44 protein-coding genes (1 of these 44 running past the window's edge) are annotated in these 57671 nt (G+C 59.6%); 26 read left to right on the top strand and 18 right to left on the bottom strand.

Annotated elements, in window-relative coordinates:
* The 5 genes from mca to ACIOTN_RS15405 all read left to right on the top strand — a co-directional run.
* Window positions 1-759 carry the 3' portion of a mycothiol conjugate amidase Mca gene (gene mca / locus ACIOTN_RS15425; RefSeq protein WP_105657493.1) on the top strand. Its footprint begins 108 nt before the window's first position, so only the last 759 of its 867 coding nucleotides appear in the window; its start codon lies beyond the left edge, outside the window; the stop codon is at window positions 757-759.
* A 43-nt stretch (window positions 760-802) separates the two neighbouring features.
* On the top strand, window positions 803-1084 hold the full coding sequence (locus ACIOTN_RS15420) for a hypothetical protein (protein ID WP_105657449.1): 282 nt from the start codon (window positions 803-805) through the stop codon (window positions 1082-1084).
* A gap of 32 nt (window positions 1085-1116) precedes the next feature.
* On the top strand, window positions 1117-3231 hold the full coding sequence (locus ACIOTN_RS15415) for a thioredoxin domain-containing protein (RefSeq protein ID WP_402735634.1): 2115 nt from the start codon (window positions 1117-1119) through the stop codon (window positions 3229-3231).
* 119 nt (window positions 3232-3350) lie between these two features.
* Complete coding sequence (locus tag ACIOTN_RS15410; RefSeq protein ID WP_402735633.1) at window positions 3351-4112, top strand: isoprenyl transferase; 762 nt, start codon at window positions 3351-3353, stop codon at window positions 4110-4112.
* A gap of 256 nt (window positions 4113-4368) precedes the next feature.
* Window positions 4369-5685 carry a PhoH family protein gene (locus ACIOTN_RS15405; RefSeq protein ID WP_105657452.1) on the top strand — a complete coding sequence of 439 codons (1317 nt, stop codon included), beginning with the start codon at window positions 4369-4371 and terminating at the stop codon, window positions 5683-5685.
* On the opposite strand, the gene ACIOTN_RS15400 is transcribed toward ACIOTN_RS15405, so the two are convergent.
* Window positions 5682-6500 carry a hypothetical protein gene (locus ACIOTN_RS15400; protein ID WP_105657453.1) on the bottom strand — a complete coding sequence of 273 codons (819 nt, stop codon included), beginning with the start codon at window positions 6498-6500 and terminating at the stop codon, window positions 5682-5684. The genes ACIOTN_RS15405 and ACIOTN_RS15400 overlap by 4 nt on opposite strands.
* Window positions 6501-6583: 83 nt before the next feature.
* Between ACIOTN_RS15400 and ACIOTN_RS15395 the strand changes: the two genes are divergently transcribed.
* From ACIOTN_RS15395 to ACIOTN_RS15385, 3 genes are all read left to right on the top strand, one after another.
* A complete protein-coding gene (locus ACIOTN_RS15395; protein ID WP_105661711.1) occupies window positions 6584-7087 on the top strand; it encodes an A24 family peptidase in 504 nt (167 codons plus the stop codon).
* 4 nt (window positions 7088-7091) lie between these two features.
* Window positions 7092-7559 carry an NUDIX domain-containing protein gene (locus tag ACIOTN_RS15390; RefSeq protein WP_105657455.1) on the top strand — a complete coding sequence of 156 codons (468 nt, stop codon included), beginning with the start codon at window positions 7092-7094 and terminating at the stop codon, window positions 7557-7559.
* Between the two features lie 117 nt (window positions 7560-7676).
* Window positions 7677-8195, top strand: a complete 519-nt coding sequence (locus tag ACIOTN_RS15385; protein ID WP_402735632.1) for a GNAT family N-acetyltransferase — start codon at window positions 7677-7679, stop codon at window positions 8193-8195.
* On the opposite strand, the gene ACIOTN_RS15380 is transcribed toward ACIOTN_RS15385, so the two are convergent.
* The 4 genes from ACIOTN_RS15380 to ACIOTN_RS15365 all read right to left on the bottom strand — a co-directional run bounded on the left by ACIOTN_RS15380 (window position 8192) and on the right by ACIOTN_RS15365 (window position 12416).
* Window positions 8192-9382, bottom strand: coding sequence for a dipeptidase (locus ACIOTN_RS15380; protein WP_402735631.1), 1191 nt, complete (start codon window positions 9380-9382; stop codon window positions 8192-8194). The two genes, ACIOTN_RS15385 and ACIOTN_RS15380, sit on opposite strands and share 4 nt — an antisense overlap.
* A gap of 121 nt (window positions 9383-9503) precedes the next feature.
* Entirely contained in the window at window positions 9504-10916 is a 1413-nt protein-coding gene (locus ACIOTN_RS15375; protein ID WP_105657458.1) for a class II fumarate hydratase, read from the bottom strand.
* Window positions 10917-11045: 129 nt separating this feature from the next.
* On the bottom strand, window positions 11046-11675 hold the full coding sequence (locus tag ACIOTN_RS15370) for a carbonic anhydrase (protein ID WP_105657459.1): 630 nt from the start codon (window positions 11673-11675) through the stop codon (window positions 11046-11048).
* A gap of 66 nt (window positions 11676-11741) precedes the next feature.
* Window positions 11742-12416, bottom strand: a complete 675-nt coding sequence (locus ACIOTN_RS15365; protein WP_332728213.1) for a DUF4245 domain-containing protein — start codon at window positions 12414-12416, stop codon at window positions 11742-11744.
* Between the two features lie 156 nt (window positions 12417-12572).
* Here ACIOTN_RS15365 and glpX point away from each other — a divergent pair, with 156 nt between their 5' ends.
* Window positions 12573-13607: a class II fructose-bisphosphatase gene (gene glpX / locus ACIOTN_RS15360; protein WP_105657461.1), complete on the top strand. Its 1035-nt coding sequence runs from the start codon at window positions 12573-12575 to the stop codon at window positions 13605-13607.
* A gap of 107 nt (window positions 13608-13714) precedes the next feature.
* Here the strand turns inward: glpX and manA are convergent, their stop codons facing one another.
* The 4 genes from manA to ACIOTN_RS15340 form a co-directional block, all read right to left on the bottom strand.
* Window positions 13715-14923: a mannose-6-phosphate isomerase, class I gene (manA, locus tag ACIOTN_RS15355; protein ID WP_402735630.1), complete on the bottom strand. Its 1209-nt coding sequence runs from the start codon at window positions 14921-14923 to the stop codon at window positions 13715-13717.
* Between the two features lie 66 nt (window positions 14924-14989).
* On the bottom strand, window positions 14990-16615 hold the full coding sequence (locus tag ACIOTN_RS15350; RefSeq protein WP_105661716.1) for an LCP family protein: 1626 nt from the start codon (window positions 16613-16615) through the stop codon (window positions 14990-14992).
* 17 nt (window positions 16616-16632) lie between these two features.
* Complete coding sequence (gene purE / locus ACIOTN_RS15345; RefSeq protein WP_105657464.1) at window positions 16633-17163, bottom strand: 5-(carboxyamino)imidazole ribonucleotide mutase; 531 nt, start codon at window positions 17161-17163, stop codon at window positions 16633-16635.
* Window positions 17164-17237: 74 nt separating this feature from the next.
* Window positions 17238-18398, bottom strand: coding sequence for a 5-(carboxyamino)imidazole ribonucleotide synthase (locus ACIOTN_RS15340; protein WP_402735629.1), 1161 nt, complete (start codon window positions 18396-18398; stop codon window positions 17238-17240).
* Between the two features lie 176 nt (window positions 18399-18574).
* On the opposite strand from ACIOTN_RS15340, the gene ACIOTN_RS15335 reads away from it, so the two are divergent.
* Window positions 18575-19144, top strand: coding sequence for a GtrA family protein (locus ACIOTN_RS15335; protein ID WP_105657466.1), 570 nt, complete (start codon window positions 18575-18577; stop codon window positions 19142-19144).
* Here the strand turns inward: ACIOTN_RS15335 and ACIOTN_RS15330 are convergent.
* Window positions 19141-19869, bottom strand: a complete 729-nt coding sequence (locus ACIOTN_RS15330; RefSeq protein WP_146112920.1) for a TIGR03089 family protein — start codon at window positions 19867-19869, stop codon at window positions 19141-19143. The two genes, ACIOTN_RS15335 and ACIOTN_RS15330, sit on opposite strands and share 4 nt — an antisense overlap.
* A 288-nt stretch (window positions 19870-20157) precedes the next feature.
* Here ACIOTN_RS15330 and ACIOTN_RS15325 point away from each other — a divergent pair, with 288 nt between their 5' ends.
* From ACIOTN_RS15325 to ACIOTN_RS15310, 4 genes are read left to right on the top strand one after another with little or no spacing between them, the layout of a single operon-like run.
* Window positions 20158-20682, top strand: a complete 525-nt coding sequence (locus tag ACIOTN_RS15325; RefSeq protein WP_105657494.1) for a WhiB family transcriptional regulator — start codon at window positions 20158-20160, stop codon at window positions 20680-20682.
* Entirely contained in the window at window positions 20628-24152 is a 3525-nt protein-coding gene (locus ACIOTN_RS15320) for a glycosyltransferase family 2 protein (RefSeq protein WP_402735732.1), read from the top strand. Before ACIOTN_RS15325 ends, ACIOTN_RS15320 begins: the two co-directional genes overlap by 55 nt.
* Window positions 24152-26773 carry a DUF5719 family protein gene (locus tag ACIOTN_RS15315; protein ID WP_402735628.1) on the top strand — a complete coding sequence of 874 codons (2622 nt, stop codon included), beginning with the start codon at window positions 24152-24154 and terminating at the stop codon, window positions 26771-26773. Before ACIOTN_RS15320 ends, ACIOTN_RS15315 begins: the two co-directional genes overlap by 1 nt.
* A 26-nt stretch (window positions 26774-26799) precedes the next feature.
* Entirely contained in the window at window positions 26800-27729 is a 930-nt protein-coding gene (locus ACIOTN_RS15310) for a heme A synthase (RefSeq protein ID WP_105657470.1), read from the top strand.
* 11 nt (window positions 27730-27740) lie between these two features.
* On the opposite strand, the gene ACIOTN_RS15305 is transcribed toward ACIOTN_RS15310, so the two are convergent.
* Window positions 27741-28199 (bottom strand): metallopeptidase family protein, encoded by a 459-nt coding sequence (locus ACIOTN_RS15305; RefSeq protein WP_105657471.1) that lies wholly within the window; start codon window positions 28197-28199, stop codon window positions 27741-27743.
* 91 nt (window positions 28200-28290) lie between these two features.
* Here ACIOTN_RS15305 and ACIOTN_RS15300 point away from each other — a divergent pair, with 91 nt between their 5' ends.
* On the top strand, window positions 28291-28692 hold the full coding sequence (locus tag ACIOTN_RS15300) for a DUF3499 domain-containing protein (protein WP_208294212.1): 402 nt from the start codon (window positions 28291-28293) through the stop codon (window positions 28690-28692).
* A gap of 209 nt (window positions 28693-28901) precedes the next feature.
* A complete protein-coding gene (locus ACIOTN_RS15295) occupies window positions 28902-30413 on the top strand; it encodes a TIGR01906 family membrane protein (protein ID WP_402735627.1) in 1512 nt (503 codons plus the stop codon).
* Window positions 30414-30485: 72 nt separating this feature from the next.
* Here the strand turns inward: ACIOTN_RS15295 and ACIOTN_RS15290 are convergent, their stop codons facing one another.
* Both ACIOTN_RS15290 and ACIOTN_RS15285 read right to left on the bottom strand, forming a co-directional pair.
* Window positions 30486-32327: an AMP-dependent synthetase/ligase gene (locus tag ACIOTN_RS15290; protein WP_402735626.1), complete on the bottom strand. Its 1842-nt coding sequence runs from the start codon at window positions 32325-32327 to the stop codon at window positions 30486-30488.
* A 78-nt stretch (window positions 32328-32405) separates the two neighbouring features.
* Window positions 32406-34016, bottom strand: a complete 1611-nt coding sequence (locus ACIOTN_RS15285) for a dolichyl-phosphate-mannose--protein mannosyltransferase (protein ID WP_402735625.1) — start codon at window positions 34014-34016, stop codon at window positions 32406-32408.
* A gap of 68 nt (window positions 34017-34084) precedes the next feature.
* Here ACIOTN_RS15285 and rsmI point away from each other — a divergent pair, with 68 nt between their 5' ends.
* Entirely contained in the window at window positions 34085-34945 is an 861-nt protein-coding gene (rsmI, locus tag ACIOTN_RS15280) for a 16S rRNA (cytidine(1402)-2'-O)-methyltransferase (RefSeq protein WP_402735624.1), read from the top strand.
* Window positions 34946-35083: 138 nt separating this feature from the next.
* A complete protein-coding gene (locus tag ACIOTN_RS15275; protein ID WP_105657476.1) occupies window positions 35084-36571 on the top strand; it encodes an NAD-dependent succinate-semialdehyde dehydrogenase in 1488 nt (495 codons plus the stop codon).
* Window positions 36572-36638: 67 nt separating this feature from the next.
* On the opposite strand, the gene ACIOTN_RS15270 is transcribed toward ACIOTN_RS15275, so the two are convergent.
* From ACIOTN_RS15270 to ACIOTN_RS15260, 3 genes are read right to left on the bottom strand one after another with little or no spacing between them, the layout of a single operon-like run.
* Window positions 36639-39068, bottom strand: coding sequence for a DUF3488 and transglutaminase-like domain-containing protein (locus ACIOTN_RS15270; protein ID WP_105661725.1), 2430 nt, complete (start codon window positions 39066-39068; stop codon window positions 36639-36641).
* A complete protein-coding gene (locus ACIOTN_RS15265; protein WP_105661726.1) occupies window positions 39065-40381 on the bottom strand; it encodes a DUF58 domain-containing protein in 1317 nt (438 codons plus the stop codon). Before ACIOTN_RS15265 ends, ACIOTN_RS15270 begins: the two co-directional genes overlap by 4 nt.
* A gap of 9 nt (window positions 40382-40390) precedes the next feature.
* Entirely contained in the window at window positions 40391-41353 is a 963-nt protein-coding gene (locus ACIOTN_RS15260) for an AAA family ATPase (RefSeq protein ID WP_402735623.1), read from the bottom strand.
* Between the two features lie 209 nt (window positions 41354-41562).
* Here ACIOTN_RS15260 and ACIOTN_RS15255 point away from each other — a divergent pair, with 209 nt between their 5' ends.
* From ACIOTN_RS15255 to ACIOTN_RS15225, 7 genes are all read left to right on the top strand, one after another.
* Window positions 41563-42519 carry a TatD family hydrolase gene (locus tag ACIOTN_RS15255; protein ID WP_105657480.1) on the top strand — a complete coding sequence of 319 codons (957 nt, stop codon included), beginning with the start codon at window positions 41563-41565 and terminating at the stop codon, window positions 42517-42519.
* Window positions 42520-42777: 258 nt separating this feature from the next.
* Window positions 42778-43944, top strand: coding sequence for a transglycosylase family protein (locus tag ACIOTN_RS15250; protein ID WP_402735622.1), 1167 nt, complete (start codon window positions 42778-42780; stop codon window positions 43942-43944).
* Window positions 43945-44044: 100 nt separating this feature from the next.
* Complete coding sequence (gene rsmA, locus ACIOTN_RS15245; protein ID WP_402735621.1) at window positions 44045-44929, top strand: 16S rRNA (adenine(1518)-N(6)/adenine(1519)-N(6))-dimethyltransferase RsmA; 885 nt, start codon at window positions 44045-44047, stop codon at window positions 44927-44929.
* Between the two features lie 2 nt (window positions 44930-44931).
* Window positions 44932-45864: a 4-(cytidine 5'-diphospho)-2-C-methyl-D-erythritol kinase gene (locus ACIOTN_RS15240; protein WP_105657483.1), complete on the top strand. Its 933-nt coding sequence runs from the start codon at window positions 44932-44934 to the stop codon at window positions 45862-45864.
* Between the two features lie 154 nt (window positions 45865-46018).
* Complete coding sequence (locus ACIOTN_RS15235) at window positions 46019-47389, top strand: NAD(P)/FAD-dependent oxidoreductase (protein WP_402735620.1); 1371 nt, start codon at window positions 46019-46021, stop codon at window positions 47387-47389.
* A 31-nt stretch (window positions 47390-47420) separates the two neighbouring features.
* Window positions 47421-47600: a hypothetical protein gene (locus ACIOTN_RS15230; protein WP_402735619.1), complete on the top strand. Its 180-nt coding sequence runs from the start codon at window positions 47421-47423 to the stop codon at window positions 47598-47600.
* Window positions 47601-47616: 16 nt separating this feature from the next.
* Window positions 47617-48117 (top strand): GNAT family N-acetyltransferase, encoded by a 501-nt coding sequence (locus tag ACIOTN_RS15225; protein ID WP_105657485.1) that lies wholly within the window; start codon window positions 47617-47619, stop codon window positions 48115-48117.
* On the opposite strand, the gene ACIOTN_RS15220 is transcribed toward ACIOTN_RS15225, so the two are convergent.
* Entirely contained in the window at window positions 48104-48382 is a 279-nt protein-coding gene (locus ACIOTN_RS15220) for an antibiotic biosynthesis monooxygenase (RefSeq protein WP_208294223.1), read from the bottom strand. The genes ACIOTN_RS15225 and ACIOTN_RS15220 overlap by 14 nt on opposite strands.
* Window positions 48383-48568: 186 nt before the next feature.
* Complete coding sequence (locus ACIOTN_RS15215) at window positions 48569-49102, bottom strand: hypothetical protein (protein WP_402735736.1); 534 nt, start codon at window positions 49100-49102, stop codon at window positions 48569-48571.
* 1517 nt (window positions 49103-50619) lie between these two features.
* Between ACIOTN_RS15215 and ACIOTN_RS15210 the strand changes: the two genes are divergently transcribed.
* The coding region (locus ACIOTN_RS15210) for an SdrD B-like domain-containing protein (RefSeq protein WP_402735618.1) at window positions 50620-57671 on the top strand (7052 nt) is incomplete at its 3' end.

Raw genomic sequence — 57671 nt, 5'->3', positions numbered from 1 at the left:
GAGCGCGGGGATATTCTCAACGCCGCCGCTGGCGAACTCGCCCATGCGCACCGCGACCTGGCAGGCGTCCGGCGGACCGAGATGGCCGAGGCCGCTGCAGTGCTGGGCGTCAAGCACCGCTGGCTGGGCTATGTCGACTCCGGCTTGCCGGAAGGGGATCCGCTGCCGGAGCTGCCCTTTGGCGCCTTCGCCTTGCAGCCAGTAGAAATCGCTGCTGCCGGCATCATCAAGCTGATCCGTGAATTCCGTCCCCACGTCATCACGACCTATGACGAAAACGGCGGGTACCCCCACCCGGACCACATCCACTGCCATAAGGTTTCAACCTTTGCCTTTGAGCACGCGGCTAATCCGCAGATGTACCCGGAACTGGGTGCGCCGTGGTCGGTGAGCAAGTTGTACTACGACCGTGCTTTCGCACCGGATCGTTTCCGCACCTTGCACTACGCGATGCTGGAAGCAGGTTACGAGTCCCCCTACACCGAGCGCGTTGCGCTGTGGGAAGCGGACGAGGAAAACCAGATGTTCAAGTGGGTTTCCCCACACACCACGACCACCCAGATCAACTGCGCGGATTTCTTCTCGCAGCGCGATCAGGCGTTGCTGGCCCACAGAACCCAGATCGACCCGGAAGGTTTCTTCTTCGCCGTACCGGAACACGTCTACGCGGAGCACTGGCCGTGGGAAGACTACACGCTGATTTCCTCCAAGGTAGCTACCGAGTTGCCCGAGACCGACCTGTTTGCCGGACTAAGATAGTACTAAGCGCTTTCCAGTACTAGAAAAGAGTTGTCTTTACATCGTGAATACGATCTTCGAATCCCTGGCTCTGACTTCCTCGACCCTCGGTGTCGGTACGGAGACCAGCAGCGAATACGGTCCAGGATTCCTTGGGTTCATTTTCACCGCAGCCTTGGTGGTTGCCGTGATCTTCCTGATTCGCGACATGGTCCGTCGAGTGCGCCGCGTGCGCTACACCTCGGAAGCCGAGGCAAAGCAGCAGGAAATGGTGGCCAAGGGCGAAGAGCGCAAGCTTCAGGAATCCGAAGAGCCGCACGACCCGAAGACCGACGAACAGCAGTAGGCGCTTTGTGAGCTGCGCGATAGCATGATTGCGTGGCTCAACGACTCGCTGGCTCATCCAGCCAATACCTCAGACAGCATTCGCACCAACTTGTCGACTGGTTCCCCTATGGGGACGAAGCCTTCGAACAGGCCCGGTTACGCGACGTACCGGTCATGCTTTCCATCGGCTACGCTGCCTGCCATTGGTGCCACGTGATGAGCCACGAGTCTTTCGACGATCCTGAAATCGCGGCGCTGCTGAACGAAAACTTCGTAGCTATCAAGGTGGACCGCGAAGAGCATCCGCTCGTGGACGACACCTACATGCTGGCTACCCAGGCGCTCACCGGTGCCGGTGGTTGGCCGATGACGATTTTCGCCCTTCCTGACGGGCGTACCGCGCATGCCGGCACGTACTATCCGAAGACGCCCCGTGGCGAGACCCCAAGCTTCCGCCAAGTGCTTAACGCCGTCCACGAGGCCTGGGAAACCAAGCGCGATTCGCTGGAAGAGCAGGCCCAGATGCTCGCCGCGCATTTGGCCGAACTCGGAAGCCGCCAGAGCTCGCTGTTGTCGCTGCAGTCGCAGCAACCAGCAGCGCAGGCCTTCGGCGCAGCACTTGATCGATGGGTTGCCGCCACCAAACCGGAAGGCGGCTTCACCCCGGCACCTAAGTTCCCGCCGACCTGGGCTCTGAAGACACTGTGGCGTGCAGTGGTCACCACCCCTGACCGCGCCGCCGAGGCCTTCGCCGCAGCGGCCACCCATCTCGAAGCGATGTTCCTTGGCGGCCTGCAGGATCATGTTGATGGCGGTTTCGCCCGTTACTGCGTTGATGAGAACTGGTCGGTCCCGCACTTCGAAAAGATGCTCTACGACAATGCCGGTCTGCTTTCACTGGCGGCTCGCACCAGCGTCCTGGCGGCGGAATTCGCCCGCAAGTCCGAAGGGGAGATAGCCCAGCGCGCGCAGAATCTCGCCTGGCTCGCCCAGCGCAGCGCCCAAGGCATTATCGACTTCCTCAACGAGGAACTGCTCACCGCATCTTCGGCCGCTCCAGCTTTCGCGGCTTCCCTGGATGCCGATTCATCCCGTGATGGCCAGCAGATCGAGGGCGCGTACTACACCTTTAGCCGCGAGGAAATCGCACTGGTCACCGACCCTTTGATTCAGCGGCTGCCCAAGGGGCTGTTGCGTTTCGCGCCGGTGGCCGAGGACCCGCAGAACTTCTGCTTCTCGCTGTTGAGGGTTCCTGAAACGAACGAAATCGGTGTTCTCCATGAACTGCGGGATGCAATGCGCACGCTGCGCCGCTCGCGAATTATGCCGGTCCGCGATGAGAAGGTGATCGCCGGTTGGAACGGGCTGGCCATCGAAGCCTTGTCTGAAGCCGCGCTGCTCCTGGACCAGCCGGAAGCCTTGGCGCTCGCCGAGAAGGCAGCAACCTCGGTGTGGACGATGCAGTGGGATGAAAAAGCCGGACGGCTGGCCCGCGTGAGCTTCGCCAATCGTGCTGAGCACGGCAATGAAGGCACCTTGCAGGACTATGCCGCCCTGGCCCTGGGATTCTTGGCGTTGGGCCAGGCCACCGGGCACAAGCAGTGGGCCGAGCGTGCCAGCGACTTGCTGGGACGCGCTGCCGACTTCGTAGACCCGGAAACCGGGGTGCCGCGTGACGCGGTCCAAGCCGATGCGCGCATCGCAGCCCAGCGCAGCAACATTGCTGCCGTCACGGTGCTTGATGATGCGCTGCCGGCCTCGGGTGCGCTCTACGCCAAGGCGCTGGCGATGCATGCCCTGCAGTCCATGGCGGCGGGAGACTACACCGAAGCAGATGCGGCGGACTTGGAAAGCGCCCGCGTACTTTCTGCCCACGCCCTGGCTTTGGCCAGCGACGCGCCAACACAGGTAGCGACCGCCTTGGAAGTGCAGTGCATAGTTTCCAGCCCGGTCCAGTATCTTGCGCTGTCGCAGTGGGATTCGGCAGAAGCCAAGCGCGTGCGTTCGGTGGCGTTGAGCCTCGGATTGAATGTGCGCCACGATCCGTCGCTACCTGGTGCGGCCCAGACCGTCCAGATCCAGCCTTGCCGCGAAGAGCTTTGCCAGATGCCTGTAGCCGGGGTGGACGGATTGTTCTCGCTGTTCGCTTCCGGAAAGGGTGCCTGAGCCCGGGAGAATGTGTCCATCGTGGACGCGGTGAAGCGGGCAGATACCCATGCTGGGCGATAAATAGCGGTAGATTTAGAACCTAGAGTTTTTGGAATCTATCGAAAGGCAGGGACAAGGTGCAGCTTCCGAACCTTGCGTACCGTTACTACGAACGGCGCTTGGCGAAGTCCCTCCCTGCCGACAAGCTTCCGCACCATATTGGCGTGATGGTCGATGGCAACCGCCGGTGGGCCAAGCTGGCCGGCACCCCGACCATGGCAGGCCACCAGGCCGGTGCGGACAAGATCCTGGAGTTCCTCGATTGGTGCGAGGACCTGGACATCCAGATGGTTACCTTGTACATGCTCTCCACCGACAACCTCAATCGAGAAGCCAGCGAGCTGCGCGACCTCTTGGAAGTTATCGGCACGACCCTGGACCGTCTGGGAGAGACCAACCGGGTCAAGGTCCAGCAGGTGGGAGCCAAGGACTTGCTGCCTGAAGACCTGGCGCAGAAGCTTGCCGCGCTGGAAACCGTTACCGCCAACCGCACCGGTGTTCATGTGAATGTGGCCATCGGCTACGGCGGACGCCGTGAAATCCTTGATGCTTTCAAGTCGCTGCTTTGCAAGGCCGCCGAGGATGGACGCACGATCGAGGAACTTGCCGCCGGACTGTCCACTGAAGACATCGAATCGGCACTGTACACCAAGGGCCAGCCAGACCCGGATTTGGTGATCCGCACCAGCGGGGAACAGCGTCTCTCCGGCTTCTTGACCTGGCAAAGCGCGTACTCGGAGTTCTACTTCTGCGAGGCGTTGTGGCCGGATTTCCGCCGCGTGGATTTCTTGCGTGCGTTGCGCGACTTCGCTGATCGCCAGCGCCGCTTCGGCACCTGAGCCCCGAATGGTGCACCCGGCTCAGCTGTTCAGCTAATCGTTACCTGAACGTAGTCCCCAGGTAGCGCTTCAAGGTCTATGGTGATCATAAGGCCGGGGCAACAAGACCCAGCTGATCGAAGGGTTCCTCACTAGATGACCAAATGCAGCGCCAGCCGGAGCAATTGCCGGAATCGCCTTGGACATCCGGTGTCGGGATTCCCCACTTACGCGTGGGGAGAGTCCCCACGCCGGATTCGAGAATGGGTGCGCTGCCATGACACGAACAGCCGAACAGGGTGTACGAACCTACGTCATTGATACTTCGGTCTTGCTTTCTGACCCGAAAGCCATGTTCCACTTCGATGAGCACCATGTCGTGATCCCGCTGACTGTCGTCACCGAGCTGGAACATAAGCGCAAGGATCCTGATCTGGGCTTCTTTGCACGCCATGCCTTGCGTGTGCTTGATGAGCTGATTGCCAGCCATGGGGGATTAGCCCAAGCGGTGCCCGTGTCCAAAACTGGTGGAACACTGCGCATTGAACTGAACAACATCGCCCCGGAAGTCCTGCCGGTAGGCATGCGCTCAGGCGATAACGATTCACGCATCCTGGCTGTCGCCAAGCACCTGCTGGATGCTGGCCTCGACGTTGCGCTGGTTACCAAGGACCTGCCGATGCGCATCAAGGCCTCTGCCATGGGCATCCATGCCGAGGTGTACCGCAATGAGCTGATCGCCTCGACCGGGTGGACCGGCATACAGCAGCTGGAACTGGGCGAAGAGACCATGGCCAAGCTCTACGAACATGAACAGCTTCTGAACCACCCTGCGGTCGCCGATGAACCGATCAACACCGGGTTCGTCATCACATCCCCGCGCGGAAGCGCCCTGGGCCGCAAGGTTGATGCGAACACCTTGAAATTGGTGCGTGGCGACCAGCAGGCCTTCGGATTGCATGGACGCAGTGCAGAGCAGCGCATCGCCTTGGACCTGCTGATGGATCCATCCGTGGGCATCGTCTCCCTGGGCGGCAACGCCGGAACCGGTAAATCGGCGTTGGCCCTGTGCGCCGGAATGGAAGCAGTGCTTGAACGCAGGGAACACCGCAAGATCACCGTGTTCCGTCCGCTCTATGCCGTTGGCGGCCAGGAACTAGGCTACCTGCCGGGCTCCGAGGGCGAAAAGATGGGACCTTGGGCCCAGGCGGTCTTCGATACCCTCGGCTCGATCGTGTCGAAGAATGCCATTGATGAAGTGGTCGAACGCGGGATGCTTGAAGTCCTGCCGCTGACCCACATCCGCGGGCGTTCGCTGCATGATTCCTTCGTCATTGTTGATGAAGCCCAGTCGCTGGAACGCAATGTTCTGCTCACGGTGCTATCGCGCATCGGGCAGAATTCCAAGGTGGTGCTCACCCATGACGTGGCACAGCGCGATAACTTGCATGTAGGCCGCTACGACGGCGTCGCCGCGGTCGTGGAACAGCTCAAGGGACATGCCCTCTTCGGGCATGTGACCCTGACCCGTTCCGAGCGCTCTGCTATCGCCGCGCTAGTCACCAACCTGCTTGATTCGCCCACCTTGTCCTAGGATTGGCGCTCGCTGCGCAGCTCCCACGGAATCGGCGCCCGCACGTCGGTAAGCGTGGGAGCTGGGGCGGTGAACAAGGAATCGATGTAGTACTCGTTCTGGGCCAGGACCTGAAGCGACAGCTCCGGGGCTGCAGGCATCCCGGCGTGGGCGGAGAGCACCCGGCGGTTCAGGCAGACGCCTGTTGCCAGATCCAGTACCACGAGGGTTCGTGTCCCGGCGGGAACGAGAGGACAGCTGGCCAGTGCGGGCTGGTAGTTGTGTCCCGCAGTGAGAACGGCGGCTAGAGCAGGCCGGTTGCCATGGGTGATCTCTGCGAGCTCGTGAATGTAGGTGGGGTGGTCGAAAGCGAGATCATGGGCGGCAGGCTCGGTGCCGGCAAGTTCCACCGGATCGAGCATTGGTTCCCAATGCTCCAAGGGCAGCAACCCATTGAAGCCAGAAATTTGTGGACGGCGCAAGATCAGGTGGTCTGAGGTATAAACCGGGGAGGTCAGCGAGGCCGGCAGCTTCCATGAGGAATTGGTGGCTGCGACGTAGCCTCGGCTCCGGTCTGCGGTGAACTTCTCCTTTTGGTACACCAGTTGCCCCTCGGCCGAGCGCACGGCTATGGCTTCTCGCTGGCGGAGGATGGCGGTCAGCTGGCCTTCCAGGCCTTCGTCCGGTTTGGCGTAATGCTCCGGGACCTGGACCTGGAACTGCAAGGAGGTGCTCAGCCATGGGGCGGACCGGGCCAAGGCACGGAAACGACGACGGGCCGCCGACTCAGGGGCGGATTGCCCGGGGAAAAGAACTGGAACTGCTGGAACGTCCATACTCCAATTGTAGAAGCGGCTGAATTATTCACAAGAGGAAGACCCCTCTGCCGAAGATCCAATGAGGTGCCTATGCTCTATGCATGTCAGAAATTTGGAACGTGGCACAGGAAAGCCCGACCACCGCAGCGCTGGTTCTCCTCCAGCTAGCCTGCTTTCTTGGTTTCGGGTTCCTCCTGTCCAAGGAAGACATGGCGAGGCATCGTTTGCCCAACCGGCTACTGGCCTACTGGTTGGCGGCCAGCATCGTGGTGATCGCGCCGCTGGGGATCTTCCGTTCTGATGGGCATGGGCTGCTGATGAGCCTTTTGGGGTTGCTGCTGCTTGGCGGAGGCTATCTGCTCCTCGCGCTGATTTCCGCTGGGGCAATGGGCATGGGCGATGTGAAGCTGGCCGGCGTGCTGGGGATGAATCTCGGATACTATTCCTTGCCCAGTTTGTTCTTCGCGACCTTGCTTGCCTTCCTGCTGGCCACCGGCTGGGTTATCGGGGGCGTGGCGGTGCGGAAATTGACGCTGAAATCAGCGGTCCCTTTCGGTCCCTTCATGCTCATTGGGTCTTTAGCAGTGCTGCTTATGGCACGATGAAATCATGGCAACTCCAGAATTCGTAACCCATCTTCGAGAACGCATCGGTCATGAACTGCTATGGCTCTCCGGGGTGAAAATAGTTGTCCTCCACGACAGCCGGGTGCTGTTGGTGCGACGTGCTGACAATGGCAAATGGACCCTGCCGGCAGGAATTATTGATCCAGGCGAAGAGCCTTCGCATACAGCACACCGCGAAGTGCTGGAAGAAACCGGCGTCGAATGCGAAATCACGGACCTGTTGGGGGTCGGGGTGACAGCTCCCACGGTGTATCCCAATGGGGATCACGCGCAGTACCTGGATGTAGTTTTCAAGGCTCGGCACCTTTCCGGCACGGCGAAGGTCAACGATGACGAGAATTTGGAAGTGGGGTACTTCGAACTGGCTGACCGGCCAGAACTCCCGCCGCTGCACGAACGGGCGCTGCAATGGGCACTGGACCCTCGGCCCGGTGGCTATTTCGCCAGTTGACGTTTTCTGCCTTCAAATCCGCTGTGGCATGCGTGAATGCCGCCGGCATGAGCTTAGACTTGCTCCATGACCGGGATTGGACTGATTGAACCTTCTGCCGCACTGCATGCTTCCTTCATGCGGAGCACAACCGAATGGGCGGGGGCGGAGCAGGACGGGGCCTCGGTCTTCTACGCTGCCAAATACGGTTGGGATCTGCGCAACGCAGAAGACTTCGCGCAGTGGGTCCAGCTGCTCAAGGATCTGGAAAAGCCGCACTTCACGCCACCGGATGGCTTCGTTGCGCAAAGCACCCTGTGGCTAGCGCACGACGATGAGTACTTGGGCGCGGTCAGCTTGCGTCACGAGCTGGGCAATGATTTCCTTCGCGAAGTCGGCGGGCACATCGGCTACGGTATACGCCCGGGCGCCCGTGGCAATCGCCTGGCCAGAACCGCGCTCGCCGGATCCCTGGAACAAGCCCGCAGCCTTGGCCTGCCGCGGGTCCTGCTTACCTGCAACGACTCCAATACTGCTTCGGCGCGAACCATCGAAGCTTGCGGCGGAGTCCTCGAACGCGTCACTCCGGTTGCCGAAATCGGGCCCCGCTTCGGCTCCACTGAGGACCTGCGACGCTATTGGATTGAACTGAGCTAGTTCGCTGGAAGCACCTCGCGGAATACGCGCAACGTATTTCCGCCCATGATGGCCGCGATTTCCGTATCCGAATAGCCGCGATTCATCAGTTCCTGGGTGATGACAGCAATCTGGCTGGCATCCCATGCGACGGTAGTTGCTCCGTCGAAGTCGCTGCCCAAACCGACGTGTTCGATTCCTGCGACCTTGATGACGTGCTCCATCGCGTCCACCACCGAATCCACATCCAGGGTGCAGACCGCAGCGTCCCAGTAGCCAATTCCGATAACGCCGCCGGTCTCGGCTATGGCCTGGATCTGATCGTCAGTGAGGTTCCGGTTCACATCGCAGGTGGCTTGGACACCGCCGTGGCTGAATACCACGGGTTCAGTAGCCAGGGAGAGGACTTCATTGAAAGCCGCGTCGCTGGAATGCGCCAGGTCGACGATGACCCCCAGCTCTTCCATGCGCTTGAGTGCAGCACGGCCAAGGTCGGTGAGCCCTGATTTCTCGACCCCGTGTTTGGAGCCGGCCACCGAGTTGTCGAAGAAGTGCGTGAACCCGGCCATGCGCATGCCATCGTTGAACAGGACATCCACGTTCCTGACGTCGCCCTCAAGATTATGCAGGCCCTCTACCGAGAAGAGGCCTCCGGTGACCTGCTGGCCGCTCTTGCGGTCCTTGAACAGTTGGTCGAGCTCGGCGGTGGTGGTGATGGTGCGCAGGGTGCCTTGCGAGTCGGCGGCGTCGTCGCGCAGCTTCTTGGCCTGGTAGCGCGAACGCTCCAGGAGCGAGAACCAGGTCTGAGGCGGTTGCAGCTGGACAATGCCCAGCAGCGTGATGTTATCCGATTCGGCGCTATTGGAGTCGTAATTCTGGCCGACGGGCGACTTGGAAACCGAGGAGAAGACCTGCAGGGCGACATTGCCTTCTTCCATGCGCGGCAGGTCGACATGGCCGCGGTCCGAGCGCTTGAGCAGCGAACGGTCCCACATCAAGGTGTCGGCATGCATGTCGGCAATCTGCAAGCGCGAATGCAGTTCCGAGGCGTCGTCGCCGACCGCTGGCAGACCCGCGGCCTCGATCTTATTGCGGGTGTTTTCCACGATGCCGGGAGCAAAAGCGAAGAATGCGGCCAAGAGGACTACCAGCGTGCCGGAAATCCAGAGGCCAAGACGTTTAAAAGAGCGAGATGTGGTGCGGGTCATAGGTGGAGGCTAGCAGATGTTACCGGTAAGTAGGAGTCTGTTTTTCCGGGTTAAAGTACGCTACCGCGACCCGATGGCGAGCATCGAACCGCGGTAGCAGCAGGGGTGGAGCAGCAGGGAATTAGTGCTTGCCCACCATGGTGGAAACATCCAGAAGCTGATCGAGCTGTTCCTCGGTGACTTCACCGCGTTCAACGAAGCCCAAAGCGATGGTTGCTTCGCGTACGGTCAGCCCCTCGGCAACAGCCTTCTTGGCGATCTTGGCTGCGTTTTCATAGCCGATCAGCTTATTCAGCGGGGTGACAATCGATGGGGAAGCCTCGGCCAGGAAGCGCGCGCGTTCCACATTGGCCTTGATGCCGTCGATCATCTTTTCGGCCATCACCGTTGAGGTGCTGGACAGCAGGCGAATGGATTCGAGCAGGTTGGAGGCCATGACCGGGATGCCCACGTTCAGCTCGAAGGCGCCGTTGGTTCCGGCCCAAGCGATGGCCGTGTCGTTGCCGATGACCTGGGCTGCTACCTGGATGGTTGCCTCCGAAATGACCGGGTTGACCTTGCCGGGCATGATGGAGGATCCTGGCTGCAGATCAGGGATCGCAATTTCTCCCAAGCCGGTGTTGGGGCCGGAGCCCATCCACCGCAGGTCATTGGCGATCTTGATCAGCGAGATAGCGATGGTGCGCAAAGCTGCGGAGGCCTCGACCAGTCCGTCGCGGTTGGCCTGTGCTTCGAAATGGTTGCGCGCCTCGGTGATGGGCAGGCCGGTGTCTTCGCGCAGGAACTCGATGACCTGCTGCGGGAAGCCGTCTGGGGTGTTGATGCCGGTGCCTACCGCGGTGCCGCCCAGGGGAACTTCGGCAACGCGTGGCAGGGCCGCTTCGATGCGTTCAATGCCGTAGCGTACCTGTGCTGCGTAGCCGCCAAATTCCTGGCCAAGGGTGACTGGGGTGGCATCCATCAGGTGGGTGCGGCCGGATTTGACCACATCCTTGAACTCGGCGGACTTCGCCTCCAGCGAGGAAGCCAAGGTTCCGAGGGCCGGGACCAGGTCATTGAGCAGAGCTCCGGTGGCGGCAACATGCACGGACGTCGGGAAGACGTCGTTGGAAGATTGCGAGGCGTTCACGTGGTCGTTCGGGTGGACCTCGGTGCCGCTGTCCCGGGCCTTCAAGGCACGGGTGGCCAATTCGGCGAGAACTTCGTTGGTGTTCATATTCGAGCTGGTTCCGGAACCGGTCTGGAATACGTCGATGGGGAAGTGCTCGTCGTACTGCCCGGTAGCGACCTGATCGGCTGCGGCCACAATGGCCTCAGCGCGTTCTTCGTCGAGAACGCCGAGCGCCAGGTTGGCTCGTGCGGCGGCCTTCTTGACCTGGGCCAGGGCCTTGATATGCGAGGATTCCAAGGTCTTGCCCGAGATCGGGAAATTATCGACGGCACGCTGGGTTTGCGCGCGGTACAGGGCCTGAGCCGGAACTCGGACTTCGCCCATGGTGTCATGTTCGATACGGAAATCGTCACTGTTAGTCATGAGCCCAGAGTACGCCCGAACCGTCATCGAATGACAGGTCTCTGACGTAAACATCACAACCAACAGTGACGCTTCACCGATTTGGGAATAAAAGCCGTTTTACAAGGCTTTTCCTGAAGCTTGGAGCTTCTAGTCGAGGCCCAGGCTGGAGACCAGCTGGGCACGGCCATCGTGCAGGTGGTAGGCAACGCCGGCGACCGCGGTGCGGCCCTCTTCGATGGCCAGCGCGATGATGCTGGACAGGTCGACGAGACGGTCGGTGGTCTGCTTGACGTGCTCGACAACGGTGCCGTTCACGTCGGTGATGCCCTTGCGTTCGGCGGCATGGACTGAAGGGGTGATGTGCTCGACCAGGTCGCGAACGAAGCCCTTGGGCATGTTGCCAGTTTCCTTGGCTTGGATGGCGCTGGTAATCGCACCGCAGGAGTTATGCCCGAGGATGACGATCAACGGTACGTTCAGGGCGTCAACGGCGAATTCCAATGAACCGAGGCTTGCTGGATCCAGGACATGGCCTGCGGTACGCACCACGAACATGTCGCCCAAACCCACATCGAAAATGATCTCTGCCGCAAGGCGGGAATCAGAGCAGCCGAAGATGACAGCGAAAGGTTCCTGGCCGGAGATCAACTTCTGCCGTCGAGCACTGTCCTGGTTGGGGTGCTGGGTATCTTCGTTGACGAAACGGAAATTGCCGGCGCTGAGCTTTTCCCAAGCCTCTTTAGGCGTCAGGGTCGGTTGTGTTGATTCAGAGAGCATGACTCAGATTCTACGGGATGCTGTTCGAATATCGAATATATGACTGGCTTTTCCCGTGAACGTGACTTAATCCAGCTCGCTAGCGACCTGTTCGGCAACACTGTTCAGCTGTTCGGCCGAGGTGTCACTGGAAAGTACGACGGTGGAGTCCTTGAACTCGGAGATCAGGTACGTGCTCTGGTCCTTGGTGCGCACTTCCCACTGCGCTCCGCCGATGGTGCGAGTTTCGGTGGGCGTCGCCGCATCGGTGATCAGGGCTATCCATGTCGGGTTGGCGTCAGCAGCTTGGCGAACCCACACGAAGTTCTTGTCTTCGAAGACGAGGCCGCATTCCCAATAGGGGACACCCTGTGCAGTGTTAGCCTGCCAGCGAGCGAAGTTCGCATATGCCTTGTCGCCCAGTTCCGGGGCGAAGATCTCAAAGCCAGAAATCTGTTCCGTCTGTTCCGCGGTGGCCTGCAGGTTGACGTCGCTTTCAAACGCGTCGTCCTTGGGCGGCGGGTTGAGCATGAGCACCGGAATGAGTATGGCAACCGTGAAGCCGATGGACAGCACCATGCCCTTGAAGGTCTGGTTCGCGCGCTTGGCCTGCTTCTCGGTGAGCTGCGGCTTGTACGGCAGATCCTCGAAGGTGGCATTCGGATCGTCGAGGCTTCGAGGGGACGCAGCAGGCGTCTGGGTACCGTTGACCGTGTTGCCGGTAGCCGGGACGCTGTTCTCGGTGTTCTTCTCAGGTTGCACGCCTTCCATTCTCCCCGAAGATTCTGTGGAATTCGAACCAGAGTGCCCAAACGCACGTCGAACTATGAGCAGGCACTCCCGACACGAACTGTAAAGCGAAAACTCTAGAGGATAGAATGTCCTTGTTTGCATAGGCGCAATGACTACGACTCAGTGATGGGATCTTTCGTGACCGAAAAGAACAATTATGCCCACCTTTCTCCGCGACTGTCGGTTTCCGACGCGGAGCCGGACCGCAACCTAGCACTGGAGCTGGTGCGTGCAACCGAAGCGGCAGCCATCGCTTCCTCGCCGTGGGTCGGATTCGGTGACAAGAATGCCGCAGACGGTGCCGCAGTCGACGCCATGCGCGGCTTGCTGTCCACCGTGAACTTCAACGGCGTTGTCGTGATTGGCGAAGGTGAAAAAGACGAAGCTCCAATGCTGTTCAACGGAGAACAGGTTGGCAGCGGCACCGGCGCCGAATGCGACGTCGCAGTCGACCCGATTGACGGAACCCGTCTGACCGCGCTGGGCCTGAACAACGCCCTGTCCGTGTTGGCCGTCGCCGACCGCGGTTCGATGTTCGACCCCTCCGCCGTGTTCTACATGGAGAAGCTGGTCACCGGGCCAGAGGCAGCCGAGCTCGTTGACCTCCGCCTGCCAGTGAAGCAGAACCTGCATCTGATCGCCAAGGCCAAGGGCAAGAAGGTCAGCCAGGTGACTGTGACCATCCTGGACCGCCCACGCCACGCTGGCCTGATCGAGGAGATCCGCGCGGCTGGTGCCCGCACCAAGCTGATTATGGACGGTGACGTTGCCGGCGCCATCGCCGCAACCCGCGAAGGCACCGGCGTTGACGCGCTGATGGGTGTCGGCGGCACCCCTGAAGGCATCGTGACCGCCTGCGCTATCAAGGCGCTGGGCGGCGTGATCCAGGGCCGCCTGTGGCCAACTGATGACGACGAGAAGCAGAAGGCCATCGACGCCGGCCACGAATTGGGCCGCGTGCTGACCACGAACGACTTGGTGACCTCGGATAACTGCTACTTCGCTGCGACCGGCATCACCGATGGCGACCTGCTGCGCGGTGTCCGCTACAAGGACAACCGCATCCACACCCAGTCGATCGTCATGCGTGCCAAGTCCGGCACCATCCGCTTCGTCGAGGGTGAGCACCACCAGGATAAGTGGGAAGCCTACACCCGCTAATCCGCATCTGATTGCAAAACTGCGAGCCATGGACTTGATTCAAGTCCATGGCTCGCAGTTTTGCGTTTGGCCCCTATAGTGCCACGAAGGGCCTCAGGGCAGTGCGGCTAGTCGATCTGGGCGCTGGCTGCGAAGAGCTGGCCCGGAACGGTGCCCTGCAAGATGGCGGTGGCTGGCAGTTCGGCCGCGGTGAGGAACAACGACTGCCCGCGGCTGATGCTGCGTTCGCTTTCACGCGTGGCTACCAGGAACTCACCGGCGGTGCACAGCAGCACAGCGGCACCATGCAACTGCAGATCAGCGGCAAGGCCCGGCTCTATGGGATCGAGTACCTGCAGCTGGAACTCTTCGAAGTCGGGCTTGTACAAGCGGTCATGGGTATCAAGGGCCACCGGCTCCAGGATCGGGGCAGGGGAGGGGGCAGCAATGGTGACATCCAGCAGTTCGGGAACATCGATATGCTTGCTGGTCAGGCCACCACGCAGCACATTATCCGAATTGGCCATGACCTCGATTCCCAAACCGCGCAGGTAGGCGTGGACGTTGCCGGCGCCCAGGCTGATGGCCTGGCCAGGCTCCAGGAAGATCAAATTCAGCAGCAGTGCGACCAAGACCCCCGGATCGCCAGGATAGATCTTGTTGATCGAGGCTAGCTCGGCGAAATGGGCATTGCCGTGCAATTCAGGGCTGCCTGCCACTGCTTCGCTGATCTGCGCTACCAGCTGGGAAATTTCGTCCCCCTCGGTCAGCACATGCTTGAAAGTCCGGGCCAGCGGATCGGTGCCCTGCAGCAGGTCGAGCAGCTGGCCTATCGGTGCATGCGCCGAGTCCGGCAGCTGCGCGGCCAGGATCTGCAGGTCTTCAACAATCTGCGCTGGTTGGCGGAAGCCCGATAGCGCCACGAAGTCGGTCAGGGCAAAGAGCATCTCCGGCTTGTGGTTGTCATCGCGGTAGTTGCGGTCAGCAGCATCCAAAGGCTTGCCGTCCGCGTTTTCCTGGGCGAAACGCTCTTGCGCCTGCTTCAGCGTGGGGTGCGTCTGGATCGACAGCGGCTGGGTCGCCGAGAGCACCTTGAACAGGTAGGGCAGACGTCCGTAGCGCTGGGCGACTGCTGAACCCAATATGTGCTCTGGATCCTGGGCGATGAAATCATTGAGCGCTGTCCCGCTATCGGAGATCCGGCTCGGGCACCCGGGATGGGCACCGAGCCACATCTCGGCCTGCGGGGTGGTTTCCGCGGGCAGATCGAGCAGATCGGAAATCTGCGAAGCAGATCCCCAGTGGTAGTCCCTAATCGCGTTTTTCAACTCGAACACGTCTTTTGACCATAGCCTTTCAGGAGCGGTAGTTGGGTCGCATGGCGGTCGGGGGGTCTTGACCGTTTACGGAACCGAGCATTCGTCGTTATTGGCTGCGATCTCTGAAATCAACGTGCGGTAGCCGGCCATTTCCAATTGCACCAAGTACTCTTCGGTGATCGGGCTGCCATCTGGCTGGGTGAATTCCGGGCTGTCCTCTTTCGACAGCTTCGGAGCATTGTTCACGTCAGTGGTTTCCGGCGCTTCTTCGGAAGCCTGGGTTGTTTCTTCCGGAGCCGAGGACTTGGAGGTGTCCTCGCTCTTTTCAGGATTGTCCTTCTTCTTTTCCTTCTTCTTCTCCGGCTCGTTCTGCTTTGCGATCAACGTCTGGATACGCTCTTGCAGCTTGTCGAAGTCGGGGTAGGTGGAGAAGCTGCGTTCGAAGTCCGGCGCACCGAGGGTCAAGCGGGCCATTGGCTCCTTGGATACCTTCTCGGCCAGGGATACGAAGGAACCGAGCTGACCTGCTGGAATGTCGGTTTCAACCAGCTGTTCACCGGCGGACATGATCGAAGTGAAATTGCTCAGGATCGTTTGCGGCTTGAACTGCTTGATGATTCCCTGCTGCAAGCACTGCTGGCGCTTGATGCGGTGGTAGTCATCGGTGAAGTCGCGTGAGCGAGCAAACCACAATGCCTGCTTGCCGGTGAATTCGTGGGTGCCCGGTGCGAACCAGTGCGTGCGCACGGTGCTGTTTTCGTGGTATTTCCCGTTGTAGGGAACCCATCCGCCGGAGTCGATGGTGACCCCGCCCAATGCGTCGACAAACTGCTCGAACCCGGCCATGTTGATCATGACGTAGCCCTGGACAGGGAGCCCCGTGGTGCCTTCCAGCGCGTCCATGGCAGCTTGCGCGCCGACGTTCTTCACGGTCTCGGGGAAAGCATCCGCGTGCTCGGTTTCGGCATTGCGGTAGATGGCGTTGAAGATGCATTCGTCGCCGCAGTTGTAGCCTTCGGGCCAGATCTTCTCCATGGGCGAGCCCGGGGCGAAGCGTGCGCTCTGGAAGTTGCGCGGCACCGAGATCAGCAGGCTCTTGCCGGTTTTGGCATCAACAGAAAGCAGAGCCGCAACGTCGGTGCGGACGCCTTCGCGGTTGGCACCGGAGTCGGCACCGAACACTGCGATGTTGTAGCGCCCGTCGACTGGCTCGAAGGCGGGTCCTTCATCGAATACGGCCACAATGGTTTCGCGTCCGGTATTCAGCAGCGAGGCGCCGTAGATGAAGACACCGCTGGTGGCCACCACGGCTGCCAGGGTGAAAATGGTAACGATGGCACGCATGCCAGGGGCCAGCAGCTTAGGCCGGATAATCACCAAGGTGTTGATGAACATGATCAGCCAGCCCAGGGCCAGCGTGCCGAGCACGATGATCAAGAACAGCTGGAAGTTCGGGTGGGCAACCCAGCCGAGAATGATCGAACGATCAATGAAGTACAGGGCAACCAGCGCAAGAATGGCCAGCCAGCAGGCCATGGTGATGGACACTGCGATCCGTCCAAGCTTGCGATTTCCCGCGACCAGCTGAGCGCCGCCGGGGAAGAAGATGGTCAGCAGGACCAGGATCAGAGCCCGCTTGCTGCGCTGCGGAGAGCTGATGGTCTCCGGCTGGCGCAACGGACTTGGTGCGCGGTGACTGGCAGAACCCATGTACTTTTGGACTTTCCCTAGGAAGCGAAATTCTCGTTGGCAACTTCAGCGCGCAAAGCCGAACCCTTGGCATGGGCTTGCTCGCGCAGTGAATCTGCAAACTGAAGCAACTTTACCTGTAACGATTCGGCTAGCTCATCGGTTCCCGCTGCGAGCATGCGCACAGCCAGCAGGCCGGCATTGCGTGCTCCGCCAATGGAAACAGTTGCTACGGGGACTCCTGCAGGCATCTGGACGATGGAGAGCAGGGAGTCCATTCCATCTAGTTTAGCCAGTGGAACTGGAACTCCGATCACCGGCAGCGGTGTAACAGCTGCAAGCATGCCCGGAAGATGCGCTGCACCGCCTGCGCCGGCGATGATTGCGCGCAGTCCGCGTTCGTGGGCTTTCTTGCCGTAATCGATCATTTCTTCTGGCATGCGGTGCGCCGAAACGACGTCCGCTTCAAAAGGGATTCCGAATTCGGCCAGTGCCTGTGCGGCCAGGCGCATGACCGGCCAATCGGAATCAGAACCCATTACGAGGCCGACCAGTGGTGCTTCAGACATGAGATATTTCCTTGCGGTGTTCTAGTAAGAGCCGCTGCCCGGTACGCGGCAGCGGCTCTTGATCAAAATAAAGTCTAGACGGCGGCTTCGATGCCGTCGCGGATGAGCGCGGCAACCTTATTGGCCTGCGAACGAAGTTCATCTACGCTTTGCCCGGCGTTAGCCACAACGTTGACGTGGCCGATCTTGCGGCCCGGGCGCACGGACTTGCCGTAGGCATGGACTTTGACTTCTGGCGCGGCGGCCAAGGCGGCTTGGAAAGCCGAGTAGAGGTCCTGGTTGGCGCCGCCGAGATAGTTCTTCATCACAGTCACGCCCAGCTCGCGGGTTTCGCCCAGCGGCAGATCCAGGACCGCACGCAGGTGCTGCTCGAATTGGCTGGTGACCGAACCGTTCATGGTCCAGTGGCCGGTGTTGTGCGGGCGCATGGCCAATTCGTTGATCACGAAACCGGCTCCTGAACCTGGGGTTTCAAAGAGCTCTGCGGCCATGACTCCGGTGACGCCGAATTCTTCGGCGATGCGCAAGGCCGCATCGGCTGCGGTGGCTGCGGTGGCTTCGTCAATATCCTGGGCAGGCGCGATCACTTCATCGCAGACTCCATCAACCTGGATGGTGTGGACCACGGGCCAAGCCTTGGCCTCGCCTGAAGGGGTGCGGGCTACCAACGCGGAAAGTTCGCGGGAGAACTCGACCTTGTCCTCGGCCAGCAGCGGGCCATGGGCGAACCAGTCGGCGGAATCCCTGGCGTCTTGGGCATTGTCCAGCATGCGCACGCCCTTGCCGTCGTAGCCGCCGCGCGGGGTCTTGAGCACAATGGGCCAGCCGGTCTGCTCACCGAAAGCGATCAGGGCATCGACATCGTCAACCTTGGCCCACGCAGGGTTCGGTAGTCCGAGGCGTTCGATGGCCTCGCGCATGACCAGCTTGTCCTGGGCATGGATCAGCGCAGCCGGACGGGGCTGGATGTTGACGCCCTCATTGATCAGGGTGGTCAAGAATTCGTTGGGCACGTGCTCGTGGTCAAAGGTGACAACGTCCTTGCCCTTGGCGAATTCACGCAGGGTTTCGAGGTCTTTGTAGTCGCCTACAGGAGCGTCGGGAACGCTTCGCGCAGCCGAAACATCAGGACCTTCGGCAAGAACATGCAGTTCGAAACCTAGGTTCAGGGCCTCGGGGGCCATCATTCGGGCTAGCTGCCCGCCACCAATCACACCAATTTTTGGAAAGCTCACGATTACAAGGGTATCGAAAGCGACGTTGAGAATCGCATGCGCGTTGTCTGATTACTCTCACAATTCGGTCAATTTCCAGAAAGTGCCGATAAAATAGCAAGATCGCGCGCTTCTCGTAGTGCTTAGCGCGCCTTGTTACTGCTAGCCAGACGGGAACAATATTCCCTGGAGGACAATTGCTCGAGCGCATCAAACTCAAAATAGCCGGACTCATCTCGTTGCTGTGGCGCGAGGTGGCGAAGTTCGGCGTCGTCGGTGGCGTTGCGTTCATCATCGACTCGGGGATCTACGTCTGGCTCCTGCACGGTTCCATGAGCGATTCCCAGGTTAAAGCGAAAATCATTGCTGGCGTCGTCGCGACGATGTTCTCTTGGGTGGCCAACCGCTACTGGACTTTCCGCCACCGCCGCCAGGCCAATGTGGTGCGCGAGCTCGTGATGTTCATCATCATGAATGCCATCGGCTTGGGCATTGCCGCGGCCTGCGTATGGGTCACCAAATACTGGCTGGGCTTGACCGATCCCACCTCGGTGTTCATTGCCGGTTCGGTAGTCGGCTTGGTGCTCGGCACCATCTTCCGTTTCTTCGCCTACCGTTTCTGGGTCTTCGGCAGCGCGATGGATGCGGAGGAAGAATTCGCCCACGACCACGAAGTTCTGGGCAATCACAAGGCCGATACCGGCGCTGACGCAGCGCACTCCGCTGGCCAGGCCGATACCGGCACGGTACCGACGGTGGCTCGCTAATCCGCTGGTTGGTAGTCGAAGTTAATGCGTTCGCCGTCGCGCAGGCGCTGGGTCACTTCCATCCCGTCTTCTACTAGCACAATTCCGTCACCCGCTGCCCACTGGCCAATGGCGAAGGGCAGCAAGGAGAGCACGGGTTGCTGAGCACGCACTAGAATTGTTCCTTGCGCCTTAGCTTCGGTATCGAATAACGCAGCAAGGCTGACCGGGGTGTCACCATTGGTTGCGATGGCTGAGGCATCACCAGTTACTGGCGAGGGATAGAACTGATCCCCGTAGGTACGCACGGAGGCATTGAAGTCTTCTGCGACAGGGCCGAGATCCGAGCCGAAGGACAGCGCGAGAGCTGCCGGGTTCACGGCAAGGATTTCAGAGCTGCTGGGGATGCGCTCATCATCCGGTTGGGCCGTCACCCACACCGATGCCTGCTGTGCATCATCATGCCCAGCATCGACCAGCGTGGCGCCATGGTGCAGCGCGGCCAGGGCCACGACCAGGGACTTCCAATGCGCCGGCAAATCGAGCACCACGATCGAGTCTTCATCGAGGTCGAAAACCTCGCCCAAGAGATTGGCGCTTTTCGCGACCCAATTGTCAAATACCCGTCCGGACAGCTCGATGCGTTCCCCGCTGACGGAGTACCAGGTGAGCCATGGGGAGGCTGAACTGCGCCGCGGCGCGAGAAGATTCTCGACAAATGTTCGTGATTGTAGGCTATTGCTCATTGGATGTCCTTAAATTTAATTACTGAGAATTCACCGAGAATTCAGCCAAGACGGGACTCGCCCACCTCATGTGCGTCTTTTGACGGCGTGTTGTGCCGGGAGTTTCCTGAGAACTCTTCTTAGAATGACCTCCCCGCTTGACTCTAGCGGAGTTACACGGCTGTAATTAGATGGTGAGTCCGGGCAGGTTCATCACTTTTCGCTAGTTCGATGGAATAAATGCTGCCGGATGGATCGGGAGCAATGACGGCCCGATCTCCTCAAACCAATCGAAAGGTCAACATCACCATGGCGAATCTGGAGCAGGGGTACTCCGAATTTTCGACCTCGGCTGTTGCGTCGGCTCAATATGGGCTGGAGGACGCACCATCCGACTGGTTTGTCGATCCTCAAGCCGGTGAGTCCGCACGGGTTGCAGTTGCAGCCGATCTGGAGACCGCGGCCGACAGCTTCCTGAAAGAGCACGACACGTTATCCGACACCGAAGAAATCTCCTCGGTTGGCTCGTGGGCTCCTGAGCTCGACGAGGATGACGAAGTGCGCGAAACCATCAAGGCAGTTTGGCTTGGTGTTGGCGGCGAAGTTGACGAGGGCGAGCTGGGCTGGCAGGCCCGTGCTCTGTGCGCACAGACTGACCCCGAAGCGTTCTTCCCTGAAAAGGGCGGATCGACTCGCGACGCGAAACGCGTCTGCGGCGCATGTGTTGTCCGTTCGGAATGTCTAGAATATGCCTTGAGCAATGACGAGCGCTTCGGAATCTGGGGAGGGCTCTCAGAGCGCGAACGTCGCCGTCTACGGAAACGAGCAATCTAATTCGTCCGCCAATTCACGTCACCGCCATCGTTGCTTCGCACGATGGCGCTGACTTTTTACCACGCACTTTGGCCGCACTGCGAAACCAGTCCCGGCCTATCGAACGCTTCGTCGGAGTTGACGCTTCGTCCTCTGACGCATCGCTAGAGGTCCTGCGGGCGAACTTGCCTTCCAACTCCGCCTTGCTGGTCGCCGATGAAGGATCCTTGGGGCTGTCGCTGGAAGTAGCGGTTTCGCAACTGCCCGAAGCGCGTTTGGACCGTGATGAATGGCTATGGATTATCCATGATGACTCCATGCCTGCTCCCGACGCGCTGGAACAGCTGACTCGGACCGTTGAGGCCTCCGAATCGGTATCCATTGCCGGTTGCAAGCTGCTGGACATCGATAACCCGCGCCATCTGGTCGAGGTGGGTTTGAGCGTGGACCGCAAGGCCCAGCGCCTGACCATGATCGATATCGACGAAGTCGACCAGGGCCAGTACGACGGACGAAGCGATTACTTTGCCGTGTCCTCGGCCGGCATGTTTATCCGGCGCGAGGTCTTTGAGCAGCTGGGCGGATTCGACCCGGCTATTCCGGGCCGTGGCGACGACGTGGACCTATGCTGGCGCAACCGCCTGGCCGGTCACCGCGTGGTCGTGGTGCCAAGTGCCAAGATGTACCACCAGGTCGAGGTCGTCGACTCGCTGGCAGGCCCGCGCGAAGCCAAGCGCTCGGAGGTCTTCCAGCGCTTGAAGTTCGCTTCGCCTTTGGAACTGCCGTTCTTGTGGATTGGATTGCTGCTCGGCGGCATCGGCCACTTCCTCGTAGCATTGCTGGCCAAGGACCCGGGCCATGGCTTCAGCCACCTGGCTTCGGTCCTGCGCGGACTGTTCTCCCCGGGCAAGCTGGCCGCTTCACGTCGCAACGTCGCCCAGATCCGCGAAATTCCACGCCGCCAGGTCCGCAAGCTGATGGTCTCCGGCGCACAGGTGCGCGAATACCGCCGCAATGTGAACACCGGGCGTGCCGATGGCGAGGTCTACGGGGATGGCAGTGGCGCCGACGCGATGGTTGAACCTAGCGGTGACAACTTCTCCGACTTCGTGCGAATCGCCCGTCCGCCGCGCACCACCGCAGTACTCTCGCTGATTCTGGCACTCTTGCTCTCCGGGGCCGCTTCGCTGGTTGCTTGGCGCAGCCTGCTTGGATCCACTGCTTTGTCCGGCGGCGCGCTGCGCCCGCTGTCCAACAGCAACCAGGAAATCGGCGCCAACGCCCTATCGTGGTGGCAGAACATCACCACCGGATTGAGCGCTCCGCCGGATAACTCCGATGTGCTGTTCTGGCTTTTCTCGCTGGTGACTTTCAACCATGCCAACGAAGCTTCGATCTATCTCTTCTTCGCCGCGATGCCGTTGGCCGCCCTGACCGCGTGGTGGGGCATTGGCGCGGTGAGCCGTTCGCGTGCTGTCCGGTTCTTCGCCGCATTGATCTGGGCCCTGTTGCCTTCGCTGGTCTCTTCGCTGGCCTCGGGACGAGTCGGCTCGGTATTGATCCACATCTTGCTGCCGCTGTTCTTCCTGGCAATTATCCGTGCCATGAATGCCCATGTGGCCATCGAAGGCGCGAAGCCCAAGAACCCGAAGCAGCAATCCGTATCCGCATGGACCGCTTCGGCTAGCGCCGCCTTGCTGCTCTGGGTGATCTCCGCCGGTTCCGTTTCATTCTTCCTGACCGCCAGCATCCTGATTTACGTTTTGGCCATCTTCTCGGTGCGCCGCGCACGCAGCCTGTGGTGGATCCCGCTGCCTGCAATCGTGTGGAATCTTCCGCTGCTGTTTGCCGGCCTGGGCGATCTGCGGCTGCTGTTCACCGAGCCCGGTGCGGCGCGCGCGTTCTCGCCAGCTGCCCCATGGCAGATGCTGCTGGGCTTCCCGGAATCCTTCAACGCCAACGCCTCGCTGGTGGGTTGGGACTTCCTGCCCGCCGGTCCGTGGGCTTTGGTCGCCGCACTGCTGGTCGGGGCTCCAATCATCGTGCTGGCTGTTTTCGGGACCTTGAGTTCTTCGCTCAGCCACAGTTCCAGCATGCGCCGGAACTCCCGCCGCCTGCTGTGGGGCGCAGTCCTGTCGCTGGCAGCGGGATGGGCCGTCGGTTTTGTCCCGTTCACCTTGGACTCGCACACCGCGGTGAGCGCCTACACCGGTCCGTTCGTCTCCTTTGCCATGTTTGCATTGCTTGCAGCTGCCGCCAACGCGCTAGCTGCCCTGCGCCATGAAGATCAGCCGCGCTCGATGCGGACGCAGGGTTCTCGTCCGGCGATGGGCCTGATGGCCGCATTCAGCGTGATCGCGGTTCTCGCTTCCGGCGCCGTGCTGCTTGGCGCCCAGCTGAATCCGGCCGCGGAGTCCGAAACGCTGACGTCCCTGAATTCGGCCCAGCAGGTCCACAGCTCCCAGCCTCGCACACTGCCTGCCACGGCAGCCGATGCGGGCCGCTCCGAATTCCAGAAGCGCACCTTGGTGCTCAGCCCGCGTTCCTCCGGTGAAATCGACAGCCAGTTGGTTTCGGGTTCCGGTGAAACCCTGGACAGCATCAGCCGCTACTCGCAGGTCAAGCAAATGACCGGACCGCTGCTGGATCCTGAACGCAATGAAGCTTCTGCCACCGCGCAGGTTCAGAGCAAAGCCGTAGCGATGCTGCTCTCCGAGTCTGCATTGGATTCGCGCGAATCGTTGCGCGACTTGGGCGTGGGCTTTGTCGTGCTCAACGAGACTGGTGAATCTGTCCCAGCGACCGTTCGCATCCTGGATGCGGCCACTGGGCTGGCATCGGTCGGCCAGACCGACAGCGGCTGGTTGTGGCGAGTGGATTATGAAGCCGATGAAGAGAATCAGGGCGCTGGATTTGCCCGCGTTGTCGCTGAAAACGGAGACGTGAGCGTATTGCCGACCCAGCGTGGCAAGATCGCCAATCTGGAAATTCCGGCTTCTGATGCCAAGCGGACCCTGGTCCTTGCAACAGCGTCGGATCCGAAGCTGCGGGCCAGCGTTGATGGCGAATCCCTGCGTTCGGTGTCCTATCCCGAGGATTCGGAAACTCGATGGGCCCAGGCTTACGAGCTTCCTGCCGAGGGCGGCAAGCTGACGTTGTCGCACAAGGACTCCACGGCCATACCGGTTCTGGTGCTCAGCGCGATAGTTCTGCTGATTACCGTCCTCTTGGCCATTCCGGTGCCAAGCTCGCGGCGATTCGCCAACTACCGCAACAACGAATACCGCTTCCGTGAGCCACGCGACGAAAATGAAGAACTCGCCGACGGCTCGGCCGTTTTGGCGGCCGCCGAAGTCCAGAGCCCGGCTACCGGCACCATGCCACTGAGCCGACGCGAGGCACGCGAACGCGCCAGCGAGATGCGTGAGAACTTGACCCCGAAGCTCAGCGACCGGATTTCGGACGCCGATGCCGAGCAGGAGAAGAAGTAGTGAGCGACGAGAAGAACGTGAACTCAGCGGATTCTGCTGACAAGCCAACTGAACAGACCCCGGCCCCGAAACCGGCCTCCGCGCAACCAGAAGCCAAGGACACCACCCCAGTGTCGGCGACACTATCGCGTGCTGAGACAAAGGCTGCCAAGGCCCGGGCCAAGGTCGATGCCAAATTGGACAAGGCCCGCGCCAAGGAAGCCCAGGCCCGGTCCAAGGCCGAAGCGAAGAACGCCGAGAAAGCGGCGAAGGCTGAAGCCAAGGCCGCTCAGCGGGAAGAACCAAAGGCAAAGCCGCAGCCTGAGGCGAAGTCAGGGAACAAGGACGCCAAGGAAACGGTGCCCACCGCGCAGGCTGCCCAGGCGAAGGCTCAAGGCGAACCGGCGGAACAGAAGCCGGCTCCCAAGCCGGACTCCGTTCAAGCCGGATCGGAGCAGCCCGAGGCTGCGCACGCCAAACTGCCTGCAGCTGATGCAGCCGCCGCGGGCACCACTGATGCAGCTGCGCAGCCGGAACACTCCCAGGGCGCCGAGCCTGCCAAGAACGCCGGCCCAGCCGCGGCTGGAAGCAAGACGGGGCCTGGTGCCGCCCAGGACGCTGGACCGAAGAAGCCTGCAGTCCAGGACCCTGTAGTTGTTCCCGAACCAGTCAAGCCGCCGGCCGCAGAAGCGGCTAGGGCTTCCGGGAAGCAGAACGATGCCGGGGACTCCTCGGGGCAGCAAGGCGCAGCTGCGCAAGTTGCCGGCGTGGCAGCCACTGGTGCCGCAGCTGGCGCTGGTTCCACCGAGGCTGAGAAGAACCAGCCGGCCGGCCCGAAGCCTGGAGAAGAAGCCGCAATGGCATCAGAACCGGAAGATCCGAAGGCTGCCAAGCGCCGCCATCGGCTGGAGAAGGTTCGCGCGCGGAACGCCGCGAAGGAAGAACTTGCCGCTGCCAGTGCGCTGGATGCGCCCGCAGCCGGGCCGCAGGCGGAATCGGTGGACGGCAACGTCTCGAAGCGTCGCCAGAAGCTGGACAAGGCCCGCGCCGCGGCCTCCAAGGATGCGGCTGCCGCGCCGACGCGCAAGAAGACCGGCGCGGTTCTGCTCAGCCTGGTAGCCGTCGCGGCTGCTGGCGCTGCAGTGGGTGCCGGATCAATTTTTGCCCCGGCACCGGCCGAAAAGTCTTTGCCAGCTGCCGTGACGAACCTGCCCGCAGGTGACTCCAGCAGCGTTTGCTCGGCAACCCCGCAGCTGCTCAAGGGCGTGGAAGGCACCGATGCGCAGTTTGCCCCAGGTGCCAAGGACATTTCCAGCAACCTGCGCAGCATTGCCGTTTCGGATCTGGCCAAGCGCATTCCGGGCTCCTCCTTCACCAAGCTCGATGGCAGCGGCGCGCATGAGCTGACTGGACGCATCGCTGAGGATGAAGCTGCCGAGGCCCGTGGCGCTGATGATGAGGGCCTGACCGGCCGCGCCAGCAAGATTTCAACTGCCAACGATATCGATGATGCCCAGGTCTACACCTTGCAGCCGCTGGGCGAACTCGCTTCTAAGGGCAGCGCCGTGCGCAGCTACCAAGCCAAGGATGGCGACCTGGCAGGGCTTGCTGCCGCAACGTGCCAGGCCCCGGCGTCCAACTGGCGATTCACCGGCCTGCAGACAAGTACCGGATCCACCAGCGTGATGCATTTGGCCAACCCAACGCATACCACTGCCCAGGTGTCCCTGCGGCTTCGAGGTCCAGACGGCTTGATCGACACCTCGACGCTGCAGAACATTGTCCTGGCAGCGGGGGAGAGCCGGGCCATCGTGCTCGGCGGCTACGCGCAGAACCTGAATTCTGTTTCGGCTGAAATCACCAGTGTTGGCGGAAAAATCACTGCATCGGTCCAACAGGCCGCCCTGCGCGGTTTGACCCCGTCGGGTGTTGAACTGGTCAGCGCCAACGCGACGGCTTCCAACAGCCAGGTGATTCCGGGAGTGTGGATCGAGAGCAAGGAGAATATTTCCAAGCTCAGCAAGGACAACAAGTCGTTGGTTCCACAGCTGCACGTTGCGGCAACAGGCTCCTCGGGCGCTGGATTCAAGGTGAAGGTCCTGGGCGAAGACGGCGAAGTCGCCGCCAGCTTCGACGATAACCTCGCCGTCGACTCCGACGCGACGAAGATTGTGGATCTGACCCAGCTGGCTGGTGGCTATTACACGGTAGTTGTCGAGTCCGATGCTCCGGTCACCGCAGCGGTGAAGATGGTTCGCGGTGCGGACCCGAAGGACTCCTCGGACACTGCCTGGGCGGTGAGCTCCAACGCGCTAGCCGGTACGCAGGCCATGCCGCTGTCGGCTAATGGCACTGGGAAATTCGCCATCGCCGCCGTAGCTGCAGACTCAGCGGTGGAAGCAGTGGTGGTTAATAAGGACGGCAAGCTGGAGGAACCGAAGAAACTCCAGATCAAGGCCGGGCAGAGTGTTGTCTTTGATCCGAAATCTGTCTCCGAAAATGCCCAAGCAGTCATCTTCTCGACAGATGCCAACGCTTACCTGGCCCAGCTGGTGCTCGGTTCCGAACGTTCCATCGCTTGGGCTGCCATGCCACAGGCGAATGCCGGACGCGACGGCATTGTGGTGAACATCGGCGGCTAGGAATCCGCCATTAAGGAACTGGATAATTGAAGACCCCTTTCGCATGGCTGGCTGAGCGAATCACGCTGGAACGTAGTTCGCTCAAGGCAGCTTCGCTATCGGCAATGATCGCAGCGATTCTGATTATTGTCGGCGGCGGTGTCGTTCGAGTCACCGGGTCAGGACTAGGCTGCCCCGACTGGCCAACCTGCACCGGCGGCTCCATCGCGCCAACCGCTGAAATGGGGATTCACGCGACCATCGAGTTCGTCAATCGGCTGCTCACCTTTGTCCTGTGCGCAGCGGTTGGTTGGGTCATCATTGCCGCCCGACTGCAACGCGAACCAGTTCCGGGCATCACCCGATGGGCGTGGTTCCAGTTCTGGCTTGTTGTGCTCAATGCGGTCATTGGCGGGATCACCGTCTGGGTGAAACTGAACCCCTACGTAGTTGCCGCCCATTTCCTGGCTGCGACCTTGCTGCTCACTGCCGCTGCGGCCACCTGGGACAAGGTGCAGAATCTGGGAAACGCCGGCTCAAAAGCCAGTACGGATTCGCTGAAGTCGCTGGGAACCTGGTTAGTTGTTCTCAGCGCCCTGCTCGTCATCATTGGCACCGGGGTGACCGGCTCAGGTCCGCATGCCGGAGACTCGGCCGAGGTCCCGCGGATGGGCTTCGACTGGCTGCAGATCACTCTCGTGCATGCCGCAGCAGCCGTGGGCGCACTGGTTGTTGCTTTGGTGATGTGGCGTCAAGCAAGAAAAGAACAAGTACCGGACGTGGCGCACAAAGCCAAGCTCTACCTCTGGGTATTGGCCGGACAGGGGCTGCTCGGAGCGATCCAGGCCATGACCAGCCTGCCAGAGCTGCTTGTGGTCGCCCACCTGGTTGGTGCTGCGCTGGTATGGATCGGTGCCGTGCGCGTTGGCCTGGCCTCCCATGCGCCGGGACGTGAAAGCCGGATCCAGGCCAGCTAGAGAAGATGGCCCTAGTAGTCCGGATCCTCAGGGAAATATGCGGGGTCCACTTCCGAGATGGGTTTCATCCAAAGCTGCGCGACCTCGTGCACCACGCACTGATGGACCAGATCCAAGAGTTCGCCGGTGTTTTCCGCAATCTGCTCAATGGGCAAGCGATAAATGATGATGCGCGCTGGGCGGCTAGCCGAAGCTGATTTTGATGATGCAAGCGGCACCCGCTCGCCCAGTGCAGCAGCCTGTTCCAGCAGCTTGTCACTGGGCACCGGATCAATCAGGAAATCGATCTTTTCAATTTCTCCGGGCCAGCGTTCCGAGAGCCTTTGCGCACTGGCCATCACGGCATCATCAAATCGTTCCGGCCGTGAACGGTAAGCAGGAAGATGCATGGGCATCAGCGGGCCACGCCGCCCGCGTCCGTGGCGGTGGCGACGGGAACCGCTTGGCGGATCAGGCAACTTGGAGTTCATTAACTCAGCCTAGCGCTTGCGACACTGTGCCGGTGCCCATCAGCCCGCAAATGGGCGAAGATCCCAAGGATGTGCTGACCAGCCGAGTAGAATGGCAAACGTGGAAGGTCTTCGTCTTTGTTCTCGCCCAGCCTGCCGTGAAACGGCCCGCGCTACTCTTACCTACGTATACGCAGATTCAACTGCTGTTCTTGGGCCTTTGGCGACGTACCCGGAACCGCACTGCTATGACCTGTGCGCCCGCCATGCGAACCGTCTGACAGTTCCCAGCGGGTGGAGCCTGATCCGTGGCGCCATCCCAGATGTGCTTGAACCAGAAGATGAGCTGAACGCGTTGGTGAATGCCGTCCGCGATCGCGAACCAAAGGTTCGCGAACCTCGCCATGCATCGGATTCGCCCATTGATTCGGTCCGTCCCCGCGATATCCGTGCACAGCGCTTTGACACTCGCGTCCGCTTGGCTGTGCTCCCAGCTGGCGACGAAGAAGCCTAGACCTTCTTCTCGAAGAATTCTTGAACCTGCATCGGCACTTTGGCGGCATCTGCAGCGCCTCTTTGTGTCCTAGCTGAAATCCAATTGTGGTGTGGTAATCCGTCAGATGACTCGACTCGCTGGATATGCTAAAGGCGCGTGCGCCGTACTCGGCCCGTGAAGCAACCCCAAAACAGCACACCATCGCGCGAATTGCAGGAGGACTCCTCATGGCTGAGGCGGCGAAAAACCCCACTGGAGGGCAAGGAACTACGGGCCAGCCGGCACCGGCTGCCACTGGCAACATGCCAGGCCCACAGACCAGCCTGAGCCAAAAAGCTGAAGAGCTTACTGCGCGCCTGGAAAAGCACAAGAACCAGGCCCAGGCAAACGCCGCTGCCCAAAAGGAAGAAGCCCGCAAAGAGGCCATCCGCCGCGCGATGTCCGGCAAAACCGACGCCGAGACCAAGAACCCAACTGCAGCTCCTGCAGCCAAGGCGCAGCCTGCCCCCGTGAAGCCAGCGGCAGACAAGCCTGCCGCGACCCCTGCGGCCAAGCCAGCTGAGGCCAAGCCTGCTGCGGCCAAAGCCCCGGCAACCAAGCAGCCGGTCAAGCCAGCGCCCGTCAAGCCCGCGGCGTCCAAGCAGGCAGCCGCCAAGCCAGTTGCGGCCAAACCTGCGGCCGCGAAGCCTGCCGCCAAGGCGCCCGCTGCGAAGCCGGCCGCTAAAGAGCCAGTAGAAGATGTCATTCGCGCCATCAAGCTGCCGCACGAAATCGAAGCGGAGAAGCAGGTGCAAAGCGAAGCCGCCGCCGGTGCCGGGAAGTCCGCTGAGCCGCAGGCCAGCGAGAAGGCAACCACCGCGCAAAGCGTGCCACCGGTGTCTGCTGCTCCGAAGACCGGATCCCTGCCAACAACAAAGGCTGCCGTTGCCCAGGCGCGCAACCGCGTCTTTGGCAGCTACGCGCCAGAACCGGAACCTTCCGAAGCGGCCGTGAAGCGCCGGGTTGCGCGCGAACGGGCGCTGAACTCGAAGCCGGCCCTGGGCCGTACTGCCCAGGTGATCGTGGCTCTGGTCTTCCCGCTGCTGACCTTGATCGCTGCCATCCGTTTGGTTGCCACGCCGGCTTTCCTGGCCCTGTCCTACGGCCGCCCTGGATTCCCAAGCGATTCTTTTGGTTTCACCGATTCTGAACGCCTGACCTACGGCAGCTACGGTGTGGATTACCTGAACAACTTTGCCGGCCCCGAATACTTGGCCGGCCTGAAGCTTTCCACCGGTTCAAGCATGTTCACCGAAGGGGAAGTCCAGCACATGGTGGACGTGAAGAACCTCATCGGGTTCGCCTATATCCTCGGAGCTGTTCTAGCGGTCATCTTGATCATCGGTGTTTGGTACCTCGCCAAGCGCTATGCAGGCGGCGTACGGCGTGCATTGTTCTCGGGAGCGATCTTGGCCTTGGCGGGCATTGCTGCGCTGGCCGTCTCCGCGATTGTGGGATGGGACAATTTCTTCACCCAGTTCCATGCCCTCTTCTTCTCCGACGGCACCTGGACCTTCAACGTCAGCGATACGCTGATCCGCCTGTACCCAGAGCAGTACTGGCTCGATAGCGCCATTGGCATCGCCGTGCTGCTGCTGGCCACGATCGTCGCTGTATTGATCAGTTGCTGGCCAACCGGCCGCCGCCGTGAGGCGGCCCGGCTGCGCCAGGAGGCCCGTGCGTTCGGCATTGGCAACTAGCTGGCACAAGGCTTAAAGCACTGGGGGAGCAGTTCATGGCGAACTGCTCCCCATTGCTTTACCCAGTGGGAATTACTGGCGGTAGAGGGCTTCCACGCGGCCTTCGAATTCTTCGAGAACGCTCTGGCGCTTGAGCTTCAACGAGTTGGTCAGGTGCCCGGAAGCTTCGGTGAATTCCTCTTCCAGGACCACGAATTTGCGAATGGACTCAGCCTTGGAAACGGTCAAGTTAGCGGTATCCACGTAGCTCTGGATTTCGGCGATCACTGCTGGGTTGATCGCCGCCTCAGCCAGGGTCATGGATTCAAGCCCCTTGGCCTTGGCCCACAGCACCAGTTCTTCGGGATCCAGGGTCATCATGGCCGTAATGAATGGGCGCTGTTCGCCAGCCAGTACGCACTGGGAGACGATGCGTCCGGCGCGGACCATCTCTTCCAACGGGCCAGGGGAGACGTTCTTGCCGCCGGCGGTGACGATCAGTTCCTTCTTGCGGCCAGTGACCTGGAGGAATCCTCCATCATCCAGGACACCGGTATCACCAGTCTTGAAATAGCCGTCTTCATCGAAGACTTCAGCCGTGGCGGCAGGATTGTTGTGATAGCTCGCGAAAACCCCAATGCCCTTGACCAGGATTTCACCGTCATCGGCGATCCTGATGGAGGTGCCGGGAAGCGGACGTCCCACGGTGCCCACGCGGATTCGTGATGCTTGATTCACGGTGGCTGGGGCGGTGGTTTCGGTCAGGCCGTAGCCTTCGAGCAGTTCAATGCCAGCGCCGCGGAAGAAATGAGCCAAGTCCGGGTTCAATGCACTGGCTCCGGAAATCGCGTAACCGCAGTGGCCGCCAAAGACGGCCTGCAACTTCAGGTAGAGGACCTTGCTGAACAAGGCATGGCGGGCACGCAGGCCCAAGGGCATGCGAGTCTTGAGGCCACGCGCACGCGCATCACGGATCTTGGAAACCTCGATGGCTGCCTGTTCTGCCTTGAGGAACAGCTCGGCCTTGCCGCCACGTTCGGCTGTGGCCAAAGCGGTGGTGCGAATTTTCTCGAAGACGCGCGGCACGGCCAGCAGGAAGCCGGGCTTGACCGCGGACATGTCCTCGACCAGATTGGCCATGGAACTGGAGTGAGCAATCACCGATCCGCCGTGGATGCAGGTCTGCTGGACGGCACGAGCCAATACGTGGGCCAGCGGCAGGAACATCAGCGTTCGGCGCTCTTCACCGAGCACTTCGAGCATATGGCCGGCCAGATTATGCGCCACCATGGCAAAGTTCGAGTGGGTCATATTGCAGCCCTTGGGACGCCCGGTGGTACCCGAGGTGTAGACCATCGTGGCCACGTCCTGGAGGGTCATGGAAGCACGGCGGGATTCGACCAGCTGCTCATCGACTTGGTTGGCAGGAACCATCAGCTGATGCAGGCCAGCGGAGGGAATAAGCGTCTTGTCCGCCGTGTCGGAGCCTTCAAAGATGTGTGTGCGAACCGGTTCGCCCAGCTGAGCCGCCGCCTGGCGGACGTTGGCGCGCAGCTCGTGGTTTTCGGCGAAAACCACGCGCGCACCGGAGTCGCGCAGGATCCATTCGATCTGGAAGGCGCTGGAAGTTTCGTAGATGGGGACCGTCACGCCTCCGGCGAACCACACCGCTTCCTCTGCCAAAGCCCATTCATAGCGGGTACGGGAAATAATGGCGACCTTGTCACCGGGCTGCAGCCCATCATTGATCAGCGCCATTGCCAGGCGCTTGACATCAATGAGGAAATCACCGGCACTGAGATCATGCCAGGTGCCGTCGCGCTGCACGCTGAACAGTGGTCGTTGCGCCCCACGTGCTACGCGATCAAGGAGTAGGCTCGTCGTGTTTACTTCTGGTGCTAGATCAGTGAGTAGCTCGACGGTTACTTCTTGCATTGAAGAATTGTCCTTTGGGATTCGATGGTCGTCTTAGTGGCCTATTTCATGGAAGCAGGTGGCCAAGCCACGGGCAGCCTAGCCCCAGCTGGGGAGCCACACGTGCAAGCGCCAGTAGTCATCCGCGATCATTTCCCCACTCCATATCGGCCAGAAAAAGGCCGACGTGACTAGGAATAACGCCATGAATATGGTGAGTACGATGATGCGTGATCGGTGCGCGGCACTGGAATTAGGGTCGCGTGGAATGAACCTGCCAATCATATACGTCAACGCGAGCACCATGAACGGAACCAGTGGCAGGGTGTAGAAGAAGAACATTGTGCGTTCTGGGTACATCAGCCACGGCAGGAACCCGGCCGCCACCGATGAGAGGATCGCTCCGGCGCGCCAATCACGGGCGCCAATCCACCACAGAATCAGCAAGAACATGCTGATGGTGCAGGCCCACCACATCAACGGGTTAGGCAGGTCGGTAATAACCTCGGTGCAACGCTCCAGCCCGCAGCCGTTGGCGCCCTTGTCGTAGCCTTCGAAGTAGAACAGCACTGGACGTCCGGCGAAGGGCCACGTCCACGGCGAGGATTGCCAGCCATGCTCGGAGTCGAGCCCGGTATGGAATTCGTAGCCAGCCTGGTGATAATGCCACAAGGAACGCAACGGCGAGGGCAGCCAGCTAATGCCTTCGCCGGGATTCTCCTCGGCCCAATGGCGGTATCGGCCGCCCTGGGTGATCAGCCACCCGGTCCACGTGGACAAATAGGTCAGCAGCACCAGCGGCAGCATGGTGAAGAAGGAATAGATTCCGTCGCGGATGAATGCCGCCGACTGCCACTTGTGAACTCCTGCGGTGCGCCGCGCACCAAAGTCCCAAAGCACCGCCATGAGGCAGAATACAGCTACGAAGGACAGCGCCGACCATTTAATGCCAACTGCGCCACCGAGCATGATCGCTGCGATCAGCCGCCATGGGCGCCACCAGAGCATGGGGCCATGAACGAGCAGGAAGTCATCTGGCCGGTTACCCTCGGGTACTGAAAGCTTCCGGGCAAGCACGGTTCTGCCATGTATCCGGTCTTTGAGCAGGGCATAAAACGCGGCAATCACAAAGAACATCAAGAAGATGTCCAGCAACGCGGTGCGCGACATGACTATGGAATGGCCGTCGATGGCCATGAGCAAACCGGCGATGCCGGCAAGGACGTGGGAACCGAAGAGCAAGCGGGCGCACAGAGTGACTAGCAGGACCGAGAGGGTGCCGACCAGCGCTGTGGAAAAACGCCAGCCGAAGCCATTGAAATCACCGAAGAGGAGCATGCCCACGCCGATCATCCACTTGCCCAGCGGCGGATGGACGACAAAGGAAGATTCAGCTTCCAGCTGCGGGTCGCCTGCGATGAACTTCCCATCGCTGTCGTCAGCCCATTCGCGCTCGTATCCGCTTTGCAGCATCGCGAATGCGTCCTTGACGTAATAGGTTTCATCAAAGATCAGCAAGTGCGGGTGCGCCAGATTGACGAAGCGCAAGAGGCCGGCAATCAGTGTCACGACCAGCGGAATGATCCACATCAGCGGGCCGCTGGGAGCCACCACAGGCAGGAGCCGTTGTTTCAGGCTCTCGAAAGTGAAGGCCTGTCGCGCCGAGCGTACGTGGCCGGAGTCCGGAGTGTCTAAAACCGAGGTGCCCATCACCAATTCATGCTACCGGTGGAAAGTCCAGAAAGTGGGCTTTTCCTGCGTCGCGTAGGCTTAAGAATGTGCAGAACTCAGATAATGAGGGCGTAATCGTCCTGGGAGCCACCCCGATTGGCAATTTGTCCGACGCCTCCCCGCGTCTGCGGGAGATTATGGCCAGTGCCGATATCATCGCCGCGGAGGACACCAGAAACTTCCACCACCTGGCCCATGCCCTGGGCATTAAAATCACTGCGAGGGTGATGAGCCTGCATGAGCATAACGAGGCTCACAAGCTCTCCGAGGTGATTGACCTGGCCGCCGAGGGCGCGACTGTGCTGGTGGTTTCCGATGCAGGAATGCCGGCGGTATCGGACCCCGGCTACCCATTGGTGGCCGCTGCCTTGAGTGCTGGCATCCGTGTCACCGCGATACCGGGCCCTTCTGCGGTGCTCACCGCGCTGGCCCTGTCCGGATTGCCAACTGGCCGTTTCACCTTTGAAGGCTTCCTGCCGCGCAAGGCGGGGGAACGCCGCAAGCGCCTGGATTCCTTGCTCGCCGAAGATCGCACCATGGTGTTCTTCGAGGCTCCTCACCGGCTGAGCGACTTCCTCGATGCCGCTATCGAAGCATTTGGCCAAGACCGCCAGGCCGCCGTAGCCCGCGAGCTGACCAAGAAGTTTGAAGAGGTCCGTCGAGATTCACTGGCAAATCTGCGCGCATGGGCAGAAGATGGCGTACGCGGAGAAATTGTTGTGGTGGTCCACGGAGCCCCGGAAGCAGAGGCCGCATCCATCGAGGATTTGCTTCCCAAGGTTGCAGCCCTCGTGGAGGAAGGCATGCGCATGAAGCAGGCCGTGGCCGAAGTGGCCGAAAAATTCGGCGTGAAGAAACGCGAGCTCTATGAAGCTGTTCTGGCAGCACGTCACGAAGCGGGAAAATAGCCGAAGTCGCATAGGCTAAATGCACAATGAATGCTCGCGTTTATCGTGCAGACGGCAATTTACAGCCACCACCTGCCAGGAATAGCGTAGACATCAAAGACGATTAGTTTTCATTATTTTCTATCAGGAGATGCTCGTATGTCGATTACTGCCCAGCGCGAAGCGGAACTGCTTGCCAAGGTGCCAACCGGCCTATTGATTAATGGCGAATGGAGGGATGCCTCCGACGGTGGCACCTTCGACGTGCTCGACCCGGCTACCGGCGAGAAGCTGCTGACACTGGCCAGTGCTACGAGCGAAGACGCAATGGCTGCACTGGATGCAGCTGACGCAGTCCAGGCCGAATGGGCACTGACCGCACCACGCGAACGCGCGGAGATCCTGCGCCGTGCTTTCGACCTTGTCACCGAGCGCAAGGATGACTTTGCGCTGCTGATGAGCCTGGAAATGGGCAAACCACTGGCCGAGGCCTATGGCGAAGTAACCTATGGCGCCGAATTCCTGCGCTGGTTCTCCGAAGAAGCCGTACGCCACTACGGCCGCTACCTCACCACCCCCGAGGGCAAGAACAAGGTCCTGGTCCAGCACAAGCCGGTTGGCCCATGCCTGCTGATCACCCCGTGGAACTTCCCGCTGGCCATGGCTACCCGCAAGGTCGGCCCGGCAGTAGCGGCAGGCTGCACCATGGTGCTCAAACCAGCCAAGCTGACCCCGCTGACTTCCCAGCTTTTCGCAGCCACGATGATGGAAGCAGGCCTTCCAGCTGGTGTGCTGAACGTGGTCTCCGGCGCTTCGGCCTCGAAGATCTCCGGCCCGCTGATGCAAGATGACCGCCTGCGCAAGGTTTCCTTCACCGGCTCGACCCCGGTGGGCAAGCAGCTGATGAAGGACGCCGCAGACAAGGTCCTGCGCACCTCGATGGAGTTGGGTGGCAACGCACCATTCATCGTCTTCGAGGATGCCGATCTGGATGCTGCTGTCGAGGGCGCCATGGCAGCCAAGATGCGCAACATGGGCGAAGCCTGCACCGCTGCTAACCGCTTCCTGGTCCATGAGGATGTTGCCGAGGAATTCACCGCCAAGTTCGCTGCAGCGATGAAGGCCCTGAAGCCAGGACGCGGCACCGAAGCCGACACCACGGTAGGCCCGCTGGTCGAGGAAAAGGCCCGCGACGAAGTCCACTCGCTGGTTGAAGCCGCCGTCGCCGCCGGCGCGACTGCCATCACCGGCGGCGCGCCAGTTGACGGCCCGGGCTACTTCTACCAGCCAACCGTGCTGGCCAATGTCGCCAACGACGCCAAGATCCTGAGCCAGGAAATCTTCGGCCCAGTGGCACCAGTGACCACGTTCAAGGATGAGGCCCAGGCTATCAAGCTGGCCAACTCCACCGAATACGGTTTGGCTTCCTACATCTACTCGCAGGACTTCAACCGCATGTTCCGTGTTTCGGAGCAGATCGAATTCGGCCTGGTTGGATTCAACGCTGGCGTGATCTCCAACGCCGCGGCACCATTCGGTGGCGTGAAGCAGTCGGGCCTGGGCCGCGAAGGCGGCGCCGAAGGCCTGGAGGAATACACCACCGTGCAGTACATCGGCATTGCCGATCCTTACGCAGCCAAGAAGTAGATTCTCCAGCTCGCGCCGAGGCCCGACCGGATTCTTCCGGTCGGGCCTTGGCCGGTTAAACCGATGGCTACATGTCGATTCGCGTGGATTCTTCCGAGCGCGAATGACGCGGGTGCACCGAAGCAGGGAACAAGAATGCCCTGATTCGTTGGATAAAGGACAGCTCGCCGCGCAAATTGCCCTGGATCGCGTGCAAGGCGTCAAGCAACGGAGCGGCATCATCAGCGCTGGGATGCCTGTTGGCGTAGAAGCTCTCTTGGATGACAGTTTTCAGGGACTGCAAATCCTTGGCGACTTGGGGATGGTCTTCGCCCAGCCGGGTAGTGTAGTCACCGGCCGACTCGTGGCTGCCGGCCGGCCCCCGGTAATCGGCCCCAATAGCCTGCAGCTCGGCCAGCAGAGCTGGAGCGGCATCAGCGCCGCCACGGCGCACGCGTCCTAGCCGCTCCTCACGCAGGCGATGGCGACGCCACGGAGCAACTCCCAGTGCGAGGAAAGCCAGCAACAAGACCGCTGGCAACAGCCACACTGCCTTTGCGCCCTGGGTCCCAGAATCTGCGGACGGTGCCGGTGCAGAAGGCGCGGCGCTGGCCGGGAGGCTCGGGTTGCCGCGCTCGGTGGGCACTTGGGGTGCAGTGCTTTCTTGCGGGTTCGACGTAGGAGTTGGTTCCGGCGCGTAACTTGGCGAGTAGCCCCGACCCGGGGTGGGCTCGAACGGAATCCAACCCAGCCCGTTCAAATACAATTCTGGCCACGCGTGGGACTGTTTCCCGCTGACGGTATATCCGGTGAGCTCGGTACCTTCTTCCAGGCGCCGTTCCAGCATGCTCTGGGCGGTGTCCCCGGTGATTTCGAGAGTGTCTCCGCTGGCTTCACCGGGTGCATACCCCACGGCAATGCGCGAAGGGATTCCGGCTTCACGAGCCAGCAGGGCCATCGCCGAGGCGAAGTGCACGCAATACCCCTGGCGCCGGGCCAGGAATGCTTCGACAACTCGACGATTGGCCCCGTCGTAGCCTTCGCGCAGCGGGGTGCGTTCGGAGTACACGAAATTCCCGGAACGGAAGAAATGCTGCAAAGCCACGGCGGTATCAATGTCGTTGGCAGGCTTCCCCTTCTTGCCGAAAACCTCATCAAGGGTTTGCTGCAGCAACGGTTCCAATCCGTTGTCAGGATCCTGCGGAAGACGCAGGTATTCCTCGGGCAGCTGGTCGCTGGCGTCGACTCCCATGTGCCCGACGTTGCGGACCATTTGCGTGCTGATGGCCAAATCCGCGTAGGCCACTGAAATGTCGTTGGTCGATGCCATGGCGTCGCCAGTGAGCCTAGCCACCGAGGTCTCGTAGGTCCAGTTCCAATCCCCGACGATGCCTTGCACGAAATAGGATTGGTTGGGCAACGGGAGGACCGGACTGCTGATGCCATCAGGCCAAGTCATTCGCAAGACTTCGTCGGTGCTGTTGAACGTGCTGAAATTCGTTGACACTGCGGAGGTGCCATCAAGCGTGTGCTGCATGGAGCTTTCGCTTGGTTCCCAGCGGTCTGCGGACAGATCCTTGATCACCTGAGTGCGCAGGTAAGGCGCTTCTTCTGCAGTTGTGTAGTAGTCCAGGATGGGAACACCGCTGTTCGAGCGGAGGTCTCTTCCGAGGTTGATCAGCGGATCGACATTGCTGGCCAGCAGATCACCCGAAGGACGTTGCCCCTCGGAGAACATGCCGCTGCGGAAACCAGGCATCCAGATGCTGGCCGCCAAGAGGGCACCGACACAGGCCATCACGCTGACACCCAGGATTCCCAGCGTCCTGGGCGTGGGAAGCATCACTTGGGAATGCTTGGAAGATGCAGGGGCAAAGAGATACGGAATCAGCGCAATATAGCCGAGCACTGCCGACAACAGCAGCGCGAGGTAGCCAATTCCGGCGCCTTCCTGCTTGAACAGCGACGCGATGATCGGTGCCAGAGACAAGGGAATGATGATCAGCATGGCCATGCGCCGCGAGCTGGCCAGCATTTCCACGATCAGGCTGATTGCCAAAGTGAAGCACAATACGCTGAAAGCCACAGAGCGGGAATTGGCTACCGGCGGCACTTGGGTAGCTAGCTGGATTCCCGCTTCACCAAGCACATTCCAGACCCATTGGGCGAGAGGCAAACCGTAGATGTTGCTTTCCCGGGCATCGCTGAGCGCAATGGATGCCACAGCGACGATTGCAGCAGCAGGAAGAGCACTCCAGCGCAAGCGGCGGACTGCGCGCAGCAGACCGGCGCACAGGTGCACGGCGAAGACCGGGAGGACCAAGGCCGGGAACCAGCTGGAGCCTTCAATGACCCCGGACAGCGAGGCGGCACCCGCTAATACAGCGACTGCAAGGCAGCAGGCAGCAGCAACCCGCACGAGCAGAAGCCGCATCGCGGGAGCCGAGCCAACGCTCGGATCCGGGTTGTCGGGAGTCGGGGCCAGAATGCTTGCCCCAGTACGGCCAGCGCTCATCATCCCCACATCTCGTCTATCGCCATATTGCCGGGAAGAATATGCACTTTCCAGCTGGTGCGAGCCAATTCAAGTTGTATCTGCCCATAGCGTTCAGGGTGGCTGACCAGCAGGAAAACCTCGACATTGCGCACGGTGCGCGAGAGCGTAGCCAGCCAAGCTGCCTGCGGCGCAGTGAGCTCTCCGAGGATCATGATGACCGGTTCTTCGCGGAACACCAAGAGCTCCTTGCGCAGGGTATTGCCCAGAATCTCGGAACCGTTGGCTTCAACTGTTCCGTTGGCCAAGGCCAGGTCCGAAGTTGCGGCATGGAAGTCTTCAAAACTGTTCAGCGCGCCGAGCTCGGAGACGCTTTGCGGGTCTCGTTGCGCCAACGAGGCCCCGGTGAGGTCCCGGAAGGCGAGCTGGTAGCCGCTAGTGGCATATCTCAGGCCGATGCTGCTGGCCAACGACAACGCATTTTCAAAGCGGCGGCTGCTGGTGAGTGCCTCCGCGTGAGCCTGCGGCAACGAGATCCTCAGATCCGATCCGCTGTGATTCCAATGCTCGAAGGAAGTGTCCAGGACCAGGAGCGCCTGCGCGGTTGCCACGTGGTTTTCCTGGCGGACCATGAGCTTTCCGTGCCGGGCACTGGCTTTCCAGTGCACCTGGCGGACGGAGTCGCCTTGCTGGTAGTCGCGCGTCGCGACATCGTAGTAGTCGGTGGTGGTGCTCCTGGAGAATTTCGCATCGCCAGTGAGCGTTCGTTCGCCGAGCGGGGCGAAACGATCCAAGCGGTGCAATTGGGAACGCACGGGGATCTGCAGGCTCGCTCCGGTGCGCACCATTCCCTGTATCAGCCCCAGAGGGTCCACGACTATTTGCTGGGCTGGTCCCACAAGGTGGATCCCGCGTGTGCGGAACACCAATTCGTATTCGATTGAACCCGGGGCCTGGAATCGTGGGCCGGGTCCGAAATCCTCCGGCAATTGTTCCTGGATGATGGAACGCTCAGCACACGACAAGCGGAACTTGCTGACCTCGCCAACGCTGGGAACCGCCGAGAGCAGCTCCCGGTGGATAATCGTGCGTCCGCGCAGGCGCAAGGCCAAACCCCAGTTCGCCAAAGCCAACGCCACCAGGGCCAGGCCCAAAGCCATCATTTCGTGCCGGCCCAGGAGATATGCCACGAACACCAGCAGGCCGCCAGCTCCGGCAGTGCACCAACCGCGCACGGTGAACAGGTCAAGGTGCCAACGCCGCAGGGCTGTCGCCGAATTTTCGGTGCGCGTCCAGGAGAGGGCATCGCGCGAATCGTAGCGGGGAATCTTCTCCATGGCTGCCCGTTAGCTCACTGGGGTGCTGGCAACAAGCTCTTGGATCACGGCGCTGGCATCCAAGCCGTCCGCAACCGCTCGCCGGGTCAGGATCAACCGGTGGTTCAGCACCATCTGGGCCACGCTGCGAACGTCTTCTGGCAAGACGTGGTCGCGTCCATGAATCGCGGCATGGGCTTTGGCCGCGCGAACCCACTGAATCAGTGCGCGAGGCGAGGCCCCCAGCGCCACCTGCGGGTGCTCGCGTGTGGCTCGGCCCAGATCCACCACGTAGGCGCCTAGCCGTTCGGTGACCGTCACCGCTTTAACCTGCTCAATCATGTATTCCAGATCAGCCAGCTGCACCACGGCTTGCAGTGCTTCCAATGGGTCGAACTGGTGCCGGCCGGTGAGCATGGTGATTTCGGCATCGCGTTGTGGGTAACCCAGCGAAAGCCGTGCCATGAATCGGTCACGCTGTGCCTCGGGCAGGGCGAATGTGCCCTCGGATTCCACCGGGTTCTGCGTGGCCACGACCATGAAAGGCTGCTCCAGCCGATGGGTGATCGAATCGACGGTGACTTGCTTTTCTTCCATGCATTCCAGCAATGCCGACTGGGTCTTGGCATTCGCACGATTGATTTCATCGGCGATGACTATATTGGCGAAGACCGGTCCGGGATGGAAAGTGAATTCGTGAGTCTGCGGGGAGTAAACCGAGACACCGGTGACGTCACTGGGCAAAAGGTCCGGGGTGAACTGGATGCGGTGCACCGAACCATTGACGCTGCGCGCCAATGACTTGGCCAGCATGGTCTTACCGACCCCGGGAACGTCTTCCACCAGCAGGTGGCCCTGTGCCAGCAGAACCGTCAATGCGCTAGTCACCGCCTCCGGCTTGCCGGTGATGACGCTCTGGACAGCATCGAAAATGCGCTGGCAATTGGACTGGAATGCCGAATCAAGCGACGGCACTGTTCGGTTTGCACTCATGCGCGGTTCCTCCTGAAGAACGAATCGTTGGCAAGATCGATCGCCGCAGCATTCATTCAATTGGGTCTTGCATCACATCATATGGGGATCTTTTGTCCAGCAACAGAGCCTAACTACCGGGAGCTGAGCACCTGATTGTCGTTGCTACCCCTAGTGGTGCCACAATTAACCACAGATTCGATCCCAGTATTCACGCGCAAAGGATAACCGTGTCCAAGAAGAAGCACACTGATCCCACCCTGGTTCCCGAGGCCTACCGCCCGACGGAGCAAGCCGCTGCAGCAGAGCAGGGGGAGCGGTCGCGTGCTTCTGGCAATGAAAAGGGCGGAAGCCAGCGCAATTTGCAGTACCCGGAAGCGCCAGAAGCGCTTCCGGTGCCAGTGGTCGATAACCATACGCATCTGGATTTCCTTGACGGAACTGTGAAGGTCACGGCTGCCGATGCCCTGGCGGCGGCGGCAGCTGTTGGCGTGAAAGGGCTGATCCAGGTCGGCTGTGACGTGGAGTCATCGGAATACGCGGTCCAGGTAGCTAACGAGTACTCGAATATCCTGGCCGCGGTAGCCATTCACCCCAACGATGCCGCGCGTCTGGCTGAACGCGGGGAGCTGGAAGGAGCGATCGCGCGGATCGAAGAACTTGCCGCGGATCCGCGGGTGCGTGCAATTGGCGAAACCGGGTTGGACTACTTCCGTACCGGTGAAGACGGACGGGGCGCCCAGGAGCATTCCTTCCGGGAGCATCTGCGCATTGCGGTGGAGCAGGGCAAGGCCCTGCAGATCCATGACCGGGATGCCCATGAGGACGTGGTTCGTGTGCTCAAGGACGCGCCATTGCCGGGGAAAGTGGTCTTCCACTGCTTCTCTGGGGACGCGGCATTAGCCCGGATCTGCAACGACAACGGCTGGTACATGTCGTTCTCTGGAACTGTGACATTCAAGAATTCGCATGATCTTCGCGAGGCCTTGGCGCTGGCGGATCCAGAACTGCTTCTGGTAGAAACCGACGCACCGTTCTTGACGCCGCACCCCTTCCGGGGCCGCCCGAACGCCAGCTACATGATTCCGTACACGACTAGGTTCTTGGCGGAAACCAAGGGGATCGATCTGGCCGAATTCTGCACCCGGATCGATGCGAATACGCGAGAAGTGTACGGAGAATTCTAGACCCGGAGGTTGTGTGTCTCGTTACAGGACACTTGCCACAAATATAACAATTCGGTTACGGTGGATGAGATGTCCGGTACCGCCCCCGCCTATTTTCGGCACGGTGTGTTCAGGACAGCCTGATCCTCACGCCTTGCTGCAAGTGGAAACACGGCGCAACTTTGACTGAAGGACAGGCAGCGAACACTGCCGGGCCCAACCGGAGATCCTGACAGGATTCCCGCAGTTGGGTCTACAAACGATGGGGACCTCATTACCGTGACTCACTTGCTCAAGAAGACCTGGGTGAAATACCTGGCTCAGGCGCTCGCCGTAGCTGTGGTTATTGCCGGTGCTGTTTTCTATATTTCTGGCCAGAAATCGGTCGTCATGTCGGTGGACGGCCAGCGCCAGGAAATCACCACCCGTGCTGCCACCGTTGGCGCACTGCTGGAACAGCAGGACGTTGCCTTGGCTGAGCGCGACGAGATCTCCGCAGCACTGGATTCCGAGCTTGCCGACCAGCAGCTTGTTGATATCAAGCGCAACAAGTCGATCGAAGTAACCGTGGATGGCACCGAGCGCGTTGTGCACACTACCGGCATGACCGTTGCCGACGTGGTTGAACAGCTCGACCTGGATAAGGATTCCGAGGTTTCCCTCGATGAGGACATGCAGCTCGCAGCCTTGAGCGATGAATTGGAAGTCATCACGCCCAAGGAAATGACCCTGGTCGTCAAGGACAAGAAGAAGAAAATCGCAACGACTGCTTTGACCGTCAAGCAATTGCTTGCCGACGAGAAGATCAAGGTCGACGGCAACGACGAAATCAACGTCAAGATCAAGGACGAAACCGACAAGGACGTCAAGGACAGCGCCAAGCTGGCCGCGGGCACCACTGTCGAGGTGATCGACGTAACGGTCAAGACGTGGGACGAAACGCGCGACATCGACTTCGAGACCAAGAAGGTCAAGGACAGCTCGTTGGATAAGGGCGACACCGAGGTCAAGACCGAAGGCAAGAAGGGCGAGCGTGAGCTGACCCTGCGCCAGGAAACCCGCAACGGCAAGAAGGGCGAGGAAGAAGTCCTCAAGTCCAAGGTCACCAAGAAGCCCGTTGCCGAGGAAATCCGTGTTGGCACCAAGGAAGAGAAGAAGGAAACTTCAACTTCCAAGAACACTCCAACCCCGAGCAGCATCTCCTCGACTTGGGCTGCCCTGGCCAAGTGCGAATCCGGCGGCAACTGGTCGATCAACACCGGCAACGGCTACTACGGCGGACTGCAGTTCTCTGCATCGTCGTGGCGCAATGTGGGTGGCACCAAGTACGCACCGCTGCCGCACCAGGCAACTCCGCAGGAGCAGATCGCTGCAGCTGAAGTGCTGCGTCGATCAGGCGGCTGGGGCCACTGGCCATCGTGCTCGTCCAAGCTGGGCCTGCGCTAAAAGCAAGAGCCGAATAACAACGCGACGCGTCCACCATCACGGTGGATGCGTCGCGTTGTTATGTTTGGATCAATCTAGCTGAACTAGAATTGGATTTGTGATGTCTAAGGAATCTTTGCCGCTGCTTGGGGCCACCGAAATCCGTCGTCTGGCCGAAGAGCTGGGAATCCGCCCTACCAAGACGCTGGGGCAGAACTTTGTGATCGATGGGAACACCATCCGCCGCATTGTCGCCGCCGCCAAAGTCGACCGATCCGAAACAGTGCTGGAAGTAGGCCCGGGCCTAGGTTCCCTGACCCTGGGCATCATGGATGCCGCCGCCAAGGTCGTGGCCGTGGAGATCGATCCACCCCTGGCAAAGCGACTGCCGCAGACCATGGCCGAGTTCCGCCCTGGCCGAGAAGACGATCTGACCGTGATCCTTTCCGACGCCATGAAGGTCACCGAACTTCCCGGCGAGCCAACCTCGCTGGTCGCCAACCTTCCCTATAACGTTGCCGTCCCGGTGGTGCTGCACCTGCTGGAGCACTTCCCGTCCATCCGCAATGGCTTGGTTATGGTGCAGGACGAAGTTGCCGACCGGATGGCCGCCACCCCGGGCAATAAGATCTATGGCGTCCCATCGGTGAAGGGCGCCTGGTACGGAACCATGCGCAAGGCTGGCGTGATCGGCATGAACGTCTTCTGGCCAGCTCCGAAGATCCACTCCGGCCTGGTGGGGTTCACCCGCGACAAGGACCGCAGCGATGCCCCGGATCGCAAGGAAGTCTTCGCCATCATCGATGCAGCCTTCGCCCAGCGCCGCAAGACGCTGCGTGCTGCCCTCTCCGGCTGGGCAGGCTCCGGTGCTCGTGCAGAACAGATCCTGGTTGCAGCAGGCATTGATCCGAAGGAACGCGGCGAGAAGCTGGATATTGACCAGTACATCGACATTGCCCGTGCCGCACAGGATATTCCGGCTGAAGCTCCAGCTAGCGAGGCATAAGCATGTCTAAGCAGCGTGTCATCGCGACCGCACCGGGCAAAATCAACTGCTACTTCAAGGTCGGTCCTCCTCGCGAAGACGGATACCACGAAGTGGCGAGCCTCTACGTTGCGGTTTCCCTGGCCGAGCAGATTGAAGCGACGCTGCGCACCGACGGGGAATTGCAGCTGAGCCTGGAACCGAATTCCCCTGTGGTCTCCGAACCGGAAAGCTTTCCGCTGGGTGCAGGCAATCTGGTGCACCAGGCAGCCCAGCTGCTTCGCGAGCACACGGGCTGTAGCCTCGGAGCGAACCTGCACATCACCAAGCGCGTCCCGATCGCCGGCGGAATGGGTGGAGGCTCTGCAGACGCGGCGGCCACCCTGGTAGCCTGCAACGAATTGTGGGGAACCGGGCTGGACCGGGAAGAACTCGGCCGCTTGGGCGCACGCCTCGGTGCTGACGTGCCTTTCGCCTTGATGGGCGGGGCCGCCATCGGCCTGGGCATCGGCGACAAGCTTGCCCCGTTGCTGACTCGTGCCAAGACCCATTGGGTGCTGATCCCGGCCAGCTTTGGCCTATCGACCCCGCGAGTCTATGGCATGCTCGATCGCTTGCGTTCCGGCACGGAGATCGAAGTCCCGCAGGAAATCGATCCAGCGGTCATCGAAGCGCTGATGGCTTCGGACGCGCCAGCGTTGGCCCAGGTGCTGGCCAACGACCTGACCCAGGCTTCCTTGGCCCTTGCCCCGGAACTAGGCACCATGCGCGATATGGCAGAAGGCGCCGGTGCCCTGCGAGCCATGGTTTCCGGTTCGGGGCCGACCCTGGCTCTGCTGGTCGAAGATGCCGAGCATGCTGAAGAGGTCATGGCCCAGCTGGGCGATGAGGTGGGTGTCGCTACCATCCCGGTGACCGCTCCAGCGCCCGGAGCGCACATCACCGTTTCCGAATAACTTTTCCGGAAGTCCCTGTCTGGCCTTGGGCCGGGCAGGGATTTCTTGCATCATTTTCCGCCACCCCTCTTGTTGCGCCCTGGGCCCGGCCCTAGGCTGAATCCCAAAGCAATTATTGAGAGCCATTCATTTTGGATCTGGGGCGGAATACAACATGCTCAATGGACGCGTCTCGCACTGGTGGGAAGACATCGGCCTGCCAGAGCCACGCCAGCAATTACGCGGTCAGGGCACCGCAGATGTCGCCATCATCGGTGCCGGGTTCACCGGACTGTGGACCGCCTATTACCTGGCCAAGGCCAACACGGATCTTCGCATCACGATCCTCGAAGCCCGGCACGTGGGCTACGGCGCCTCGGGGCGCAATGGGGGATGGCTGACCAACACCATCACCGCTGGCCGCGAACGCTACCTGAAATCCCATGGCAGGCAAGCAGTCAATGACTTCCAGCTGGCCATGAACCGGACCGTCGCCGAGGTCATCGAGGTGTGCGCTGCCGAGGGGATCGATGCAGATATCCTGCAGGGTGGCGAACTCGAAGTTGCCTACACCCCTGCCCAGGAAAAGCGCTTGCGCGCCGATGCCATGGCCGACGCGCAATGGGAACACACGCACACCGAATTGCTGGAAGCCGAGGCAGCGCAAGGCAAGGTCAACGTCGCCAATGCCCGGGCCGGGCTGTGGCATCCGCACGCGGCCAGAATCCATCCTGCAAAACTGGTACGCGGACTCGCCGAAGCCGTGGAGCGGCTCGGCGTACGGATCTATGAAAACACCCGCGCCACCACACTGCGCGCACGCCGCATCGAATTCGACGGTGGGTCATTGGACGCCGAGTACATCATCCGTGCCACCGAAGGGTTTACTGCCGGGCTAGCAGGACACAAGCGCTTGTGGCTCCCGATGAATTCGTCCTTGATTGCCACCGAACCGCTAGCTCCATCCATCTGGGACGAACTGGCATGGAACAACGGCGAGGTGCTGGGGGACTACGCCCACGTCTACATGTATGCCCAGCGCACCGCGGATAACCGCATTGCCATTGGAGGCCGGGGAGTGCCGTATAAATATGGTTCGCGCACGGATGCCGATGGCCAGACGCCGCAAAGCACCGTGGAGGGACTGCAGGAAATCCTGCACCGCATGTTCCCGCAGACCCGGAATTCGAGAATCGATCATGCCTGGTCCGGGGTACTGGGCGTGCCGCGGGACTGGGCCGCTACCGTCGGGCTGGACCCGGCGGCCGGACTGGGCTGGGCCGGCGGCTATGTCGGCACCGGGGTCGGCGCAGCGAACCTGGCCGGACGAACCTTGCGCGACTTGATCCTCGGGGAAAGCACTGAATTGGCCAATCTGCCGTGGGTCAATCACCAGGTGCGCAAATGGGAGCCGGAACCACTGCGCTGGCTGGCAACCAAGGGGCTCTATGCAGCCTATGGTGCCGCAGATCGAAGCGAACTGAAGGGGCGGGGGAGCTCCTCGCCGCTGGCCGTGCTGGCCGATAGAATCACCGGAAAGCCTTGAGCGCTGGCACACTGGGGCATAGGCTGTGGCCATGGGACTTGATAAACGTGGAATCTATGTGTGCGCATTAGCACTTGTGCTCATTATTTCTGGCGTCTTGATGATCACGCTGATGCAGGCCGGAATTCTTGGCTGGGCACTGCAAGCGGCCGGAATCTTCGTCATGGCCATCTCGGTGGGTGCGGCGCGTACGCCCAGGGCCAGTGCCTGAGGTGCGCGAGGAGCCCATGAGCGCCTGCAGCTTGTCGGCACGCGGCCAGAACTACCTCCTGCGCGAAGCACGGGCTACGGATCTTGAACAGATCATTGCCTTGATGGCAGATGATGAGATCCGTCGTGCAGAGCATGCGGACGCTGGGGACGCCGGGGAACAGTATCTGGAGGCTTTCAACGAGATTCACGCAGACCCAGCGCATACGCTGATCGTGGTGGAGGGCAATGACGGAGCCATTGCCGGCACGATGCAGCTGACCATGTTGCCGGGTCTTGCGCGCAGGGGAGCGAAGCGGATGCAGATCGAGGCAGTGCGCGTGGCCAGCGCATTGCGCGGCGGTGGCCTGGGAACGGAAATGATCCGCTGGGCCATTTCCGAAGCCGAAAGCAAGAGAATTCCGCTGGTCCAGCTGACAAGCGACGCGCAACGCCAGGACGCGCACCGCTTTTACGAGGGGCTAGGATTTACCGCGTCGCATGTGGGCTTCAAAATGCACCTGGCTATAAGCCCTTGATCTTGTAGATTCGTTGCAATCCGGAGGTCGTCTGGCCCCATTCGCTCTTCGCGGCCCGCTGCTGGTGGGCCTCGAAAGCGGCACTGTCTTCGAATTCCTCGTGCACCAGCCAGACCCAGGGATCGCCGGTTTGCGTGACAGAGAAAGAAATGCAGCCGTCTTCCGCCTTGGTGAGGCGTATATGCTCCGGCAGCAATTTCTCCACCAATTCAGCCTCAGCCGCGTCCGCGCACAGCAACCGGCCCTCCATGATCACAATTCCCATGTTCGCCAGTCTGCCACGATCTTGAGTGGATTGGGGAAAAATCACAGTATAAGGAGGTGGCCCGGAAACCAGTATTTCCGGGAATTCTTTTTGGCCGACTTACGCAGGTGTGATTGTTAGCTTCGTTTGACGGTTAAGTCGTAACTTCGATTGGCGGCTTTCCAGCAACGAGGCGGATATGAACCACTAAAGTTCACCTCCTGGCGGATTGGCTGCGGCATAGCTTACGACGGCTTGAGCTGCGGCCTGGACGGTTGCTCGTGTTTGCCGTTGAGACACCAGCCACATCGTAATCTCGAGCGGGAGGCCAAGTATTGGCCGCCAACGCCAACCAGGCAACTGGCGTTGGGCTGTCATCTGGCTGACCAGCGCCACATCGGCATCTGCAACCTCCGCACTTGCCCTGGCGTGTTCAACGAACTGCGCAAACTGCCACTTTGGCTGCACGCCCGCCTCCAAGGCCCTGCCGAGAATCCCCTCCTGTTGCGGCGTCGGCACCTGATCCCGCGAGTGGATAAGCACACGAACGCCGTCCAAGGAGGGCACAGTCAGCTCGGCCTCATGCATGAGCGCCGAACCAAGTCGTATGGCCAGGCCAAAGGCTTCCTGGCGTAGCTTCCACGAGGCGTATTCGTCAGGGGGTTGCTGATGGAGCATCGCCAAGTTTTGCCTGCCCTCACGAAGCATGCGTAATTGAACGGAGCTGTTGGCTTCGATCAAGGTCGGAGTGCAGGCTGGCGCAAGGGACGCACCGCCGAAGACGCAGCACGCCTGGTCGGGTGGAGCCGTGCCACGTTCTACCGTCATCTCGGTGATCGAGGGTTAAACACGGGCACAGAGTAACTTTTCAATTCACAAATGCATGCAAGTATTCACATCGACCGAAATTCCATGTCAGCAAGGTCTCGCAACGGGCTTGTACGCACGACTAGATGTTGCTACTTGAAGCCCATGGTTGCGAGACTTTCGAAGCGTTGGATTTTCAGTGCTTTTGATGCGGGGGAGCGGTGTTCGAAGAGACGTCTTGCAACCTATTGGTTACAAGACATGTCGCCGAATGTATTTACCTTGTTTGTCTTCTTATTTAGGTAGCCCCCGGGTCTATGAAAAAAGCAACCGTTGCATCGAGGGGTTCACTTAGAATCAGCCCATTGCATTCGACGATCGAGTGGCCGATACAGTCGTCAGCAGTAAGGCGCTTTTAGAGGTGCCGGAAATTAAGAAACCCGCCGGATGCCGGCGAACAGCCTTTGTACGCGTACTTGGCCACGAGGGATTTATTAAATAACTGAGTCAGCAATAACTGTGTCAGCGGAAATGATCGACCTAGCACTCGTGAGTTAGAGATTTAGCGCTCATGGGTTAGAAAGGGTGAATTTTGGGGTGAATTTAACCCGTGAGCCGACGAAAGGTTATTTTCAGTTGGACACTCTTGAAGTACTTGCAGTTCTGTGAAGATGGTAGATAATTCACGAGCTCCAAATTGGGAAGAATCACATCACTTCTGACGCGTGATTATTTCACCTTCCCTTCGTGGTCCAGTGTCACGAAAAGTGAAATCCTCTGGCGCGAATGACTTCAATTGCTACTCACCGAGAGAGCTGTTCTAAATATAGCCATGTCAAAATCATTTTCCAACGCCAAATTTAGTAAGGTATGAAAATTTTCAAATCGAAACGCGTACTTGGCTCAGCATGAATGTATCTGAGAGAGAATAGCGATCTTCGATCATAAAATCCGTGGTTGCGAGCTTCTGGAAATCTAGCTCGTATGCATAACGCGCAAATTCGCATAGTAATCCTTCCCTGACCTCAGCTATTTCCAACCTGATAGTCCCATTTATCACCTTGCTAGACTCGCGATGTCCACAGTGGGGGAAGTCTGCGTTTAGGGAACCAGACGGGTGTTTACCACCCTGCTAAACAACGGTAATTGGGAATATGAAAATGCGAATAGAGCACGAATCTGGCGTATCAAAACGCTGGAAATCTATGCTTGCCTCGTTCCTTGCGATAACCGTCGGAATTGGAATGGCAGGTGTAGCGCCAGCAGTGGCCGCTCCTTCCTCCGATTCGTCTGTAGCAGATACAGCTGTCGCAAGCGCCGACTCGCAAGAAGGCGGACCGGAAGGTCAAGAAGCAAGTGATTCAAGAGCGGACAAAGAGTCCACAGCAGTAAATAATATTCAGGGCACAATAGCACCGCAAGTTGGTACTCGTGCCGCCGCCGGTGCTGGCATGTTCTTGGAAAAGAATCTGACCAGTAATGAAGTGATTCGTCCGGGCGATTTCGTCAACTACGAGATCAAGCTGGGCTGCTCCTCAAACACTGAACCGTGTAGCGATGCGTTTCTGATTGATGCCCTTCCTGAACCATTGGTGCTGGAAAGCATTAATTACAACGGGTTCGCGAAGGATATTACCGAAGAACCCTCGGAAGATGGCACTTCGGTAAAGCTGACTTTCAATGAAACCTCTGAGGACCGCCCCGGGAAAATCGGTATCAACGATGGCACCGACTACACGATAACCATCGTGGCAAAGTTCCCCGATAACGCGGACCCAAAATTCAACGGCCAGCAGCTGATTAACGAAGCAGAACTCACTTCTGACCTTGGATCCATCAAGGACCCAGCCGAAGCTGTTGTTCCGAACATTGATCTGGCTCCCAACGCCGAAATTACTAAGCAGTGGTCCGAAGATGTGCTGGAGCAAGGAGCTGATAAGAACATCAGCGCGACGCTCGGAGGAATCAAGAACACCTCAAAGGTGGGCGCAACTTCGCTGATCATCGAGGAGCCATCAGGCAATTCCGCTCCATTCGCTTCAGTTGAATTCACCGGATTCGGTGACATTGTCTACCCCGAGGGTGCCGATGAACTCGTCGTTTCCTACTTCGTGGGTGACGCGCCAGAACCTCAGGTTCTAGAAACCGCCAACCCTAACGCACCGCCTGTATTCCCGGAGAGCTTTGATCTAAAAACCATTACCGGGTTTAAATTCGTCTTCACCTCAACGAAATCAACCGACACCGAAGGCGGAATCATCGCCAACGGTACAACTGGATCGATTCCACTGAACACCGTCCTACGCGATGGTGCCGAAGCCGCTGTGGTCGCGAATGAAACCAACATCATCGCTGTACTCCCTAACGGCGAACAGAATGACCCTTTCACTGCTGAAGATAGCTTCGTGATTGAGTCGGCAAACTACACGGTAGATGCCACGAAGTCCTTCTCCCCGGAGTTGGTCGTTGCTGGTGATGCCGCAGAAATTGGTGAAGGGCGCAATGCTTCTACGGTGAAGCTTGGACTGACCAACACCTCAAATCGAAATCTCACTAATCTAACTTTGAAGGAACCCGCAACGGGTACTTCACCGTTCGGCGAAGGTATTGATTTCGACCAGTTCAACGGCGGCACCTGGCCAGCCGGAGCCACCGCGGGTGTGCTGACGGTTGACGGCATAGAATACCTACTTGAGAACAATGACGGAAAGATCTCCTTGCCTGACAATCTTCCTGCGGGTAGTGACGTCAAGGGCTTTGAAATCTCCTTCGACGGCACTTTCGCCCCTGGATCTGGATACGAGTTCGAATTCGGTGTTCTGGCAACCGCAGTTTCTCCCGACGGCTACAAGAACGTTGTTCTGGGCCAGGGCACTCCCTCTGGAAACCAAGATGTCGTCGAAGACGAAGCCGATGCGACCTTGCTGGTCCAGGAGCCAAAATTCGCGTTGATCGGTGGCAAGGGGTTTACCCCTCACCGCATCGAAGGTATACCGGGCGACAAGACTACCGTTTGGCTAAACACCAAGGTTGATCAGAACAACACCAACATGGACGTCCGCGAGATCGTGCAGACCGACGACTTCTCATCAATGGTCCCCGCACTCAAGGCCAACAGCATCTCGGTGCCGGCTACCCAGGGGGCCACTAAGGTCGTTGTAAAATATAAGGATGCCAGCGGTGATTGGCATGACTTGGTCATCTCCGAAGACGGCAAGGCAATCGAAAACACCATCTTGCCCGAAGGTGCTACCGGAGTTCAGATTACCTACACTCGCGATTCAGGCTCGTTCCCGCACGACAAGGATGTGCAGGCATTAGTCAACTTCGAGGTCATTACGGAGCTATCCGATGAGTTGAAGACCGACAACGTCTTGGGTGTCAACAACGGTGACGATACCGAAGGGTCAGTCTGGGTCGACAAGAAGATTCAGCTGCAAAGTTCGAAGTCTTGGGACCCGAGCGTCATCGTTCAGAAACCTGTTTCCGAGGCGCCGACGAACAAGAACCCAACGAGCGCCTTGAGCCTATGGGCGAAGAACACTTCAACCTATGGTGTCGACAAGCTGTCGATCGTTGATTCGAAAGACGGCGAGGTTAATCCTTTTGACTACGTTGACATTACAGGTATCAGTGTGCGACTGTCTGACGAAGCACTCCAGGATCTAGCCCACCTGACTTTGAAGACCGCTGCTGGGGACCTGAACTTCACCGGTGCGGACGCTCTGACCCCAACGCTTTCGGACGGACGCAGCTGGGAAGAAGTCACAGCATTTGAATTCAGCCTCGCGAAGGACGGCGAAAAGCTGGTTCCACGCGACGCCGAGTTCTGGGTCTCTGTTGGCACCAAGCTGCGCGATGACCTTCGTGGCTCGGATCCGGCACAACCCATCGACGCAGCATTGGCCGAGCTTGACCGTATTGACGGCAAGCGCGGCTACGTTCTGCCTAACACGGCTGTAGCGACCGTTCAGCGCGGTGACGAATCGGCTGTCAAAGAACCACAGGCACCGCTGGAGATCATCACCGAAAACTCGGTGGATCTCAATGCAACTTTGACCAAGACGTTCAACCCCGAAGGCCCGATCGACTTCTTTACCAGCAACGGTAACCCCGCACCGGTAAACGTCACCTTGAACGTTAATAGCGGAACCCACAAGGCCGACTATGTTCAGATTGTGGATCAGGATCCAACATTCTGGAACACCTTCGACTTCGCCGGGTGGGATCCCGTCCCAAACAGCCGTGTCTACGATGTCACCATCGAGTACTTCACCGGTGCGGAGTATGTGTCGAAGGATGGAACGCTGGTCGCTGAAGGCGGCGACTGGACTACTACTGCGCCTGCTAATGATCAGGTTCAAGGCGTTCGAGTCACTGCTGAAGGTCGGAACTTTGAAGAACTTGTCAGCAATGACACGACCATCAAGTTCAATGTTCTGCCGCGGTACACCCTGCGCAGTGGTGAACTGATTGCACTCGAAGACGGTCAGAGTAATCCTGGCGAAACCCAGGCACTGGCAACCGAGAACACTGCTTCGGCAGAGGTCTCCCGTCTGGGCAAGGATCGTGACACCGACGACGCAACCGACGATCTGGTATTCAACCCGGGAAAGACCCATTCCGAGGTTTCTAAGACTTCGGATGCTCGCAACGGTCAGATCGCGCCGGGCCGTGAGTTGAACTACACGTTCACGGCCACCAACAACGGTACCGACGCGATCTTGAATCCTGTCATTACCGATATATTGCCAAGCGATGCTCAGGGTCCGAAGCTGATTCTTGATCCTGAATGGCAGTCGCTGACTACGTATTCTTTTGACAAGAAGTTCAACCAAGCGCCGGAAGGCAGCGCGGTTGATACCTCGAAGGTTGTTGCGGTTGAAGAAGGCAACTCTCTGAAGTTCAGCTTCCCCGAGGGAACCAAACTGTACCCGGGCGAATCGATCACCGTGAAGCTCCCAACCACGGTGCGTGGAGGGCTGAACGCGAAAGAAAAACTGGAGAACAAGGTCACCTTCAGCGGTGACAACTCCGAAGAGAGCAGCGATGACAATCTCGTTTCGATCATCGAAGGCCAAGCCTACTCATCACGTAAGCTCGTTCGCGAGGTTCTGACAGGTGGACAGACCGAGAAGACCGGCGTGTACAACGTCAACTCTAAGGTTGAAAACGCTGACACCTGCTACGAATTTGAAGGCGGATTCTATCGTTACCCATGCATCGTGGAGACCAAACCGGGCGGTATTGCCGAGTGGAACCTCAGCGTCACCAACACCGGTAACGTCAACGCGCAGCACATGGAAATTCTGGATATCTTCCCCTACATCGGTGACACCGGTGTAACGGGTTCCCAAGCCAGCACCCCGCGTGGTTCCCAGTGGATTCCAACCCTCTTGGACATCAAGCTGCCAGAAGTGCCTGCAGGAACCGACATGGTGCTCTCTTACCTGACCGGCGACCCTGCGCTGTGCAAGCCAACCGGCGCAAATATGCAGGATCCATGGGCTGGTTGCGACGGAAACTGGACCACCGAGCGTCCCGCTAATCCGAAGGAAATCAAGGGCATCAAACTTGTCCTGGATTCGTCCGAAGGGTTTGCGCCAGGCGAGAGAGTATCGCTGACCTTCACCACCGTTTCGGAAACTGAAATGCCCGAGGGCGCTTCGGACTTCGCGCCGGCGTGGAACTCCTTTGGTTACGCAGCCCAGGCTCAGGTAAATGGCCAAACCGATTACCGCAGCCAGGAGCCAATCAAGACTGGTATCACCTTCAAGCCTGAGGAGAAGGAGAAGGTCTCGGTCGGTGACTACGTCTGGATCGATGAAAATCGTGATGGTCTGCAGGATGAGGATGAGAAGGGCATCAAGGATGTCGTTCTGACCCTCGCCGGGCCGGATGGCAAGGAAGTTACCGATGTCTTCGGTAACCCAGTGCTGCCGACCATGACCGATGAGAACGGCCTTTACATCTTCGAGAACCTACCAGTCCTCGAAGACGGACAGTCCTACAAGGTGAGCATCGATCGCGAAGCGTCGAAGGAACCGTTGGCTCCTTACATTCCGACCATCGAGACAGATGATAGCCGTGAGAATGACTCCTCGACGTGGGAAGCAACCTCTACCGGTCTGACCGAAGACGGCCAGCATGATCCAACTTTGGACTTCGGATTTGTTACCCCGAAGGTCTCCGTTGGCGACTATGTCTGGATCGATGAAAACCGTGACGGAATCCAGGATGAAGATGAGAAGGGCATCAAGGATGTCGTTCTGAAACTCGCTGGACCTGACGGTGAACCAGTAGTTGATATCAACGGCAACCCCGTTGAAGCAACTATCACCGATGAGAATGGATTCTATGAATTCAAGGACCTGCCGGTACTCGAAGATGGACAGTCCTACAAGGTGACTATCGATCGGGAAGCTTCTAAGGAACCGTTGGCTCCTTACATTCCGACCATCGAGACTGACGACAGTCGTGAGAATGATTCGTCGACTTGGGAAGCCATTTCGGAGGGTTTGACTGAAAATGACGATCATGATCCAACGTTGGACTTCGGTTTCGTCACGATTCCGAAGGTTTCCGTTGGTGACTATGTCTGGATCGATGAAAACCGTGACGGAATCCAAGATGAGGATGAGAAGGGCATCAAGGATGTCGTTCTGAAGCTTGTTGGACCAGATGGTGAGCCAGTAGTGGATGTCAACGGTAACCCTGTTGAACCGACTACTACCGATGAGAATGGTTTCTACGAGTTCAAGGATCTTCCTGTACTTGAAGAGGGGCAGTCCTACAAGGTGATCATTGATCAGGACGCGTCGAAGGAACCATTGGCTCCTTACGTGCCAACCAAGGAAAACGGCGCCGATCGAGATAAAGATTCCTCGACTTGGGAAGCTGAGTCGGGTGACCTGACTGAAGACGGTCAGCGTGATCCAACCCTGGACTTCGGGTTCATTGCTCCGAAGGTCTCCGTTGGTGACTACGTCTGGGTCGATGAAAACCGTGACGGAATCCAAGATGAGGATGAGAAGGGCATCAAGGATGTCGTTCTGAAGCTTGTTGGACCAGATGGTGAGCCAGTAGTGGATGTCAACGGTAACCCTGTTGAACCGACCACTACCGATGAGAATGGTTTCTACGAGTTCAAGGATCTTCCTGTACTCGAAGAGGGGCAGTCCTACACGGTGAGCATTGATCGAGAAGCGTCTAAGGAACCGTTGGCTCCTTACGTGCCAACGATTGAGACCGATGGTAGCCGTGAGAATGATTCGTCGACTTGGGAAGCCATTTCGGAGGGTTTGACTGAAGATGGCGAGCATGATCCAACGTTGGACTTCGGTTTTGTTATTGCTCCAGAGGAACCACGGGTCTCCGTTGGTGACTACGTTTGGGTTGATGAGAACAACGACGGACTACAGGATGAGGATGAAAAGGGCATCAAGGATGTTGTTCTGACTCTTGTTGGTCCAGATGGCAAACCTGTAGTAGATGTCAACGGTAATCCTGTTGAACCGACTACTACCGATGAGAACGGTTTCTACGAGTTCAAGGACCTTCCTGTACTCGAAGAAGGTAAGTCCTACACGGTGAGCATCGACCGAGAAGCATCTAAGGAAGCTTTGGCTCCTTATGTGCCAACTGTTGAGACGGAAGATAGCCGTGAGAATGATTCATCGACTTGGGAAGCCAAGTCGGAGGGTCTGACCGAAGATGGTCAGCACGATCCAACCTTGGACTTCGGTTTTGTACTGAAGCCTGAGCCGGTCAAGACTTATGCCGTGGGCGACTATGTCTGGGTTGATAAGAACAATGATGGGTTGCAAGGCGATTCTGAAGTTCTTGATGGCGTCAAGGTAATTCTGCTTGACGGTAACGGTGAGGAAGTTTCCTCGACGACTACCGATAAGAATGGCCGCTATATCTTTGATGAGCTGCTGGCCGGCGATTACCAGGTCAAGTTCGAGCTGACTGCCGAGCAGGCTGAGAAGTATGAATTTACTTCGCAGGATGCTGGGGAAGATGATGCGAATGACTCGGATGCTGATCCGAAGTCTGGCCTGACTATCAAGTTCACCTTGGATGACGAGAATTCTTCGTTGACCAAGGATTACGCCGATCAGGAGTTCAAGGCTACTGAGGGTATCGACCCAACGTGGGATGCCGGTGTGGTTCTGAAACCAGAACCAGAGCCGACTGAACCAACTGTTGAGCCGACGGAACCGACGGAACCTACGACTCCGACGGAACCTACCGTGGAGCCGACGGAACCTACGACTCCGACGGAACCTACGGTGGAGCCGACGGAACCTACGACTCCGACGGAACCTACGGTGGAGCCGACGGAACCTACGACTCCGACGGAACCTACGGTGGAGCCGACGGAACCTACGACTCCGACGGAACCTACGGTGGAGCCGACGGAACCTACGACTCCGACGGAACCTACGGTGCCGACGGAACCTACGACTCCGACGGAACCTACGGTGGAGCCGACGGAACC

Source organism: Glutamicibacter sp. NPDC087661, from assembly GCF_044743275.1.
Taxonomy (GTDB): domain Bacteria; phylum Actinomycetota; class Actinomycetes; order Actinomycetales; family Micrococcaceae; genus Glutamicibacter.
The sequence above is the reverse complement of the archived record's forward strand: the minus strand, read 5'-3'. Positions and strand labels throughout refer to the sequence as shown.

What these genes read in the sequence shown, in the direction of transcription:
- glpX (WP_105657461.1), top strand. Translation starts at nt 12,573, where the DNA reads ATGGGATCTTTCGTGACCGAAAAGAACAATTATGCCCACCTTTCTCCG.
- ACIOTN_RS15325 (WP_105657494.1), top strand. Translation starts at nt 20,158, where the DNA reads ATGGCGAATCTGGAGCAGGGGTACTCCGAATTTTCGACCTCGGCTGTT.
- ACIOTN_RS15380 (WP_402735631.1), bottom strand. Translation starts at nt 9,382, where the DNA reads ATGACCCGCACCACATCTCGCTCTTTTAAACGTCTTGGCCTCTGGATT.
- rsmA (WP_402735621.1), top strand. Translation starts at nt 44,045, where the DNA reads ATGTCTAAGGAATCTTTGCCGCTGCTTGGGGCCACCGAAATCCGTCGT.
- ACIOTN_RS15275 (WP_105657476.1), top strand. Translation starts at nt 35,084, where the DNA reads ATGTCGATTACTGCCCAGCGCGAAGCGGAACTGCTTGCCAAGGTGCCA.
- ACIOTN_RS15375 (WP_105657458.1), bottom strand. Translation starts at nt 10,916, where the DNA reads ATGACTAACAGTGACGATTTCCGTATCGAACATGACACCATGGGCGAA.
- ACIOTN_RS15395 (WP_105661711.1), top strand. Translation starts at nt 6,584, where the DNA reads ATGTCAGAAATTTGGAACGTGGCACAGGAAAGCCCGACCACCGCAGCG.
- ACIOTN_RS15265 (WP_105661726.1), bottom strand. Translation starts at nt 40,381, where the DNA reads ATGGAGAAGATTCCCCGCTACGATTCGCGCGATGCCCTCTCCTGGACG.
- ACIOTN_RS15295 (WP_402735627.1), top strand. Translation starts at nt 28,902, where the DNA reads ATGGCTGAGGCGGCGAAAAACCCCACTGGAGGGCAAGGAACTACGGGC.
- ACIOTN_RS15290 (WP_402735626.1), bottom strand. Translation starts at nt 32,327, where the DNA reads ATGCAAGAAGTAACCGTCGAGCTACTCACTGATCTAGCACCAGAAGTA.
- ACIOTN_RS15285 (WP_402735625.1), bottom strand. Translation starts at nt 34,016, where the DNA reads ATGGGCACCTCGGTTTTAGACACTCCGGACTCCGGCCACGTACGCTCG.
- ACIOTN_RS15260 (WP_402735623.1), bottom strand. Translation starts at nt 41,353, where the DNA reads ATGAGTGCAAACCGAACAGTGCCGTCGCTTGATTCGGCATTCCAGTCC.
- purE (WP_105657464.1), bottom strand. Translation starts at nt 17,163, where the DNA reads ATGTCTGAAGCACCACTGGTCGGCCTCGTAATGGGTTCTGATTCCGAT.
- ACIOTN_RS15390 (WP_105657455.1), top strand. Translation starts at nt 7,092, where the DNA reads ATGGCAACTCCAGAATTCGTAACCCATCTTCGAGAACGCATCGGTCAT.
- ACIOTN_RS15405 (WP_105657452.1), top strand. Translation starts at nt 4,369, where the DNA reads ATGACACGAACAGCCGAACAGGGTGTACGAACCTACGTCATTGATACT.
- ACIOTN_RS15230 (WP_402735619.1), top strand. Translation starts at nt 47,421, where the DNA reads ATGGGACTTGATAAACGTGGAATCTATGTGTGCGCATTAGCACTTGTG.
- ACIOTN_RS15240 (WP_105657483.1), top strand. Translation starts at nt 44,932, where the DNA reads ATGTCTAAGCAGCGTGTCATCGCGACCGCACCGGGCAAAATCAACTGC.
- ACIOTN_RS15225 (WP_105657485.1), top strand. Translation starts at nt 47,617, where the DNA reads ATGAGCGCCTGCAGCTTGTCGGCACGCGGCCAGAACTACCTCCTGCGC.
- ACIOTN_RS15400 (WP_105657453.1), bottom strand. Translation starts at nt 6,500, where the DNA reads ATGGACGTTCCAGCAGTTCCAGTTCTTTTCCCCGGGCAATCCGCCCCT.
- ACIOTN_RS15270 (WP_105661725.1), bottom strand. Translation starts at nt 39,068, where the DNA reads ATGATGAGCGCTGGCCGTACTGGGGCAAGCATTCTGGCCCCGACTCCC.
- ACIOTN_RS15220 (WP_208294223.1), bottom strand. Translation starts at nt 48,382, where the DNA reads ATGGGAATTGTGATCATGGAGGGCCGGTTGCTGTGCGCGGACGCGGCT.
- ACIOTN_RS15300 (WP_208294212.1), top strand. Translation starts at nt 28,291, where the DNA reads ATGGCAAACGTGGAAGGTCTTCGTCTTTGTTCTCGCCCAGCCTGCCGT.
- ACIOTN_RS15370 (WP_105657459.1), bottom strand. Translation starts at nt 11,675, where the DNA reads ATGCTCTCTGAATCAACACAACCGACCCTGACGCCTAAAGAGGCTTGG.
- ACIOTN_RS15350 (WP_105661716.1), bottom strand. Translation starts at nt 16,615, where the DNA reads ATGGGTTCTGCCAGTCACCGCGCACCAAGTCCGTTGCGCCAGCCGGAG.
- ACIOTN_RS15330 (WP_146112920.1), bottom strand. Translation starts at nt 19,869, where the DNA reads ATGAGCAATAGCCTACAATCACGAACATTTGTCGAGAATCTTCTCGCG.
- ACIOTN_RS15235 (WP_402735620.1), top strand. Translation starts at nt 46,019, where the DNA reads ATGCTCAATGGACGCGTCTCGCACTGGTGGGAAGACATCGGCCTGCCA.
- ACIOTN_RS15305 (WP_105657471.1), bottom strand. Translation starts at nt 28,199, where the DNA reads ATGAACTCCAAGTTGCCTGATCCGCCAAGCGGTTCCCGTCGCCACCGC.
- ACIOTN_RS15385 (WP_402735632.1), top strand. Translation starts at nt 7,677, where the DNA reads ATGCGGAGCACAACCGAATGGGCGGGGGCGGAGCAGGACGGGGCCTCG.